A 57,671-nucleotide genomic window follows, 5' to 3' on the forward strand; every position below is an offset into this window, starting at 1 on the left:
AAAAAACCGGTTATTGGTCTGTGAGTTCATTCTTTCCAATTCATCAATCACAAAAGAGAGATCCTCAGCCCACTGCCGCATCATCTCTGCATTGGGATAGATATCGGATATTTCGCGAATAATATCTCGTTTTGCTGAATCACTATCAGCAGCCCAAAATTGATCTTCGAGTTCAACAATCTGCTCCCAGACATTCTCAAAAATTTTGGATTCATATTGGTAATCAAAAGAGACTTTTCCCCCATCCGAAAAAACCGTTGCTATTGATTGATAGGGATGATTCACCGCAAATATGATGTATCCGTGGCTTGCTATTTCCGTCAAAAATGCTGCATACGTTGCAGGAGGAACATTGTACCCGTGGGAGAAAAGAAGAGCTGGAAATGTGGATTCCTGATCAGAGATGAGCAGATCCTGATAAGCAAACGTTTCTATATGCCTCAAATGATTCAGCGTAAATGCAGGTAACCCATATTTCTTTGCAAAATACTCCGCTTCAAACGGGTGCATGTAATTCATTTGATTTACATTTGAATTCAAATCATCAGAGGGATACCAGGCACGAACCATTAATTTTCGATGGTCGTCAGGATTTTCTGTGATGACCTCATGCCTGTCGGAATCTTCAAGCATGAACGTTGTTGTTCCGACTTTGTAGGTTCCCGTTGGTTCCGGCAGATCAAACACCGGCAGAATGGATCCTAAAACGGTGGATACAATCAATAGAAGAATTGAACATAAACCACCAACAATTCGAAGCCATTTTCGGTCAGTGTATCCCGATAAATTGTGCTGGCGTTTCAACAGCCGAATTGACTGCAAAAGAAAAAACACCGAAAGTAAATAAGCCGGGATTATTTGCCACCGAAACCCTTCAAACAAGGCATGAAGGAAAACAAAAAACAGCACCAGAAACGGTAAGTAGATTAAACTATTCGGCCGATTTCCTGGCTTTGTGAATAGAGAACATGCTAAAATAAAAAGAGTAACCAGGATACAAATTTCAAAAAATTGCATAAGTAAATATGATTTAGAGATGTGAAATCGATAAAGCTTTTCCAGGTCCCACTTATTTGAACGGTCAGAAGATCAGGTTAGATGAAATACTAACCGATGGATTGAAGAACTGGAAAAACAGGGTCATTCATTAAAAGCCGAGGAATCTTCCATCCCCACGGTTCCAATCCAAACAGATAAAAAGTTATCTATTTGAAACAATTGCTTTTAATCCAAAATAGAGAAGCCAGGCGATCACAAAGATCATCATCCCGTAAAGCGTCGTGATAGTTGAAACTTTGAGTCCGCCGGCTAACAACGCCGGAGAAACGGATCCCATCTGCTCTATTGCTGTAAATGCCTGGTACAAGCCCATAAACTGACCAAAGAAACCAAAAACCAATGCAAATATCCCAATTTCCCGAACCAGGGTTGGGGATGGTGATTTTGAATCATCTCTGCCGGGTTGCAGAAAGATATATCCTGCAGTTGCGATAACAGCAATTAAAATGATAGTTAGTATTCCCATGAATAGCGGGCCGCCCATATAAAATAGATCAAACATAATTTTATCCTGTTTTGTGATTAAGTGTTCACAAGAAATGTATCTTTAAAAGGCAGGTTTCAGCAATGTAGAAACACCGTCTAAAGATGTTATTCGTCGATAAAAGATGGCATTCTGCGATAAAATCAGGATTTTTCATCAAAAACAATGCAGGCAGGTAAACATATACTTATTTTGGATTATGGCCGGGATCATTCTGGTCATTGGCTTTGGAAACACCTATGGAGATTATCTCAATAGTTTCTACTTCGTCACTTTTCTTCTTCCTGTGGCAATGGCTACCTCCTACTTTTTCAATTACTATTTAGTACCGAACTATTTATTGAATAGAAATTACCTGAGATTTTCAATCTACACGATCTATACAATTATCATCTCACTTTACCTGGAGATGGTTGTAGTGACAATTTCCTTCATCGTTCTGGCCAACTATCAGTATGAGGAATTGAACCCAATAATGACAAATATTTTTGTTTTAGGATTTGCCGTTTACCTGATTGTTTTGATCAAAGCATTTTTCCTTCTTTTCAGGAGAGTAAAAAACAACGAATTCAAAGTTCAGCAACTGATGGAAGAAAAAGAAGCGCTGAAAACGGAGTTCATAACGATTCGGGCAGATCGAAAAAATCATCAAATAAAACTGGATGATATTATCTATCTCGAAAGTCTTAGTGACTATGTAAAACTTCACACATCTGATCAAACACTCACAACCCGGGAGACGATCTCTTCGTTTGAAAAAACCCTGCCGGAAACGTTTATCCGGATTCACCGGTCGTATATTGTCAACCAAGAACATGTCAGTAATTTCAATTCAACCTCAGTAGAGATAGGTGATTTAGAATTGCCGATCAGCCGAACGTATAAATCTGATGCGATTTCCATACTTGAAGGGAAAGACTCAACTATGGCATGAAATAAGGATTATCGAAACAGGTTGCGAATCCTGGAGACCCCCATAATTGTGATCAAGCCTGAAACCATCGCAAGAGTTCTGAATGGAAACAGATTCACTCCATCTTCAATCATAGGATAAGGCAGCATAATTGGAATACCGAGCGTAGGGTCTCCCCCACCAAATCTCAAAAACGCAGCAACGATAAAACCGGCTACAGCGCCTGCCGAGTTTGCTTTGGGATCAAATAAAGAACAGACCAGCGCGGGAAACAGCAGGCAGTACACAAAATCGCTGCACAGAAACCACAACTCATACACACTTTGAATGTTGAGGGCAATAAGCATCGCGGCAATCCCAATGATCCAGATCATTCGCTGAACGAGTTTTCGGAGGGATTTCGTATCAATTTTTGGTTTGAAAAGCGGGCGATATACGTTCCATCCCGACATGGAGGATGCAGAAAGAATAGAGGAGTCAGCCGATGACATCACAGCAGCTGCAACGGCTCCCAATCCAATAATTCCCGCCCAGGCCGGGGTCAGATAGCGGACTACCCACGGTAAAATTGAAGCTGCATCCGGCGGTGCAGGTGCGCCAATTGAACTCCAGTCAGCCACCTGCCCGATAATACCAATCATAACTGCAGGAACCGCGGCGGCAAGACAGACAAATCCCGCTATAACTGACAGACGAACGGCTGTTTTTGCATCCCGGGAGGCGAGTACCCGCTGGAAATAAACCTGCCATGGAATACCGCCAAGACTAAGCAACAGGGCGTAATCCCACCAGTTCCAGTAATAATTACCAAGGGCTTCTTTACTTGGCAAAAAACTGGCGGCAGCACCAAACTGCTGTTGATACTGATCCCATGCCGCAGGCCAGCCTCCTACTGCATCGAGTGCAAACGGAATTGTAAGAGTGAGCCCCACAAACAGAAGAATAAGCTGTATAAAATCTGTGAGGGCAACTGCCCAAAGTCCACCCAACGCTGTATAAGCAATGGTGATTAAAGCGGATAGTATAATGGCAGTTGTAGTATCCAGACCTGCAATTGCTCCAAATGTGGTTCCCAATGCGGTTAAAATAGCAGCCGTCCAGAACAACTCACCCGACAGAGCAGGTAAGAAAAACAGAGCTGAAACTCGTTTTCCAAACTTCTCCTCCAAAGGATCTAACATGGTTCGATATCCTCTGCGACGCATCTTTCGCGCAAAAAAAAGACCGCCAATAATCAGGCTCAAGGCATAACCCCAGGGAGCCTGAACCCATACCAATCCGGAACTGTATGTGTACTCTGCCGTTCCGTTGATGTAACCTCCGCCCACCCACGTTGCACTCATCGTAAAAATAGCCAGGAACAATGGGAGTTTACGGCCGGCAAGAAGAAAGCTATCACTGCCGCCCCCTTTCTGTAGTTGTGCGGCGTACGCTCCAATCCCGAAAATCAGGGAGTAAAATACCATCATAGAGATGTAAGCCGGCCAGCTCAGAGGGTTATCCGTAAAGAGATGTATTCCTAAACCAGACAGCAGCAAGAAGCCCGATCAGCCATAAGGCAGGACGCATTGCCGCCTGGATACCATTTTTTATATTTTCATTATTCATACTTCAGCAAAAAATAGTTATATATGCTGACAGTTCTAACGGCAATATCAATTACAAAAGAAAAATGCTCAAACGTCTGAAGGCATGGACGGTACATCTTTTTACCGCAAGCGGAATCATAGCTGTTTTTATGGCCCTTATTTCAACCGCCGAAAATGACTTTCGGACCGCAATGCTATGGTTAATCGCCGCTCAGCTGATCGATGGCGTGGATGGCACACTGGCTCGCAGATACAACGTACAGAAGGTGTTACCAAAAGTAAGTGGTAAGAGCATCGATTTTGTGATCGACTTTTGCGGATATGCCGTTATACCCGCATTTATGATTTACCAGGCTGCACTAATGCAAGAGTGGGTTGGCCTTTCCATGGCATTATTAATTGTTTTTACATCTGCAATCTATTACGGAAAAACGGGGATGATTACGGATGATTTTTACTTCAAAGGATTTCCGGTTATGTGGAACATGGCAGCTTTTTACCTGATATTCATCTTTAATTTTCCCGATACTTTAAATGCTGTTCTGATTTTTTTACTCGCCGTAATGCAGTTTCTTCCCATCAAGTTTGCTTATCCAAGTATGACCTCACGATGGAAACCCGCCACGTTAACATTTACAACAATATTAATGGTATCCATGACGGGAATGTTGATTTTATATCCCAATTATCCCGATTTCCTATACTGGGGCCCTATTATCAGTCTTGATTATTTTGCCGTATTTGGTTTTGCTGCAACATTTATTTTCAAAGAATGAACTATCTCGGGGCAGAGCCCACAAGGTATCAACACGTCCCAAATAATTTTAGGCTAACTATAATTTTTTCTTTAAGTGTCCCCTTTTTGGAAAGGGGGAATTGTCTTTTCCGACCCAGAGAAGCAGGGAATTAAACCACTTTAGATTAAAGACAGCTGATTGATTTTATTTTTGATCAAACCATACAAAAAAGCCTTTCTCTCCTTTGAAATGATTTAGCTATATTACCGTTAATAAAGTGTGTTATTAAAACAGAAAAGCGCTTTTATGACTGAAGAAGAGAAAAGAGAAGCCTTCCAGGAACGGATCGATAATGGTGAAAAAATTGAGCCCAAAGACTGGATGCCGGACCGATATCGTCAGCAGTTAATTCGAATGATGAGCCAGCACGCCCACTCCGAAATTGTTGGAATGCTGCCCGAAGGAAACTGGATCACACGTGCTCCTTCCCTCAAACGAAAAATGGTGCTTCTTGCAAAAGTGCAAGACGAAGCGGGACACGGTATGTATCTCTACAGTGCCACTGAGACATTAGGAGTGCGTAGAAAGGATTTGATCGAAGATTATCTGTATGGAAGCGCAAAATACTCGAGTATTTTTAATTATCCCACGCTCACATTTGCTGATATTTGTGTGATAGGATGGCTGGTGGATGGTGCGGCAATTGTGAATCAAACCATGCTGGCTAAATCATCATACGGACCCTACTCCCGGGCGAATATCCGAATTTGCAGAGAGGAAAGCTTTCATAAAAAACAAGGGTATGAGATGCTCGCAAAAATGGCTGATGGGACTCCTGAACAACAAAAAATGGCACAGGATGCCGTCAATCGCTGGTGGTGGCCAACACTAATGATGTTTGGCCCGCATGATGAAGATTCTCCAAATAGCGAAGAACTGATCAAATGGGGTGTAAAGACAAAGACGAATGATGAACTTCGCCAGGATTTTGTCGACAGAACCGTGATGGAAGCGAAGGCGATTGGCATAACTCTTCCCGATTCTGAATTGAAATACAACGAAGAAACCGGGCACTGGAATTTTGGTGAAATTCCGTGGGACGAATTCTGGAGTGTCATTAAAGGTGACGGCCCGATGAACCGCGAACGGATGAAAGCACGAAGAAAAGCCTACGAAAAAGGTGAATGGGTTCGTGAGGCAGCAATGGAGTATGCGAGAAAACAGAAGTTGAAAGAAGAAAAAGCGTCATAGTATTTCTCCCCTCTTGGGAGGGGAAAGTGAAATGAGCGTTCAGCGAATGAACTCGGGGTGGGTTCAATTGAATATCTATTTAAATAAGGGTTACACTTCAAGCCACGAAGAACCCACCCCTGATTGTTACGCTAAACGCTACACAATCTGTCCCCTCCCAAGAGGGGAATTAAAAACTGAAACAAATTTTCATTAATGACTAAGAATTCAAACAATCAATCTGAATGGCCTCTTTGGGAAGTTTTCTATCAACCCAAAGACGGGAAACCGTTTGAGCACGCCGGAAGTGTTCATGCTGCCGATGCGGAAATGGCAATGCAAAATGCCCGGGATACCTATGCCCGGCGAAGTGAAGGAATCGCAATTTGGGTGGTTCCGTCTGATCAGATCACGGCTTCAACCACCGAAGATGAAGAACCGTTTTTTGATCCCGCGAATGATAAACCGTATCGGCACCCACAGTTTTACAGTACGCCGAGAGCAGTGAAGAAGAGAAAATAGTATTTGTACAACGGGCAGCTTGCCCGTTATCTCCCAATGAAAATCTAGATTAATATTGTATAACATGGATTGTGGAGCCGGACAAGCTGTCCGGCCTACAAACATCACTGGCGCAAGCGTCTCGCTTGTGCCTTTAATTAGGTGAGACGGAAAATTCAGTACAAGACTGTCAAAAAATGAGTACACTCGATATCAAACCCGAAACTAAAAACAAAATACTCGTCGAAGTCATGCTTCGGCTGGCGGATGATCGTCTGATCCACGGCCACCGTCTTTCCGAATGGACAGGACACGGACCGGAGTTGGAGGAAGATCTTGCACTTGCCAACGTTGCATTAGATATGATTGGACATGCCGCGGCACTTTACAGCTACGCTGCAGAAATTGAAGGAAAAGAGGATGAGGATTATTACGCCTATTTTCGCGATGACATCGATTTTAAAAATGTGGCAATGATGGAGCTGCCAAAAGGTGATTTTGCCTTTACCATTGCCCGGCTTTTTCTCTTCAGTGCATACAGTTACCATCTCTACAAAGATCTAATTCAAACTGTCGAAGATGAGCAGCTCAATGGAATGCTTCAGAAACATTTCAAAGAGATTAAATACCATCTGCGCCACAGCCGGGAATGGGTGTTACGATTGGGAGACGGAACTGAAGAGAGTCACAAGCGAATTCAGAATGCTTTTGATGAAATCTGGATGTACACCGGTGAACTTTTTGATCTGGATGAGGCCGATCAAGCAGCTATTGAACAACGTTTATTTGTGGATGTTACTGCTTTCAGGAATGAATGGAAAAGTTTGGTTAATGAAGTACTAAAAGAAGCAACGCTCAACGTTCCTGATGACGACCAATATATGTTTTCAGGTGCGAGACAGGGCCGGCATACGGAGTATCTGGGCAGATTACTGGCAGAAATGCAGTTTTTAAGACGATCATACCCGGATGCGGAGTGGAAATGAAAGTACAACGGGCAGCTTGCCCGTTACTTTATAATGGAAATTATAGATTTTAAGATAACCAAGGACACAAGCGAGACACTTGCGCCATCTCAGTCTATTTACCATCTACTGAAACATGAAACAAAAAACAGAACTCATATCACAAGATAAAATCTGGTCCTGGCTTGAAGAAGTGACCGATCCAGAAATTCCTGTACTTAATGTAGTGGAGATGGGAATTGTGCGAGACGTTAAGATAGATGAGGACCAGGTAACTGTGAAAATCACCCCTACTTATTCCGGTTGCCCTGCGATGAATGCGATTGAAATGGCGATTCATCAAACCTTGAAGAAAAAAGGAATCGGATCTTTCAAAATCCTTACCGATTATAAAGAAACATGGACAACAGATTGGATGACGGACGAAGCTAAACTAAAATTGAAAGAGTATGGCATTGCTCCTCCTGATAAAACAGATGCAGATTCTGAGGATTACCTGATCGGATTAAAAAACTCCCAAAAAGTGGTGCCATGCCCCTATTGTGAATCAACAGAAACAGAAGCTTCAAAGTGAGTTTGGATCCACAGCCTGCAAAGCACAATATTACTGTAACGAATGCGAACAACCTTTTGAGCATTTTAAGTGTATTTAAAAAGTACAACGGGCAGCTTGCTCATCGTAGCTTAAAAATGATGATATAGTTTTTATTGACTTTCAAACCACAGTTTTAATTAGTATTCCAAAGAGTTTTCTTATATACACGAATCATTTCACCATTAAAACTACATTTGCCGGACAAGCTGTCCGGCGTACAAATCCATGTCTCTAATACTTACCGATACTTCAAATCAAATTCTCACTATCACACTTAACCGGCCGGATAAGTTTAACAGCTTTACCGAGCCGATGGCACTGCAATTACAGGAAGCACTCAAAAAGGCAGAATCTGATGAAGTTCGTTGTGTAATTTTAAATGCGAATGGAAAGGCATTTTGTGGCGGACAGGATCTTCCTGAAGTTGTTAATCGGGAAGAAAAGGAGGATAAGTATGAACTATCCGATACTGTTCGAACAAGTTATAATCCTGTCATCAGAGCGATTCGTAAACTGCCGAAGCCTGTGATATGTGCTGTCCAGGGAACAGCAGCTGGTGCCGGTGCTAATATAGCGTTTGCATGTGATATTGTTGTTGCATCCGAAGAAGCAGTATTCGTTCAGGCATTCAGTAAAATTGGGCTCATTCCTGACAGCGGCGGAACATTCTTCCTTCCACGTCTCATTGGAATCGCACGGACCAATGCACTTTATCTTCTGGATGAAAAGATCACTGCCGATAAAGCTGTTGAGATCGGATTAATTTATAAATCCGTCGAGACAGATCAACTTGAAAATGAGGTGAAATCTATCGCTCAAAAACTGGCATCCATGCCTACGAAAGCGTTTGGATTATATAAGGATGCCATCAATCAAACCTTTGAAAATGACCTGGATCAACAGCTTTCACTGGAAGCAGATTTGCAGAGTGAAGCTGGAAAATCCAATGATTATAAAGAAGGGGTTCAAGCTTTTTTGGAGAAACGCATACCGAGTTTTAAAGGAAAATAGAAAAGACTTTCAGACATATTCAAGATGATGCCCAAAGGGAGTATTTTTCATTCCGTTAAAAAATCGTTTATCAGCAGTAAATATTTTTTCATCAAACTCTATTGCAACCGCTAAATAACATGCATCATATAAAGAAATGGAAAGAGCCGAAGAGAGATCAAAAGCGATGTTCGAAATCAAAGAATATGGAATTATTTCAAAAGGAATGTTTCTAATCTCCTGATACATTTTATTCGCGTCCTCTCTGTCAACCAGTTTTTGGCGGACTTTTTTGGTGACAACCGCATCAAATTCAATGAAAAAAAGATCCGGAGCCATCATTTTGTTATGGCTTTTAAAGATCTCCCCGGCCATTTCGTAACCCGTTTCAGGCAGAAACCATTTAATGGCCACACACGCATCAATAACAGGAATGCTCATCGCTCCCTGTCCTCAGAAAGTTCTTCCCCACTGTCGGGAAATGATTTGCCTGAAGCTTTATATTTGACCAATATCTCATTCACTCTGCTTCGGGTCTCCTCAATATCGGGCTTTGCATGAAATTCGACCAACTCTTTAAGCTCTTCTTGTAGTGATCTGTTATTGCTACTCGCCCTCTCTTTTAGCCTCTTAAGAGTATTTTTATCAATATTTCTGATTAGAACATCTGCCATATTTATTCTATAATAAGTTTTTATGATATCATAATGATATCGTTTTTTAATCAGTTTTACAACTCTTGGTTTTGACGTATGAATGATTATTTTCTGATAGTAAAACTTTTAGCAAAAATATCAAGAAAGTGAAAAAACGCATACATATAGGAGTTGTTGGAGCCGGAACGATGGGGTCCGGAATTGCCCAAATCGCAGCCACGCATGGTCATGAAGTTTACCTGTTTGATGCGTATAAAGATCAGCTCGAAAAATCAGAACAGGGACTTCTGAAAATTCTGAACCGCCAGGTGACAAAAGACCGGATGACACAAAAAGAGATGGATGGTATACTCAACAGAATTCATTTTGTCGATCACCTGAATGATTTTGATAGCTGTGAGATCGTGTTTGAAGCGATTATTGAAAATCTCCAGGCAAAAAAAGATCAGTTTGCCAGGCTTGAGGGAATTGTAAAAAGATCATGTATTTTGGCAACCAACACCTCCTCCCTCTCCATCGCTTCCATATCTTCTGCCCTCAAAAAACCTGGACGATTTCTTGGAGTTCATTTTTTTAATCCTGCTCCGGTTATGAATCTTGTGGAGATCATCCCGGGAATATCAACATCCGGTGAGATTACTGAGAAAGTTCAATCACTCATCAGCGATTGGAAAAAAGTGACTGTTATCGCAAAAGATACTCCCGGATTTATTGTCAATCGTGTAGCTCGTCCGTTTTATGGTGAAGCTCTCCGAATATATGAAGAAGGAATTGCGGATGTTGCAACCATCGACTGGGCAATGAAAGAGATCGGCGGTTTTAAAATGGGACCGTTTGAGTTGATGGATCTCGTGGGGAATGATGTGAATTATGAAGTAACGGAGACCATCTTTAAAGAGTTTTACTATGATCCCCGGTTCAAACCTTCATTTGCACAAAAGCGCCTTGTAGAAGCCGGCAGATATGGCAAGAAGACAGGTATCGGCTTCTATAACTATGATGATCCGTCAAAAAATCCCGAGCCAAACAAGGATAAAAAAATTGGGCAAAAAGTTTTCAATCGGATTTTAACGATGCTGATCAATGAAGCCGCCGATGCCGTTTTTATGAATGTAGCATCGATCGAGGAGGTTGATCTGGCGATGAAAAATGGCGTAAACTATCCTAAGGGACTTCTTGAATGGGCGGATGAAATCGGCCTGGGTGTAATTTTAAACAGGATAGAAGCTCTCCAGGAGATGTATGGCGAAGATCGGTATCGCCCCAATCCTTTGCTAAAACGGAAAGCAGCGAAAGGAGAACAGTTTTATGAGTGATTCCTCGAAACCATCTGCTGAGACGATTGTAAAACACATGCTGCAACATGATGCATTCAGCCAGTGGTTGGGCATTGAACTGATTGATGTTAAAGAAGGAGCATGCACTTTAAAATGCACTCTGACTGACAAAATGCTGAACGGTTACAAAATTGCTCATGGTGGTATCATTTTCTCACTGGCGGATAGCGCCATCGCTTTTGCATCTGCTTCGTATGGACGCCTGACAGTAGCTATTGATCATTCTATCTCGTTCACGAAAAAAGCTGTCTCTGGTGATGCTCTCACGGTAAAAGCCAAAGCACTATCAATGAAATTTAAAACCGGTGTTATACATGTGGATATCACAAATCAACACGATGAATTAATTGCAGTAATCAAGGGAACGGTTTATCGGAAAAGTGAAGAATTTAACCTTCAAAAAATATAGATCACTTTCTAAAATCGGACAAAAACAGTAGGGTATCAGGCAGCTATTTGATAACTTTTAGTGATGTCCAACGTAACAGAATAGTAAAATCACACTTTACAATAGCAGATGGGTTTAAAAAATGAAACAAGGTCTTCGTATAGCACTAAAGCTTTTTACGAAGAATATGTAACGGGGATGAACTCTAAGCAACTCGGTAAGGAGTTTCAATCCGATTCAGAACGAATAAAGCAGTTATATCACGATGCACTGCAGGAGCAAAATCCCGGTCTGCCAGCCGAACGAATACCTGTAGTGCAAAAATTTTTAAGCCTGCTCTCCTCCCTAACCAAACGTCTTAATCCGGTTCGAAGGCTTGTATTTGGCATTTCAGTTGTAAGTTTTGTTGCTCACTATGTTTTTTCTTTTGTGGGATTATCAGGTTTTCTCATTCACCCCCTTTTCCTGCCGCTTTCTTTTACGGGTATGCTATTAATTCTTCTGATTGAACTTCTTGAAAAATCTGACGTTCAAAAAGAACTCGATTTTGCCCGGGAAATTCAACTCAGTCTGTTACCTCCATCGAATGTAAAATTCAATCACCTTGAAATGTATTCCTTTGCAGCTACAGCTCAGGAAGTTGGCGGAGACTATGTAGATATTATTGAATCAAAAACAGGCACATATATTTTAATAGCTGATGTTTCTGGTAAAGGAATGAGCGCAGCTTTGTACATGGTTCGAATTCAGGCACTGGTTCATCTATTGATTAAAAAAATGGAGCCCAGTCCTAAGGAGTTGTTTATGGAGCTCAATAACTATGTGAAATCAAACAAAAGAGATAAGACATTTGTAACAGCTTGCGCCGCTTTTTTTCCCCATGGCGAAAATCATTTTAACTTTGCCCGTGCCGGACACAATATACCGCTTGTTTTCAGTAAAAAGCATGATGCCACCTTTCGGCTGGATACGGATGGTTTTGCTCTCGGTATGACCAGTACGAATGCACTTGGCAAAAAACTTCAGGAAAAGAAGTTTCTGTTTGAGCCCGGAGACAGCCTTCTTCTGTACACAGACGGACTTGTTGAGGCCCGAAATGATAAAAATGAAGAGTATGGCGAGGAACGCCTCGACGGCATTTTATCAATCTACGGATCACTGCATGCCAAGACGATTACTCAAAAAATTCGCTCTTCTATTGATCTGTTCATCGGGGATGAAAAACCGATCGATGATATCACTTTTACGACCATTCATAAGAATGAACCGCCTAAAAATTTAGCTGAGTAATTTCTCTGCGTTTTCAATAATAGAATTAACAGTTAAGCCAAGGTGTTCATAAGCCTCTTCATACGGTGCAGAGGTTCCAAACCTGTCTAAGCCCATTGCAATTCCCTTACTGCCAACCCATTGGTGCCAACCTAATGTAGTCGCTGCTTCAATAGAGATTCGGTTTTCTACAGCTGGTGGTAAAATTTTGTTCCTGTATTCCTGAGGTTGTTTTTTAAAAATTTCAATACATGGCATACTTACAACTCTCACTGCTGTACCATCTTCTTCCAATTTTTCAGCCGCTTCCAGAGCAAGGTGAACTTCTGATCCTGTAGACATAAGAATTAAATCCGGAGAATCTGCACTCTCTTTTTTGAGAATGTATGCACCTTTTTCAGCACCGGATACATCTTCATATTTAGTTCTGTCAATTGTTGGCAGTGATTGACGAGTCAATATCAAAAGTGAAGGCCCATCTTCTCTTTCAATAGCAGATTTCCAACTGATGGCGGTTTCATTTGCATCAGCAGGTCTGAGCAGATGTACATTCGGGGTAGCCCGAAGCGCCCCGAGATGTTCAATAGGCTGGTGTGTAGGGCCGTCCTCTCCCAATCCAATACTATCATGGGTAAACACAAAAATAGACGGTATTTCTGAAATAGCTGCAATTCGTATCGATGGTTTATTATAATCTGAAAATACAAGAAATGTACCTCCATAAGGTATTATACCTCCGTGAAGAGCCATACCATTTAGCGCAGCAGCCATACCATGTTCGCGAACTCCATAGTGAAAGTTTCGTCCCATCCTGTTTTCAGCACTAAAAGATGATACATGTTCCATCTCAGTTTTGGTACTGCCGGCAAGATCGGCAGAACCACCTAATAAGTTCAAAATATGTTTACCAATGCTGTTTAAAACAACACCAGATGCTTTTCTGCTTGCCATTCCATTTTCATCAGCATCAAATTCAGGAAGTATTTCATCCCAATTATCAGGCGTCTTTCGACTTACAAAATTCTTAAATAATTCACTCTCATCCGGAAAATCTTTCTCATAAGCCGAGAGCTTATCATTCCATTTATTTTCCAGTTTCGCACCAGCTTCCACAGCTTTGCTCATATGCTCATATACGTCATCAGAAACCTGGAATTTTTCATCTGGATTTAAACCCAGCTTTTCTTTGGTAATTTTAATTTCATCTTCCCCAAGTGGTGCTCCGTGCGAATCGGCAGTTCCCTCTTTATTCGGACTCCCAAATCCAATTTTACTTTTACATTCAATGAGCGAAGGGGTATCAGTTTTTTTAGCTTTTTTGATTGCTTCCTCAATTTGAGTGTGATCGTGACCATCAATCACCTGAACATCCCAACCGTAGGCCTCAAAACGTTGTTTGGTATTGTCGGTAAATGCCAAATCAGTAGAACCTTCAATCGATATCTTATTTGAATCGTACAGATAGATAAGCTTGCTTAGCTTTAAGTGTCCGGCCAAAGATGCTGATTCATGAGAAATTCCCTCCATCAGATCTCCGTCACTCACAATTGCATACGTGTAATGGTCGATCAAATTAAATTGATCTTTGTTGAAGGTTTCAGCCAAAAACTCTTCTGCAATCGCCATTCCCACACCTGTTCCCAATCCTTGTCCTAAAGGGCCGGTAGTTGTTTCTACACCGGGTGTTAAACCAAACTCAGGATGACCAGGTGTCTTACTGCCTAACTGCCGGAAATTCTTAAGTTCATCAAGAGGCAGATCGTAGCCGGTAAGATGCAACAGCGAATAAAGAAGCATGGAACCATGACCGGCAGAAAGAATAAATCGATCACGATCAAACCAATTTGGATTTTTGGGATTATGCTTTAAAAATTTGGTCCAAAGTACATACGCAACATCTGCCATTCCCATTGGCATGCCGGGATGGCCGGAATTAGCTTCTTGAACAGCATCCATAGCTAATCCGCGAATAGTATTTGCACAGGCTTGATCGATTGTATTGGTTGTAGACATGTAGTTGATTGAATTTATTTTAAATATTCTTGGTCAAAAAGATAGTCAAGTTCATCTCAACGCAAAAATGATTTTGCAAAAAAAAAGCCGCCCCACATATCGGGACGGCTTTCAAATAAAGAAAATTAATCTATCTTCCGCTGGCTGAATGCCCTTCGCACTTCAACTCAAATTGAAGTTCGTGGTTCGCTGGTTCTGTAAAATCACCATATCTTGCGTTTTCAAATGCAGAACATGCCGCTTCGAAGTTACCTTGTCCTTTCAAAGCTGTGCCAAGTTCAAAGTATATTTTTGCTTTGTCACTTACACCGCCATTATGCAGTTCCAGTGATTCTCTGGCATGCGATTCTGCATCAGACCAGTTGGCCCGTTTATTTGCAATTTCAGCTAATCTGTAAGGGATGTTATGCGATGATTCATTATAGTTTCGTGCTCTGTTCAGGAGTTCAATAGCTCTGCTAAACTGTCTTTCCTCCGAAAGATTTACAGCGCGGAAAACAAGCTCCTCTGCTGCATTTTCACGAGCATTATTAAGTGCTTGAGTGTTATTTGTTTGCTGTGCAATTTCAATTGCCCTGTCAAATTGAGCCAGCCAGCCTTCTACATCCGAGGGCTCCATTCTCTTCATAACTATAGCTTTTTGATACTGTGCAACAGCATAATTGGGATTTAATTCAAGAGCCCTGTTCAGGTCTGCTAATGCCTCCTCATAATTCTCTTGTCTGAAATGGAGTACAGATCTCACATATATAAGTTGTGGTACTGCGCCCCTTGCCTGTTGTGCAACCTGGTCGTTTCCAAACTCTTCAGCTACTTCCTGCGACTCCTGGAAATATTCAATCGCTGTATTTATTGCTTCCATTGAGCGTTCACTTTGATACTGCTGATAAGCTCGTGAAGCCCGGGTGCCATAAATTCTTGGAAGCCGTTCTTCAATCAGATCCACTATATCAGTCAATTCATTTTCTCGAGCAACACTGAGTGCATCTCTGTAGAGAGTAATTGCCTGGTCTAATTGATTTTGCCCGGCCATTTCCTGTGCTTGGTTATAAAGCTGAATAGCCTCACCCCTCGCTTCGTCCTGAGCCATTGATAATTCTGCGAAACCCAACATAATAACAGCTGCCAGGCATTGTGTAAGTATAATTTTAAGTGATTTCATGTGAAATATAGTTTGTTTTGTTTCCTTCCAAGTAAACGCGATAAACATAATGAAATTATTTATACAAAATCATTATTTAAAATCTAAATATTTAAACAGCACTTTGGCAAAAATGTTTCTTAGTATGAAAAGTTTGGTTCTGGCTCTTTATCCTCATAAAAATCACAAATATGTTGCACTGCATCATCTACATCATCCGTTAAATAGAAAATATCCATATCATTTTCATGGATATAACCATTTTCGATCAACTTTTCCTGAATCCATTCAACCAATCCCTGCCAATACTCTTTACCTATGAGAACGATAGGGATTTTCATGATCTTCTCAGTTTGTATTAACGTAATTGTTTCAAATAGCTCATCAAGTGTTCCAAAACCACCCGGTAAAACTATAAATCCCTGAGCATATTTTACAAACATCACTTTTCGAACAAAAAAATATTTGAAATTAATTACATAATTGGGAGATACATACCGGTTAACGCCTTGTTCTTTGGGCAATTCAATGCCAAGTCCTACAGATTTTCCGTCGCTGTTAAAAGCTCCTTTATTTGCCGCTTCCATAACTCCGGGGCCGCCACCAGTGATTATTCCAAACCCGTTATCAGAAATAGCTTCAGCAGCTTTAACGGCCAGTTCGTAATATTCTGAGCCCGGTTTTACACGTGCAGATCCAAATATTGAAATACAGGGGCCCACTCGCATTAGAGTCTCATATCCGTCTACAAATTCACCCATAATTTTAAAAATACTCCATAAACTTCGGCTGCTTTCCGATTCAAACTGATCTGCATCAATATTATTGGAAAAAACTTTTGGCTTCTGCATATACTATTTTTTTAAAAATGAAAATTTAACCTGAATTCCCAGGCTTCTCTCAGCCAAAATTGTTGGCTGAACCGTTGCTCTGGCACTTAGATCATCCGAAACATCAAAATTTCGCATATGAGCAAAAATATAAGCGTCAATCGCATTTAATCCGTAAGCAAGACCTATAATGACAAACATCAAATCACGCCGATTTCTCAAATTGTTCCTGTTTGACTGAAGTTGATTTGCATTTACTCCTTCCAAACGTTCCGGAGTCGGCCCGAATTTTAAATCACTATCTTCCCCCTGGGTTGTGTTGTAATAGGCAGCACGATAGTCTTTATACTGTCCATTCACATAAGATGTGTATACTCCAAGCCCTGCAAATACACCATAGATAATGGGTACCTTCCAAATTTGATTGTTTATGACCTGTCCCCATCCCGGAATAATCAGCGATTTGTACAAAACTGACGTTGGATTTGGATATTCGCTGGATTGTGTTGTGTCTTCCTGCGAAAAATTCTGAGTAGAATATTGATGCAGCCTGTTTTCGAGCAGGCTGTAATTCGGCTGCAGCAACGATTGCTGAGCGTAAGAATTGAAAGTGATAAAAAAGAATACAAGAAAAAGATTAACCCATTTCATCGAAAAGTTGAATCAATCGTTCTAAATCTTCATCCGAGTAGTACTCAATCCGGATCTCTCCTCCCTTTGCCTTTTGTTTGATGTTTACTTTCGTACTTAGCTGTTTTCGCAGTCGTTTTGAAACATCATCTAAAAACGGGTTGTTTTTTGGGGCAGGTTTTTTTGAAGATTTCTGTTCTTTCTTTTTATCGTAAGACTTTACAAGCTCTTCCGTTTGCCGAACAGACAAATCTTTCTTTTGAATTTCTTTCAGAAGCTTCTTCTGGTCATCCTCATTTTTTACATTGATCAATGACCGGGCATGACCGGTTGAAATGGATTCATCCCGCAGTGCGGCCTGAATAAATGCCGGAAGTTGCAGGAGTCGCAGCATATTGGTAACTGTAGAACGGTTTTTCCCAACCCTCTCAGCTACTTCATTTTGTGTGTAATCACATTCGTCAATTAAGCGTTGATAACCCATCGAAATTTCGAGAGGATTTAATTCTTCCCGCTGTATATTTTCAATCAAAGCAAAAGCAATTATCTGTTCATCATTTGCTTCACGGATGTATGCAGGAATCTTCTTCAGTCCGGCAAGTTTAGTTGCTCGTAACCTGCGTTCTCCACTGATGAGCTCAAATCGTTTCTCCCCTATATGGCGAACAGTTATAGGCTGAATTAATCCATGTTTCTTGATGGATGTTGCCAATTGTTCAAGAGCTTCCTCTTTAAAATCGCTTCTGGGTTGATGCGGATTGGGGCGGATATTGTTTACTGGAATTTCCAGAACAATATTTACACGATCAGCGGGCTCTATAGGTACGGCGGTCTTGGTATTTTGTGATTTTTCCTGATCATCTGAATCCTCTTTATACTCAGGAAAAAAAGCTCCAAGACCTCTACCTAACACTTTTTTAGACATAACGCATTACGATTTAGACAGCGCGGGACTCGATTTAAACATCTTTTTATTGTTGTTGATAATTTCCCGGGCTAATGAGAGATAATTTTTAGCACCTGTACTGGAAGCATCATATAAAATAGCCGGTTTCCCAAAACTGGGAGCTTCTGCAAGACGTATATTTCGAGCAATAATTGTTGAAAATACCCTGTCATCAAAATATCGTTTTACTTCCTCCGCTACCTGATTTGAGAGACGAGTCCGTGTATCGTACATCGTGAGTAATACGCCTTCAATTTCAAGCTCCCGATTCAGATGTTGCCGGACTATCTTAATAGTGTTTAATAGCTGTCCTAAACCCTCTAAAGCAAAATACTCACACTGAACGGGAATCATCACAGAGTTCGATGCGGTAAGTGCATTTATTGTTAATAATCCCAGAGAGGGTGGACAATCAAAAATAATGAAGTCATATTTGTCCCGAATACCTTCAACTGCCTTCAGCAGTATTCGCTCTCTTTCATTTCTGTCAACCATCTCAATTTCAGCACCCACAAGATTAATGTGAGATGGTACAAGATCCAGATAGGGTAATTCTGTTTCGCGAATAGCATCCTCTACGTCTATACCGCCTACCATCACTTCGTATACCGAATTTGATACATTTTTAGACTCAATACCCAGTCCGCTTGTGGTATTGCTTTGAGGATCGGTATCTATAATCAGAGTAGGATGCTCAATAACAGCAAGGCTTGCAGCAAGATTGATTGCTGAAGTTGTTTTACCAACCCCGCCTTTTTGGTTGGCAATTGATATGATTTTTCCCATTCGCTTTCAGGGGTTAATTAATTCTGACAATTTTTAATATAAGCCTCACCTTATAGCTAACCAAAAGAAGTTATTCACATTTTAAAGTGGAAAACTTATCTCTATTTATTCCCAAGTAACTGATAAATAGTAACTAAGAGAATTTTTGCAAAATACACAGATCAGTTTAGTTTCCGCTGCCTGTCAACTGAAGTTGTTGTCGTCCGGAGGGTTCACCGACAGGATTTACAGGTGTTAGCTTCTTAAAACTTTCATTTCTGATGGAATCTGCCATCAAAGAAGTTCCCGAAGCAGCCTGTCCCTGAAAATAAAGTATTTCATTATTATCTACCCAGGGTTGTGTTCTATGCGAAGAGGGTGAAGATGTAGTTGCAGGTTGCGAAAGGAGTTGTGTACCACCAGCCGTGACAGAGGCCGATTCAGCTTGTTGATGACTGCTTTTTTTGTTGTCTTGCGAATCATCAATTAAAAATATTCCCGATGTAATGCCAACTAATAGAATAGCTGCCGCTGAATAAAAAATTGGCCTCCAGTACGCACTATTAGAACTTTGAGAATTGTTTTTTGCGGATTTATAGACAGCATCTACAACATGAGCGGGCGGACAAATGGGCTCAAGTTGATCAAGATTTTTAGAAATTTTTTTTAATGACTCAACCTCGATCAAAAGATCACTGTCATTTTTAAGATCCCTCTCGAATTCGAGTTTCTCGGAGGGGTCCATTTCATTGTATATGTAAGCTATGCTTCGATTTTCCCTGGTACTCATACACTATTTGATTCCTTCTCATGTTCCTCGTCGAACATTTTACGAAGATTGATCAGAGCATATCTCATTCTGCCCAGTGCCGTATTAATTGAGACATCTGTCAAATCAGCTATCTCTTTAAAAGGCATTTCGTAGTAATGTCGCAACATCACTACCGTTCGTTGTTCTTCGGGCAAATTCGATATATGCTTCATCAAACTTGACGTTGACTCATCCAGCTCAAGTTTTTCATCCTGAGCCATAGAATCCTCATCTGGCAATCTGTCGTAAAAATCAGTTTTCGACTCTTTATCATACGAGGATGTAACGTCTACAAATCGTTTTTGTTTTCTGATATGATCAATTGTTGCATTATGAGCAATTCTCATAACCCAGGCGATCCATTTTCCTTGTTCATTGTACGTATCATCCATTTTTGTGATGACCTTTGTGAACGTTTCCTGGAAAATATCATTCGCCGTTTCACGATTTTTTATCATGCTAAAAATGTAGGAATACACTTTTGCCTGATGGCGATTCATCAACTCTTTAAATGCCAGTTGATCATCATTTTCCCTGAACAGATGTACTAATTCACGATCTTTCATCTGTTCGTAATTTTTTGGTATGTGGTCTGAGTTATTAAGTCTCATAATTTTCGGGTCTATAATAGTGCTACTTCATGAGAGAAACAATATTCAACAAAGCGCCATTCACTCTATGAACTTGCCTCCATTTATTTAAAATACAACATAAAACATGCCAACACCCAGTTTATGACGAACTTTCATAGTCACCTAAACCAAGCTTTACTCATATTATAGAACACAAATAAACTTATCTATAACATTTTCATGTTAAATGGTTAACTATTTTCTAAAGCCGTGAAATATTGATACACCGCTTTTCCCGTCTTTTTACCAAGAAAGTCCTGAAGAGTTTCGAGTTCGCTCTCTTTTATTTTTTTTACCGAGCCAAAGTACTTTAATAGTTCCTGGGCTCTCTTTTGTCCAATTCCATCAATCTCTGTCAGTTCAGTTTTTAGCGTTCGTTTCCCTCTTTTTTGGCGATGGAATGCAATTGCAAACCGGTGGGCTTCATCTCTGGCGGATTGCAGCAGTTTTAAAGCAGGCGATTTTTTGGGTATCATAACCGGATCTGACTGTCCCGGTACAAACACCTCTTCAAGCCGTTTTGCCAATCCGGCCACTTCAACATGTTCGAGATAATCGATCTCTCTTAAAGCTTCAACAGCAGCATTTAGCTGACCTTTTCCACCATCAATTAAAACCAAGTCGGGCGGCTGCTGTTTCTCATTTTTAACACGCAAATACCTGCGCCTTACAACCTCTTTCATAGAGGCAAAATCATCTGCACCTTCCACGGTTTTTATATTAAACCGTTTGTACTCACTTTTTCGGGGTTTTGCATCCACAAAGCATACCATAGACGCCACAGGATCGGCTCCCTGAATATTAGAATTATCGAAGCATTCAATTCTGCGCGGCAATCTTTCGAGTCGGAGAAACTCTTTCAAATCTTTAACTGCCTGCGGAATTCGGTTTCTCTCTGCTTTCTCTTTTTCCAATTTTCTCTCTCCCAATTTCAACTTTGCATTTGAGATAGCCATCTCAATAAACTGCCGCTTCTCTCCTATTTTTGGCACTTTAATCGGTACTTTTTTTCCGTGTTCTTCCCATAAATATCCACTCAACGGTTCTATATCCTCGATTTCATCACTCAGATACACTTCATCCGGAATTGCACCTGCAAACTGCCCTGTATAGTAATCCTCAACAAAAGATTGCAGCATATTTCCACGATCTATTCCCTCAATATTCTTAAGAAACCGGTGAAATTTTCCAACCAGTTTACCCTCCCGGATTTTAAACAGAACACCACACGCTTCACTCAGTTCTTCATCAATCTGTATAGCAAAAAGGTCCCGATCAACTTTCTTATCATCTACAATCTTCATTTTTTGATTGTATTTTTGCAGCGCCTGTAAACTGTCCCGAAGGCGTGCAGCTTCTTCAAACGCTAAAGCATCCGATGCGATCGACATCTCTTCTTTTATCTCTCTCATCAATTTTTCAGTTCTCCCGGAGAGAAGTCGTTCCACTTTCTCCATAGCGTTTTGATATCGCTCCAAATCCCAGTCTCCGGAACAGTTTTCCAGGTAATCATCAAAACACGAATGCCACTTTGGCATACCCTTCGATTTATCGATCAGCTTGGGTGAAACAGCACAGGTACAGAGATCAAATGTATTTCGAATCGTTTCCAGCATCCTCCTCATCTGCCCCACATGATCGTAAGGACCATAATATTTACTGCCGTCTGTAATCACTGTTCGGGTAGGAAATACACGCGGACGCTCATCTTTGGTGATACAGATGTATGGATACGACTTATCATCCCGGTACATAATATTATACCTGGGTTGATGGCGCTTAATCAGTGTATTTTCCAGAATTAACGCCTCAGCTTCAGAGTCTGTAACAATCACTTCTACATCCACTATTTTATTTACCATCACACGAATTCGTCCATCGTGATTATTAGAATCCTGAAAGTAAGATCTCACCCTGTTTCTCAGCCGTTTTGCCTTTCCCACATAGAGATGGTTTCCTCGTTCATCCATAAACTGGTAAACACCCGGGCTTGTTGGTAAGTGAGCTATTTTTTCTTCAAGCGTTATAGACATGAAATTAAAATGACAGGGTTACAGCAAATGATTTTAACCGTTATCTTAAAAGTTAATCCAATGATAAATAACTAAGGAGATGAAAACCACCGGTACCGACCCCAATATTGAAATTCTTTTCGAGGATAATCACCTCTTGGCTGTAAATAAACCTGCAGGTATGCTATCACAAGAAGACCATACCGGTCAACCAGATCTTTTAACACTTTGCAAAGAGTACCTGAAGCAGGAATACAACAAAAAAGGAAATGTGTTTTTAGGATTACTCCATCGTTTAGACAAACCTGTAAGTGGCGTAATGTTATTCGCAAAAACCTCGAAAGCTGCATCAAGAATCAGTGAACAGATTCGAAAACGATCCATCAAAAAAAACTATCACGCAGTTGTTGAGGGGGAATCACCCAAAAACGGGATGCTCCAGGATTACCTCCTCAAGGACAATCAAACCAATACTGTTTCGATTGCTTCCAAAAATAATAAACGGGCTAAAAAAGCAGAACTGTACTATCAAAGAGAAAAAGTTGAAAATAATCTCTCTTTATTAAACATAACTCTCATTACCGGACGACCGCATCAAATTCGAGTTCAATTTTCGCATCTTGGCTATCCAGTTTGTGGGGATCAAAAATATGGCTCGAAACATACGTGTAATATATCTCTACATGCTACGCAATTAACGTTTTCACATCCAACTCTTAAGAAGGAGATAACGATACGCTCAAAACTTCCAACTGGTTTTCCATGGGATTTTTTTAATAAAAGTGATAGTATTTAAATCGTTGAATGCGTTTACCGATGATCCAAAAAAATGTCCTTCCCCGCGATGGATTTCCATGAAAAAGCGTCTGAAGCCTAACTTTACCGAGGCTTCGGCAGACAGAAAGAGCGGATCTCCTTTGCCCAAGACATCCTTTTAAGGCCAGCGTTACGTCTTCTTATAGCAAGTCCCCAAAAAGGAAGCTTCAAGGTACTTTGACCGGTAAACGCGTTAATTGATTATCTGATACCTGGACTTCCTAAAATCTATACAACTGTTGAATGATTGGATATTTCAATTTGTTGATCATTTATAGAGAAATAAATACAACTCTATGTTAAAGCTCGATGGCGAAATAAGTATTATTTAAGTCCCATGGATAAGTTAGATCGTAAACAAGCGCTCATCCTCCTGCACTCTGTTGCAGACGGAGAAGCCAGCAATAAAGAGAAAGAGGCTTTCTTTGAGTTTATCAAAGATCATCCTGATATAGAGAAAGAGTACCAACAGGTGCTTGAATTGAAATTAGCGTTATCCGGTAAGTTGTCGAAAGAGTGTCCGGATTATCTTCGAAAACAAATATTTGATGCCATTGAGAGAGAGAAAAGGAACTTATTGATCAGGAGTGCACAATGTCATCTGCCGATAATTCTATACTTTCCACATTGCTCTCGGGAGCATCCGGAAAAATAATAAGATACGTGTCTGCTGCTGCTGTTGTATTGATTTTTTCTTTAGTAACAGTACAAATTCTCGAGAATACTGACATGCAGGCACCGGCTGATGAAATAATTGTTGAGCAGATAGCTGCAGATCATTTTGTTTCATCTTCGGGTTCAATAATTGAGCCACATTTTTCATCCGCTTCTGTGCAGGAAGCAGAAGCGTATCTATCAGAAAATCATAATATAGATCTCACAATTCCCGAAATTGAAGGGGCAGAATTTACCGGCATTGTATTTTCAAATTTCATAGATGAGTTCACTACACCACTTCTTGAATACGTTCAACCGGACATCGGCGAGACTATTTATATTTTTACATTTGAACTTGCCCAGGTTGAGGAACACACAACCCTCAAAAGAGATAAAAATGCGGTAGAATCCTGTCAGAAATCAGAAGATTTTTATGTTGCCGAAATTGACGGACATCATGTTGTTTCCTGGCATTGGGAGGATGACTGGTACACCGCAATTTCTAACCATGATGGGTATGCACTCGCCTCGCTTGTAGGGCCACTGAAAGATTCTTCAAATTAGAAACTATTCCAGTTCTTTTCTCTCCTCTAATGCTTTCTCCGTCATATCCTCAGGCAATTTTTTGGATGCATTCGCCCCAAGCTCTCTCAGTTTTTCGGCCTGTCCCACAAGATTTCCGGCGCCGGTAGAAAGTTGCTTCATAGCTGATTCGTAGGAATCACTTGTCTGGCGAATTCGCTTCCCAACATCTTCAAGATTATCCACAAATCCCACAAACTTATCATATAGAAGTCCTCCGCGGCTGGCAATTTCCATTGCATTCCTGTTTTGGTATTCCTGCTTCCAGATATTTTCAATAGTAGAGAGTGTAGCTAATAATGTGGTCGGGCTTACAATAATAATATTCCTCTCGAAGGCTTCATTATAAAGATCAGGATCGTTCTGCATTGCAACTCCAAATGCCGGTTCAATCGGGATAAACAATAACACAAAATCAGGGCTGTTAATCCCATGGATCTGATCATAATTTTTTGAATTCAGATTCCTAACATGTCCCCGAAGTGATTGAATGTGTTGTTTCAGATATTTCGTTTGCTCATCCAGATCATCTGTTGAGGAATATTTTTCATAGGCTGTCAGGGAAACTTTCGAATCTATAATCAATCTTTTTTCGTCCGGCAGTTTCACAATCACATCGGGTTGAAGGCGTCTTCCATCATCCATCGTGGTACTCTGCTGCGTTTCGTATTCAGAGCCCTTTTTTAAACCAGACCGCTCAAGAATTCTCTGAAGAATTACCTCTCCCCAATTTCCCTGTTTCTTGGTATCCCCTTTCAAAGCTTTGGTGAGGTTTTTAGCTTCCTCACTCATCTTCTGATTCATCTCCTGCAGCATCTTTAAATGCTGATCGAGAGCACTTCTCCCTTTGATATCCTCTTTGTGCGTCTCCTCGACTTGTTTTTTAAACTCAGATATCTTTTCACCCAGAGGTTTTAAAAGCTGATCGAGCTTCTCTTTATTCTGCTCGGTAAACTTCTTTGATTTTTCTTCTAAGATCTCATTTGCCAGGTTTTTGAACTCCGTTCTGAACTGTTCTTGAAGCTCCTCCAACTGACCTTTTTGCTCGGAGAGTTTCTCTTGAAGGTGAGAAAATTCTGCCTGCAGTTTGGTGAGCTCTTTTTCGGCCTGATTGGCCCGATCTGTTTCTGCCGAGAGTTTCGCTTCAGCCCTCTCCATTTCAGTCGACAATCTCAATTCAGCTTGATCTGCCGTTTGAGCTAAATTTTCGTTTCGCTCTTCAAGTCTGCTCTGTTTCGATTTCCCGATGAAATAGGCCAAAGCAAAACCAATCACAAAAAATATAATTGCACTCAGCAGAATAGAGATATCCATGAATTCCATTTGGTTTGATTTTTATGGAACATACAACTCAGGAGTGACAATTTCTGTCACCCTCCTGGAAATAATCTGATAAACTTCGAAACTTTTTTAGAGAAGCGGAGCTTCCAGAGTCCGTTCACGATGCTGGAGCTTCGGAACGAGTAAAACTTAAAAGATCAACATTTCATGACGCAAACGTCCACGTTTGTGACCTATATTGTGGGCACGAGCGAGACGCTCGCGCCATCTTCAATCTAAGTCGTTCCTGCGGAACTTTATTGAAAGACATCTTTTATCTTCGAAAAGAATCCTTTCTCACGTTCCTGTGCACTTATGGGATCGAAATGATCTTCGCCCTGTATTGCCTTGATATGCTTTTTCTCTTCATCCGTTAAATCTTTCGGGATATATACATTCATTTTGATGAACTGATCTCCCACTCCGGAATTATTCAAACCTTTAATCCCTCGTTCTCTCATTCGAAGAAGTTTTCCGGGCTGCGTACCGGGTTCAATTTTCACTTTCGCTTTACCTTTCAGGGTGGGTACTTCTACTTCCGTTCCAAGAATAGCATCAGGAATGCTGACCAAAAGATCGTAGTAGATATCATTTCCATCCCGCTCAAAATCTTCATGCTCTTTCTCTTCAATCAGAACAATCAGGTCACCCGGTTGGCCACCGCGAATTCCTGCATTTCCCTGTCGGCGAAGTGTAATATAATTTCCCTTGGCAACGCCTGAAGGAATATTCACCTTCATCTTTTCATTGCTCTTGTACCGGCCCTGGCCGCCACATTTACTGCACTTATTTTTGATGATTTTTCCTTCTCCCTGGCATGTTGGGCACGGCTGTACATTTACAAATTGGCCAAACATGGTTCGCGATACCTGCCTGATCTCACCCACACCATTACATTTGGGACAGGTTTCGAAATCGGATTCCGTTTCAGCACCGGTTCCATTACATGAATCACATTTGATATGCTTCTTTACCTTAAGGGTCTTTTCAACACCTTCAGCAATCTCTTCGAGCGTCAGGGCAACGCTCAGCTTCATATCAGAGCCCGGTCGCCCGGTTCCGCGCCTTCGCCTGCTTTGCCCACGCGATCCTCCGGCACCTCCAAATATATCACTACCAAAAATATCACTGAAATGACTAAAGATGTCCTCAAAATTGGCATTTCCAAAATCGGAAGCGCCACCACCAAAACCACCGCCATTCAGGCCGGAATGTCCAAATTGATCATAGCGTTTACGTTTTTCCGGATCCCGGAGAACTTCATAGGCTTCAGAAGCCTCTTTAAATTTCTTTTCCGCATCATCATCCCCTTTATTTCGGTCGGGGTGATACTTCATTGCCAGTTTTCGATAAGCCTTCTTTAATTCCTGTTCACTGGCGTTCTTTTCTACACCTAAAACTTCGTAGTAGTCGCGTTTTGACATAAATTAAGTTTATTCGCTTACAATTACCTTGGCGTGCCGTAACGTCTTGTCCCCTATTCGATAGCCGTTTTCCAATACCTGCAAAACAGTTCCGCTCTCAATAGAATCATCTTCTGGTTTCTGTCGCAACATCGCATCGTGCAGATCAACATCAAACGGAACGCCTGTTTCGTCAATTCGTTCAACATCATGCTTCTCCAGGACGTCCTCAAATTTATTAGCAATAAGCTGTACACCATCTACGTACGATGAGTTCGCATCATTTTCCTTCATTGACTGAAGGGTTCTGATTAAATCGTCGTTGATAGGCAAAAATGCTTCCAGTGCAGCCTCCCTCGCTGTTTGAAAAATTTGTTCCCGGTCACGGCGCATACGCTTCCGCATATTATCCATCTCTGCAGCCTTGCGAAGCTGGGAATCTTTAACCTTCTCCAGTTCTTCCTCAAGTTGATTAATCCGTTTTTGTTGCACTTCAATCAATTGATCGGTGTTGTCAATTTCTTCTTCAGAAAGTGATTCATCCACCTCTTCAGACAACTCACCGGCTTCATGTTCAATATTTTCAGCCATCTCAGCTTGTCTGTCTTCAGTCTGTTTTTCTTTCTCTAAACTCATTAATTCTATCTAAAATCTTTTTTATTTCTTTGTTTGATGATAAAGTTTATAAAACCCTTACCAATCAGATATGTTAATTAAAGCAAATAGCATGCCACAAGAATATTTCCATCTTGTATGTGACAATCTTTCGCTTCGTTTATTTTTTTAATCCTCGTAAAAGAACTCAATTAAATTCCCGTCCGGATCAGAAGCAAAAACAAATCGTCCCTTTTTTCGATTGGCAGGTCCACTTAGAATAGTTACTTCATGTTCTCTGAGAAAAGTTGCCATCTCATCCACTTCATCTTCTGAATTAAGATAAAATCCAAAATGATCAACCCGAAAATCTCGTGAATTGGGATCGTAACTTGTTTCCGCTTCTACAATCACAAGTGTATCCTCCTTCCCGATTTTATAGACAGCCATACTTTGGCCCATTTTCCGAACGAGCTCAAACCCAAGTATCTCTCCGTAAAATTCCTCAGAACGCTCAATTTCATTGACCCGAATAGTAATATGGTTAATTCCGGTTGGTTTAAAATCCATTCTTTTGTTATTAAATTTTTGTGTTATCTGAATTTTTTATCACTGATAAAAAAACAATTATTCAAGCTTTTAAGATAAGGTGATTTCAGAAGCTTTACAGAACTTTTGTGTAAATCACTCTTATCTATTTCTCAAAAAATTTATATCTCGGTCCAAAATCCGATCAGCCCGATCTTACACAGAAATCTATTGTTGTCTCAACCCATATCTGACAGTGTGTGAAGACCTGACAGCATTCCCGGTGCTTTTCCGGGGTTCTGATAGCGTCAGTAACTTTTTAAATAGATGAGTAGAGGGATTTGCATTACTGCCCGTCTGCACGCTGTATGTGCGGGCTGACGGGTTGGGGACACCCATCAGCCGGTAAAAACAACCGACAGATGGGTATTTCAAAGCCTCCGAGTATATGGCAATTTACAAACCTCAACGCTGTCAGATACAGTGTGTGCTGACTGGTATCGACCGATACTGCATCACTGAATTGACACTATGCGAGTTAAAACCGGGTGTTTACAATATTTGCAAACTCAGAACCAAATGTATAAGTCACCGCAAACGAACCTGATAATGAGAAATCGGTTGCAAGTTCCCTGCGCTGCAAAAGAATGTCTTCGAGGGAGGCATCACCCGCCGGAAGTGTAATTTGATCCTGTATCATCTGGAAATTGGTCTGGAACCGAACAGAAAGTCCTTCGAAAATTCTAACTGAAAAACCTCCAAAAAATTCTGCTCTTCTTAACGATGTATCATGAAAATAGTGCGACCCAATTAATCCACCGGATATACTGCCCCATGGCTGTTCAACATCCACAGCTCCACGAAATTGGTGACCAAGCAGATGCTGAGAGTTTTTATTAAAAATTGTAGTATCAAAGAAATCGAAATAGGAGTATCCAATTTGATATTGCAGAGTTACCGCTTTTCTTGTGGCCAGCCTGTATGGAAAAAAACTATATTCAATACCTGGTGATATTTCCACTCGGTGACGAATATTCCGATCGTTTCGCGTTATGTAGTCAGCAAAAAGGCCAACTGACCAATGTTGATTTATACTTTTTATTGCATAAGTATCCAATCCGTGACGCTGAACTGAACTCTTTACATCTTCGTCTTCGCTCTGTTCAATTTCCACATATGTGTAATTAAAATACGGGCGAAATCTCAGTTTCCAATCTTCAGTAACCCGATCAGCAAATATGCCCCACCTTGAATCAAAATCTGTTCGGTTCGATTCCAACCCAAGACTGATTGAACCGACATATGCTTCGAAGATCCAGTAATTCCAGGGATCTTTCGGAGTTTCTAATTCGGTAGCTTGCAAACCGTCTGGTTCATGCATCAAGTTAAAAGAGGAGAATAATGAAGTTTGAGACAGATAGGGCATAAGGGCAGAAAACAGCACCTTGTTTAAACCATCCCTTATTTCACTGGTAGTTGCATTTCGTTGTGCAACATATTTCAAATCAAATTGAATATCTGAAAAAGTACGCTGCCCTATAAATGAAATTTCATATTCTGTTGCTCCACTAACCATGGATGTTCGTGTTATGAATATGTGTATATCTGCCTGTTCGGGGTCACGAACGTAATTAACAAAAGGCAGTTCCGAACGGATGTAATCGAAATCACAAAAAGAGCAGTCAATGTAAACAAATGGTGCACTGTTATTCTTGTATTCAGCTGACTCCCCATTCAGCGTATCAGCTTCTGTATTTTCCGGAACTTGGCCGGTAGCAGCTCTTGGCAGATAAAACAATATTAAAATGCATAAATAAAATAACGGCTTGCAAGACTTTTTCATCTGTATTGCCTTTTCAACTGTGTTATATTTAGCCAACTTTACTGATACAAAAAGTTTTTATTTCCTTTACTGTAAACTAAATTTAACAGTTTCCTGAATGATTCTTTAATCTTAGGATCTGAATGCAGTAGATTTAAATTTTTTTACCTAAAACCGTATTTAATTTGTCAACATTATACCTGGTAGCTACCCCAATAGGCAATCTCAGCGATTTTTCTAAACGTGCGGTTGAAACCCTGAAATCTGTAGATTCGATTGCATGTGAAGATACTCGTACTTCCGGTTTACTTTTTCAGCACTACGGAATAGACAAACCTACATTTTCTTTTCATCAGCACAATGAACATCACAAAGTAGAGCATCTTATGAACCTGCTATCCGGCGGACAAAATGTAGCAGTTGTAAGTGATGCAGGTATGCCCGGAATTTCGGATCCGGGATTTCTTGCTGTTCGGGCGGCTCACCAGAATGGCCACAAGGTCTGCCCGATTCCGGGTCCAAGTGCCGTTACTGCTGCTATTGCCGCAAGCGGACTGCCGAGCGACCGGTTTCTGTTTGAGGGATTTCTTCCTCAAAAAAAAGGACGACAAACGAAGATTAAGGAGATTGCTGGTGCCGATATCACAACGGTGATCTATGAAAGTCCTTACCGGGTTGTAAAATTGATAAACGGGTTGGCTGAATTTTGTGAAGGAACGCGATGGATTTGTGTGGCTCGGGAGATCACTAAAAAGTTTGAAGAGATCGACCGCGGACAACTTGCTGAAATTGTTAGCCGTTGGAATGAAAAATCATCCATCAAAGGTGAGTTTGTAATCGTTATTGCCGGCAAAGATTACGAAGAATAAGTGTATTCTATGAATCAACCAACTAATCAAAACAAACAAGCTATCAGACTTTGGGATCGCCCCTGGGTGCTTTCAATCACTGCATCTATTCTTTTGGCGCTATCATTCCCGCCATTTAATGTTGCCATTCTTCAAATTCCGGCGTTTCTCTGTCTCTTCAGAATTGGCTCCATTTCGGAGTCCAAACGCGAAGTAATTCTGTATGCATATCCCTCGTTTGTACTTTGGAATCTGTTTACCACATATTGGTTAATGATGGCAACCATTGCCGGCGGAATTGCCGCGATCCTGGCAAACGCAGCACTTATGTTAATTCCGCTTTTGATGATTCGAAGAGTTCAACAATCTGAGTTACATCCAATGTTGTCGGGCTTCTTCGCCGCTTCTATTTGGGTTAGTTACGAATTTCTCCATCACAACTGGGATCTCTCCTGGCCCTGGCTAACACTCGGCAACGCATGGTCCAATCTCACAGGAGTGATTCAATATATATCTGTTACCGGAGTTTGGGGAATTTCTTTCTGGGTGATACTTACATCTTCTTTATTCTATGCATATCTCAATAAGTCTGAAAACCGGAATCTTCTCATCTCTTCAATTGCTGTATTGGTCATATTCCCGCTGTTCTCAATCATCTCAATGGTTACAATGCATTATGCCGATGAAGAAGAAATTCATGTTACTATTGTCCAACCCAATTCCGATTCTTATCAACGGTTCGGTGGAGAAGCATCCCTGGACGCTTTGACAGATAAACTTCTCCGCCTCTCGAATGAAGCCAGAACAGAAGAAACGGATGTCATCATCTGGCCGGAAAATGCGGTCGATTCATCCCTCAGAGTTACAAGTCCGCAGTTTGATGTGATTAAAGATTCAGTGAAATCATGGAATACAAGTTTAATTACCGGCCTGGGGTTAATAGAGATTTACGAGGAGGATCAAAAAAGGCCTCAAGTTGTCCGGGAGTCGAGCGGTGGAACAATTTATAATATTTTTAATGCCGCTCTTTTTATAAAAACAGATCAATCTACAGAGATTTACCGAAAAGGTCGTCTCGTACCGATTGTGGAGCGATTTCCATTTGTCACATACTTTCAGCGATTAGACGTTTTTAGATGGATGGATTGGGGGTCGGTTGTGGGGTACGGATTAGGCCAGGAACCCACTCTTTTTTCTGTTGATGGAAATAAAACTCCTGCTCTCATCTGCTACGATTCGGTTTTTCCGGGATGGGTCAATCAGTTTGCTAACAACGGGGCCGGCTTTCTTACAATTATTACCAACGACGGCTGGTGGGGCGACTCTAACGGTCACATACAGCATTTTGCTTACGCCCGCCTGCGTGCTATTGAACAGCGTATGTGGATCGCACGCTCAGCGAATAATGGAATCTCAGGAATTATATCACCTGACGGAAAAGTTCAAAAAGAGACTGAATACTGGACAGAAGATGCGTTTACGTTCACCATCTACAACTCCGATCATCAAACTATTTACAACCGATTTGGAGATTGGCTGGGATACTTATCTCTTGTTTCAACCGTTGTGGGTTTGATTGTGATACGAATTCGTCCGTGAAATTTGACTCATAAGATGAATGATATAGAATACCGGCTGACGATTGTGTTTTTCGCCTGCTGAATTCAACGCAGTTTACAATTTTATTTTCCTGAGTAAAAATTATTACAGGCACAAGCGAGACGCTTGCGCCATCCCGAATTGCTTTATACTCATCTGATGAATTCATACGGCATCAATCTTCAAATTCAGATCAGAATTCATCGACACATTTTAACAAAATTTGATGCTATATTTAAGGATGTAGTAAGTTTAGGTCTACACCTTCAAAAAAGAGTTCGCACTGTTACACTTTCGTTACTGTTTCGATACGAACGGATCATGAAAAAAAATGTTTTTAACAGTACTTATCAGCATGAATTCCTTTTTAAAAGTTATCAAATTGATCAATAATTGACAGATATGAACAAGCTTCAAAAGCTTTTTACAGTTACAGTTTTTCTATTACTTCTAATCGGATTGCAAACCCTGCACGCTTTCCAGGTAAAAACCGATCATGCTGAAGTAGAACTGATCTCTGAACAATCTGCAATTGTACCTGGGGAACCCTTCTGGATCGGAATTCGCATGGATATACAGGAGGACTGGTATGTTTATTACAGGAATCCCGCAGATTCCGGTATGCCTTTAACTGTGGAATGGACTCACAAAAAAGATTTCAACATATCCGATATTAAATGGCCCTATCCTGAGTGGAAAGACATTCCGGGTGATCTGACAAGTTACGCGTATGCGGACAGCATGCTCTATATGATGGAGGCCACCGCACCGGAGAACCTTGATCCCGGAGATAAAATAACGTTGCAAGCATCTGCAGACTGGTTGATTTGTGAGAATGTCTGTATCCCCGAAAGCGCCGATCTTGAACTTACGCTGGACGTCGCTGAAAATCCGTTGTTCAACGAAGATCATCTCTCCCTCTTTTCGCAAATGCGGGAAAAACTGCCGGCCGATCTCGATTTTTGGGATGCATCTGCTGAGGTTGAAGGTGATTCCATCACACTAAAATTAACCACTGATGCATTTGATCTGCCTCAATATTCAAATGTGATCTATTTCGCGAATGAGAAAGGGGAGATCGAAAATGGAGCTGATCAACCTTTCACTGTTGAGAATGACACTCTCACAATGAGTCTCCAAAAATCAGAGTACAAAACTGATGAAGTGGAACGGGTTTGGGGACTCGTCTATAATGAAGAAGGCTGGGATGAAAGTGGCCGAACCAAGGCGATGACAGTGGATATCAATTTGAGCGGTGAGGTGACTGATTCATCTTCTCAGCCGGTTCTGTCGCAATCTTTTTTACTAATCCTTGGATTTGCTTTTATTGGTGGTTTGATCCTGAACCTGATGCCCTGTGTTTTTCCCATCCTCTCTATAAAAGTGATGAACTTTTTGCAGATCTCCGGGCATAATCCAAAGAAAGCAAAAATACACGGTTGGGTATTTGGCGCAGGAGTTTTAGCCTCATTCTTATTTCTTGCAGGATTGTTACTCTTATTGAGAGCCGGCGGACAGGAACTCGGCTGGGGATTTCAGCTTCAGTCACCCCCCTTCATTGCATTTATGACATTCCTCATGTTCGGCCTCGCCCTCAACCTGATGGGCGTTTTTGAGATCGGAAATTCGTTGATGAATGTTGCCGGTAGTGCTAAAACCGGTGAAGGTTTAAAGGGATCTTTTTTCAGTGGTGTTTTAGCTACAGTTCTGGCAACGCCTTGTACCGCTCCCTTTATGGGTACCGCACTCGGCGCCGCAATCACCATGCCTGCAACTTCTGCACTCCTGGTATTTGCAGTCCTTGGATTTGGAATGGCCGTTCCATATATCATTTTATCATCATTTCCAGCACTCATGAAAAAACTGCCCAAACCAGGGGCATGGATGGAAACCTTCAAACAGTTTATGGCCTTTCCGCTTTTTGCCACTGCAATCTGGCTGGCATGGGTGTTTGGGCAGCAAGTGGGCATTGATGGACTCACAAACCTCCTTATTGGCCTGCTCTTGATGAGCATGGGTATTTGGATTCTGAACCGATGGAAGGCAACACAAATCTCAAATGTATCGAGAATAGTGAGCCGCGCTTTTGTAATTCTGTTGATTGCAGGCGGATTCTTTATTTCTGCTTCTTCGAGCTCACAACAACAGGCTAACGGGTCCTCCTCTGCAGCCCAAACAGACCAATATGGAATTGAATGGCAGGCCTATTCTCAAGCAGCATTAGATCAACATTTAGCTAACAATCAAAATGTATTTCTTGATTTTACAGCGGCCTGGTGTATCACTTGTAAAGCAAATGAGCGAGTTGTATTCAGTTCCGATGAGGTAATAGATAAATTCAGAGATCTTGATTTTGTAATGATGAAAGCAGACTGGACAAATCGAAATCCGGAAATTACACGTGCACTCGAATCGTTCGGAAGAAACGGTGTTCCGCTTTATGTGATCTACCACGAGGATCTCGATGAACCTATAATTTTACCGGAGCTTTTAACCCCCGGAATTGTATTGGATACACTCAACGAACTGCCTCAAGAAAGTTCTACGCTATCTATGAATGAATCATAAAATAATTTTCATTCAACCTTCAACTATCATTCAAGCTCAAGCATCATGAAAAAGTTAATTCTACTATTTTCTTTGATTTTTGCTGCTTCGTTGATCCTTAATCTCACCAGTGAAAGCGGGAAAAAAGAGCCGCTGATGCCACAGTTGGTGAACAAGCTCCTGAATTTGAAGTGATAGGTGCAGATGGCACCATCTACAGCCTCTCAGACTTTGAAGGACAATATGTAATTCTTGAATGGCTGAACCACAGCTGCCCCTACATACAAAAACATTACAACGGGGATAACATGCAGCAACTCCAGGAAAAATATACCGATCAGGGTGTTGTATGGCTTTCAGTTATCTCTTCCGCACCCGGAACCCAGGGATACATGGAAGCTGAACAAGCCCAACAATCGATTGAAGAGCACGGAGCATCACCAACAGCCATTCTTCTCGATTCGGAAGGTGAAATGGGACGTGCTTACGATGCCCGTGTGACGCCGCACATGTTCATCATCGATCCCGATGGAGTGGTTCGCTATAATGGCGCCATCGACGATAAGCCAACTCCGCGCGCAAGCTCACTTGAAACGGCTCACAACTACATCGATGCCGCAATGAATAGCCTTATGAACGGCGAAGAAGTGCAAGTGAAGAGTAATGAACCCTATGGTTGCAGTGTGAAGTATGGGACGTAATCGTTTCTCCCCTCTCGAGAGCGGAAAGTGAAATGAGCGCTTAGCGAATAAACTCGGGGTGTGTGGAGTTATTCATCTCAACCCCCTATCCTTCACTACTATGGTCGAACACACCCCTAAATCCCTCTCAAGAGGGGACTGTTCGCTCAATCCGCATTCACTACTATCGCCAATTGTACATAAATCCCTCTCAATACTAATCTTACTTGTTCCGAAGGTCTCCTTCGGTATCTGTTTAGCGTCCTGGCAGAGTGCGATAGCTCCTGCCAGAGTCGCGTGGATCGGTTTTCGAGGGGAATGCCTTATCCCACAACTCTCATATGTTACATCTCCCATATGATTTGGAAATGTAACCATTTGAAACGTTTTTATGAACATTGCTGAACAAGGAATGGGTCTGGTACTTCCTTCCCAACTCTAAACACCAGTTCGAGCACCGCTTGTGCTGGATGTACTCTGTCAGGTATATCCGGGCCCATTTTTCTGTCGTTGACCTCCAACAGTACCTATTGTAATTGCTTTCGAGTCGGCTCGTAGCAATATCACCAATTTATGAGACATGCTGGGTGCGTCAGGATCCTGTTTAGCGTTTAAATGTGAACCAAAACTTCATAATACCCATGATTTACAGCCTTGGTACCGATATGTCCAAAGATGAGTTCAGTGCGTGTCTGCAACGCTACAATCTTTACGAACAAACCTACCATCTACTTGCCCGCAAAACTTTTGCAAACAAACTCTCTGGTTTTAAAGCCTGTATGCGTTGGTTGAGGAGACACACCAACAAACAACCAGCCCCGGTTCGTGTGACGATGGAAGCCACCGGCGTGTATTATGAACCACTGGCCCTGCATATTGGCCAGCATCACCCGGAGATTCATCTGGCCGTGGTCCTGCCCAGTCAATCAAAAAAGTTTATCGAATCTCAGGGATATCGCAGTAAAACCGATAAAATTGATGCTGAGGGACTCTCGCTGATGGGAGCCGAACGCAAGCTGTCTGCGTGGAAGGGAATCGATCCGTTTTGGCGGGAATTGCGGTCCATGACCCGTACGCGTTCGGAATTGTTGGAGCAGCGCACACAGTTGCGTAACCAACTTCACGCCCTTTCCCACAGCGGGCAGCCAGCCCGTTATGTTGACGGAGCTCTACAGGAGTGTATTCAGACACTCAGTGAGCAAATTGACAAGCTGACCCGTCTTATCAAAAAACACCTGAAGTCTCGCAACGATCTGAAGACCTCGGTCGCTTGTCTGAAAAGTATTCCCGGGATCGGCATGCTGACGATTGCCTGCATCCTGGCTGAGACCAACGGATTCGCTGAGTTCCACAGCATTTCTCAGTTAATTTCCTTTAGCGGTTATGATGTGGTGGTCAAACAATCCGGCAAATGGACCGGACAACCGAAAATTTCCAAAAAAGGCTCCAAATATATCCGCAAGACGATGTATATGCCTGCCTCGACCATTGTGCGGTGTGAGCGGGGTCCGGTATATGAATTATACCAGCGACTGCTCTCGGTCCACAATGTGAAGATGAAGGCCCACGTAGCTGTTCAGAAAAAACTACTGACCTACATGTATGTATTGTGGAATAAACAACAAACATTTGATCCGGATGTCATTCAAAACCAACGCAACCAACATCAAACAAAGATAGCCCCTCCATCAGCTGACGGAGAGGCTACAGTAGATACATCACATGCAAAAGCATCATGATGTTCTTTGAACTCAAAAACTATAAAAATATATTGATTTTTAACACAGTACCTGACAGGAACCGAAAAGCACGGTGCTCTGTCAGGTTGTTTGACTCAAACCGCTAAACATATACCTCCTTCGGAACGAGTAAAACCCAATCAATCATCCGATGAATTTTATTTACACTTCAATTTGAATACAGCATCTCTCCCAACCCTGTAAAGCGCTGGGTTTCTCTCCTCATTCCCCTCTCAAAGAGATCCAGGTCTCCATACAGCGAAAAACTCTCTCTCGCCCTGGTGATGGCCGTGTAGATCAACTCCTTCGTCAGAATTGATGTATCTTTTTGAGGTAGTAAAAAGTTTACATGATTAAATTCCGAACCCTGGCTTTTATGTACGGTTAGAAAATAAGCAGGATCGAAATGAGTGAGCCGATGAGGCTTGAATCGTTTGATCTCTGATCCGGTTTCCACATATACCCAAAATGTATCCTCCCTGTCCTCCAGGCAAACTCCAAGATCACCGTTAAACACCCCAAGATTGTAATCATTTTGAGTAATCATAATCGGCCGTCCGTGATACCAACCCTTCTCCATTTGCACTACACGCTCAGAAGCTAAACGTTCTTCGATCAACCGGTTGAGCCGCTCTGTTCCTGTCAGTCCCCTTCGAAGTACCATCAGCCAGATCGATTTTTTCCATAGCTCCATCATCTCATTTGGAGTTCGGATCTCTTCACATCTTTTAATTTTCTGCGTCAGATCTTCCAAAATATGTTGAATATCTTCTTTTTGATAATTGAATGGTTGATGATGCAGATCTGAATATTTATCAAAAACAGAGTTCACATCTTCATTCTGTATATTTTGGTTTTTGACGATATCAGACAACCGCCCGATTCCACTCGATTCATCAAACCGATAACTCTTGGTGAGATATACAATCGAATCACTGATTTGAGATTCAGCATGATCCGGCAATTCATCTGAAATCCCAAACTTCTTCAAAGCCTGAATCGTTACCGGTAAAAAGCTATTCTCTGTTTTCTGACACAGATCTGCAAATACCGCCCCAGCCTCTACCGATGCAAGCTGATCTTTATCCCCAAGCAAAATTAATTTTGTATTCTCACTAAGGTGATCCACCAATCGGTACATCAGCGAGAGATCCATCATGGAAGCTTCATCCACAATGATCAAATCCTGGCGCAGGTTTTTCTTTTCAACCGGCGGTAACAATCCACTCGATTCCGTTCCCGATAACAACCGGTGTACAGTCTTCGCCTCACTCGGAAAATGCCGGAGTTCCTCTTTACTCAAATTCAATTTTTTCAGCTCACGGTTCAGCGCTTCACCCATTCTTCCTGCGGCCTTCCCGGTCGGCGCTGCAAGGGCGATGTTCAATCGTTCACCTGACAGTCTCTGGTGCAGTGCGAGAATCCGTGCAACCGTCGTGGTTTTTCCCGTTCCGGGTCCGCCGGAGATGATTAAAAACGGCTTAAACAACGAAAGCGCAGCAGCCACTTTCTGCCAGTTGATATTATTTTCCTCTTCCGGGAAGAAATGACTCAGATTTTGTACTGATATATCATCTATATCAGTTATCGAATTTTTTGATATATTATCTTTAATCCATTGTCCTGCAATATATTCATAGTACCAATACCGCCTGAATGTAAGTCGATTTTCACTCAGTATGAGTGGTTTCATATCACCGGGAGATCCCACAATAGGACTCGTTTTTACCTCCGAAACATTCAAATTTTCTCTCTTTAATAAAGAGGAATTCTCAAGATCCAGCCCAAGGATTTCAACCCACTCCTGCGGGCTCCGGTCGAGCGGTAAACAGGTATGACCTGCCTTAATAAAGAGTGAAAGAAATACTGTACACATCCGAATTCCATCGTCCAGTTTGCCATATTCCCTCTCCAAAAAGCGTAACATTTCCCGCTCATAAATTTCAATCCAGCCGGACTCAACTCCCTCCTCAAACCAATCCTTTATAAATGATAATTGCCCGCTCACAGCTGCACCTCCAATTCGTTTGTCAGGCTTTCAATCACAATCTCATCCGGCTTATGAAACCAGACACCGCCGTCCTCCCCTTTTCGCATTCCGCGAACAAAAAGATAGGCCACTCCGCCAAAATCTCTCTCATAATCAAATTCCGTTATTCGTGATTTCAAATACTTCAAAAGAGCCACAGTGTAGAGGTGATATTGCACATCATACGAAGCGTTGTAGATCTCTTCCTTCAAATGTTCGCGGCTATAATCTGCCAATGTATCTCCCAAATAGTTCGATTTGTAATCAACGATATAGTATCTCCCGTTTTGCCGCACAATCAGATCAATAAAACCCGTTAAAAAGTTTTTTATCCCATTCTTCGATGTCTGCTGAACCTTGTCCCTTGACCGAATAATCTTCAGGATATTCTCTAACGATGGCTGCTTTGTCTTAAAATGAAATTCCATCTCCCGGAGCTGCTCATGATCTTTTACCTCACTCAACATTAGTCCGGGAATATCTGCTGAAACAACATTACGAATCATATTCTGGGTGACTGTCATCCACTTTTGATCAATCTGATACTGGTCTAAAACCTTTTCAATAACAGATGAATGATCATCGCTGAGAGCCGTATCAAACCTAAAGTTTTGATCCTCAAAAAGTTTATGAATCGCCGTTCCCGCAGTAGCTCCCCGCGGAAAAGTAAAGATGTTCAAATCGCGAATCTCCTCTCTCTGTTGATGTATAGCCGAGAGATACGAATCCATTACCTGATCATAGTCCGGCTCACCGGGGGCCGCCTTGTGGCTCGTCAGAGATGAAAAACTCTCCACTTGTCTCTGGATATCTAAATTTAAGCGGCCGTTATACTTACTCACTTGCAACTGCCCGGATCTGTCCCAAACTCTTTCTGACCCCTCCTCTGTTTTTTCATCCGCTTCCCTGATTGTTAATTCGATCGCCCCGTCAGATTTTTGCTCCAATTCTCTGAACAAGTTAAGAATGGTCTCATCTGTAAAATCTGTCTCAGCTTTCAGTTTTGATCTGTTTTGGATAATCTCCCTCACAGTTTCGTGATCCATCAAAGAAGATACCACCCCCGAACGCAGAGAGGCATCGTGATGCGCCCAGGGAATTACGCAAAGATATTTTGCACGTGTTACCGCCACATAATATTTCCGGACCTCCTCAGCGGTATTTTCAATACGGCTTTGATAAACTGCCTCATCCATTTCCCCGCCCGGCATCTGATCATACCGTATGACAGGATCACCATGTTGATCGTGGTATTCAGTCAGAAGTTTCTTGCTATTTGCTTTCTTCACATCCCAAAGCGTGGGACAAAATACGACCGGGAATTCCAGGCCTTTACTATTATGAATTGTACTGATCTTCACCAGGTTTTGGTCGCTTTCCAACAACAAGGTTTTCTCGTCATCTTTATCGGGGTCGGCCATCTCATCCACAAACCAAGAGTGCAATGCATTCGGGTCGAACTTACCCTCCTTTTCAGCTTTTGCGCAAATATCCGCCAGTTGGTATAAGTTGGTGAGAATTCGCTCGGAGCTTGAAAACTGAGCCAGTTTGGCAATTCGTTCACCCGAAAAAAGAAGTTTCCTGAACATTGGATAAAAACCATCCCGCAGCCAAACTTCTTCCAACTCCTGCAGTTCATCAATCAATATTTGCCGCTGATCCCCTTCAATTGATAGCTCGTAAAGTTCATTCAGGTTCTGTCCCCAAAAACCAGAGACAAGAGCATTATTCACGGCCGTTCGATTATACGGATCCAAAATGGCAGTCATCACAGTCTCGAGTCGACGTGCCTCAGCGGATTCAAATACCTTCTCTCTCGAATAGGTCACAGAATCAATACCGGCCTCTTTTAGCCTTCTCTTCATCTCTTCCGCGTGCTTATGACTTGAAACCAATACAGCAATATCCCCCGCCTCCAGTTTCCGGTTTTTGATTAATACTTCTCCCTCCTCTGCCCTTCGCAATAGTCTTGCGATCTCTCGAACCGTTTGAGAAAATACAAACCGGTTGGCATCATCTTTACTGGATTCAATTCCCGGTTTCGTGATCAATTGAATTTTACTTGAACGTTTTTCATCAATCAAAAACTGATCTTCCAACTCCGTCTGTCCCGTATCTACGTCCAAATATTCAATCCCCTTTTCGATAAACGGCTGGGCGGAAAGCCCAAATAATGTGTTAACTGCTTTGTTGAAACTCGGCGTGCTTCTAAAATTTTTATGAAGTGTATATTGCTCCACAAATGATTCATCTCTTGCCTGGATATAGGTGTAAACATCCGCTCCGCGAAATGCATAAATCGCCTGTTTTGGGTCGCCGATCATCACCAAAGAGGATTCCGTTTTCTGAGATGGATAAATTGAATTGAGGATTGAGTACTGAGTGGGATCTGTGTCCTGGAATTCATCAACCAGTGCAGCGGGATATTTCTTTTGAAGAATTTCCGGTAAGCTTTCCGAATCGACTAAAGCCCTCTCTACACTGTTTAAAAGATCATCGTAAGTAACTGTATTGGAATTAATTGAGAGTTTTTCTCGTATTTTTTCAATTTCTTCAACTGCTTTCTGAATGAGGGTTGTTTTTACCTTGTCAAACTCTTGAACTCTTTCAAAATACTCGTCACAGACTTTAAAAAAGGGGTGGTTGGGGACTCTGTTCGTACCGGATTTCAAATTCTCAGGATCGTTAATATATCGGGATGTGAAGTATTTTAACTGATCAAATCTATCCATCGAAAATGAAGAATCATCAGCGAACTTTTGCATCTCCCTGATCCGCGATTCAACATTTTTCTTCGTGTAATATTTCAAATCGCATTGAAGCAGTTCCTGTCTGACAGCCGCTTTCTCAGCATTCCACAAATCAACAACATCCCGCCGAATTTTTAGCAGATCTCCCAGGTAACCAACCGCATCATCAAGCCCCTCTCCTTCAAGCTTCGCATACGGCTTACTGAAAATCACACTCAGTTGATCTCTCAATTCTGATGGTGAATCCGCAATATCTAAAAGTTTTGAGATGTAATACTTTCCAGCTTCGGTGTCGCTATATCGATTCATAAAATTTCGCCAGAAATCTTCAACAGCCTGAGTCAATAGTTCGTCTTGCTGAACGACTTCAAAATCAAACGGAGTTCCGGCTTTGAGCGCCTCCTCTTTCAATATTTTCTGACAAAATCCGTGAATGGTAAACACCTGGCTGTCATCGAAATTTTGAATTGCTGCCCTGAGGCGTTGAATAGCTTCCTCCCTGTGAGCAACCTGATCCACCAACTCGTTTGCAAACGCATCATTGGATTCGATCTTCTGTTCCAGGCTGACCAAACACTCTTTCAGCCGCCTGAAAATTCTCTCTTTGAGTTCGGCCGTCGCTTTTTTGGTGAATGTCATCACCAATATCTGATCCACATCCAGTTTTTTCTCAATCAGAAGACGGATATAAAGGGCCGTTAAGGTATAGGTTTTCCCGGTACCAGCACTGGCCTCAATTAGAATTCGCGGTTTCCAGTCAATATCATACAGTGAATCGATCGGTTTCATCATCCTCCTCCTCCATGTAATCCATCATTCGACCCATGATTTGCCGGTATCGATCCGTAATAAATTCTCGCCGAAATTCTACTCCCTCTCCGAGTAAAGCCTGGACCGCAAGATCACTATTTTCGCCAAACGAATAATCGTCTGTATTAAACGCCTTCGCAGCTTTTTTATATGAATCTGTTTTCTCATCTCTTTCCCTCTCTTCAAATGCATAGAGTGTTTTCGGGAAAAAGGTTTGAGGGGCTGTCACGCCTTCTCTGTAAAAATCGATCAACTCCGTCAAAATCTCATCAGCATTCTGAACCGGCCGAAACACTTTCTTTTTAGGTTCTCCTTTTTTCAATTCACAAAAAAGAAGAGAGTTCTTTTCTCTAAAGTGATCGTTTACAGCTCCACACAAATGTTTTATCCAGCTATCGAGTGCCACCTTACCGGAAAAACCGGAAGGCGTGATATCTACAAATTGAGCTTCTGAATAGCTGGTCAAATTTCCCTCAAGTTGATGATCGCCTATAGATACATTCACCGGAAATTTATGCAGATTGGGATCAATTCCGGCATTTTTTAGGATGGAAATCGCTGTGCGGACATTTTTTTTAATATCCAGCACTTTCCGCTCACCCGACCACCCCACCGGTACCGCGCCGGATTGCATTAAATACTCCTGAATCTGTTGATCTGACATACTCTCCAATACCCAGCCGAACACTCTTTGAAACAGAATATGTTTTTCGAGATGATCCAGCTCAAATTCATCCTTCTCCTGGTCAGATTCTCTCAATGAAACCTCAAACCGCTTTCGCAAGAACCAACGGATTGGATTGCTGTAGAAGCGTGATAACTCATCAATCTGAATCGGTTCTTCTGATTCTTCCAGAGGAATAGGTTTATGAATTTTCAATCCGGACATTGAATTTTCATCATCCTGTATTGCCTGAGCGGTTTGTAAATAAACTCCTGAATAATTTTTCTTTGATTCAAAATTTGTACGCGAAAATCCCGAGAGAGCTTCCTTTTTAATGATCTTTTTCACTTCGATTCCTGATGAATTTGAGATCACATCCACCCATTCACTCACAATGGTAGACGGCGGAATCTCCTCATTATCTACCGGACTTTGACCGATGAAACTACAATAATGAACCTCACCAGCAGCCATGATTGATTCAAGAAAAAGATTTCGATCCTCGTTCTTCCGATTTCTTTCTCCCGGCAGCGGATTCTGAGCCATCAAATCGAAATCGGGGCTGATCTGTTTGCGCGGAAAATTACTCTCGTTCAGGCCGATCAACGCGATGATCTTAAACGGAATACTCCGAACCGGCACCATAGAACTGAATGTAACACCCTTTGTGAACAACGCACCGGAGGCTCTGTATCGGTCCAGCAAAGAGCTTAGTTCACTCTTAAAAAGTGAAAAGGAGATTTTTCTTTCACATCCCGCAACCTCAGCCTGCTCCTGAATCTGCCCCATCGTTCGTTTGATAGTCTGTGCCTCCACGCTCTCCAGGAGTAGATCATCAAAAATAGATTTCATACGATCTGTCAGCCATTTTGACCAATCGCCACAAGATTTCTTTTGTTTGACCTCCTTCCGCATATTATCCAGCTGGGAAAGGTAGTTGGAAAATGCTGACCAGGTTTGCTGATCATTTGTCGTCCGTATAGACTGATAAAGAAGCATCTCATCCACAACTTCTCCCTCTTTTCCGCCTAATAGATTCCCAAACCAACCCCGTCGCAGTGCCGAACTCCAGGTCTGCAGCTCTTCTGGCGGCTGATCAAACTCTTTTCTGTGATTCGCATCCAATCCCCAAACCACATGATTTTCTTCGATCCACCGTTTTAGCTTGTGGCAATCCGATTCTGAAATCCCATAGGATTGATAAACCGGTTTCATCATAAAAAGATCAATTACGTCCGATTGTTTAAATCTGGAATCGATCAAGGACAACAGTCGCAGAAGGGCTCTCTCGATTCCCACATCCGTTTGTCTTGCAGAATATCCGGCGTGATATGGAATGTGTGGAACGTCATTTTCAGCCTGATCAAATACCGCTTTGATATACGGCCGATAGGTATCCAGATCCGGAGTGGCTACAAGAATATCATCGGGATGAAGCGTATCATCTTCTTCAAATTTCTCCAGTAAAAACTGGTGTAACACCTCAATTTCCCGAAGCGGACTGTGGCAGGAACGAATCTCTATTCCCGTGATATCACCCTCACTATTTGAGATATTTTTGACCGGATTTCCGTTTAGAATATTGTTCTGGACCTGATTCAAAGACCGGTTCTCTGAAATTTTAGAATGAAGATTTAAAGTTTCATCAGGACCTAAACTATTTATGACTTCATGGATACTAACTGACTCTTTACCAATAACTTGAAATAGTTCATTTTGATTATTTTCAAGCTGTTTTGTTAGTTCAACCTGGAAAATGAAAACATCTGATTGATCTCCTGCTTTTTTTAATAACTTTATTATTGGCATCGGCAATAATCCAGGATTCAGAACAAAGAGTGAATCATCCGTTTCAACAGTTTTCCTTGATAATGCTGTTGCGATTTCAACATAAAGCTCCGCCCGGTTTTTTACTTTTTGATTCCCTGACTCTTTCCATGAATTGTTCAATAATCGCCAGAGTTCCGACTGCCACTGTTCATCCCCTTCTCCTGATTTTCCCTGCTGCCATCCCAAAATCATCAACGGCCTGTAAACAAGATATTCATCAAACACAGAAGCGATCTGTCCGGCCAGTTGAAAAACAGCTTGCTCCCTCCTATCATCCGGCTGACTTTGAACATACCGATCCAATATCCCGAACTTCTCACGCACTTTTTCATCATTCAGCAACTGGAATAACGACCATTTCATCGGCTGCAGATCGGATGGCAGAAGTTCCGGAAGGTCAGGGTAGATTTTTCGGATTTGTCTCCAGAGCCACTCTGCGGGAAGTATACACTCCATGTTTGCTGCAATCCCGTTATTTTCTGCCGCAAAAAGTTTAAACCATCGCGCCGTATCCAAATTCGGGACAATGATTTTTTGAGAAACAAACGGATCATCAGGAGCTTTTTCCGCTAACTTTTCAGCCAGCTCCCCGGAAAGTATTTTTAGATTATGGCTCTTGGTAAGATGAATCATAGATTGCTTTTTGGGATGATACAGATTTTGATCTCAATCCGAAAATAGCAAATTGGTATGACACCTGATGTCACCTCACACCAAAAAACGGTCTTTTAATTTCATATAGATATTTCAACAGGGCAATGAAATTCAATATCTTGTAATCTTAAATAATCATAACTCATCTATTATTGGTTAACCTCAATTGAAATTACATCGATAAAGAATTGCTTCTCACAGTCGTTATTGTCACTAAAAATCCCGGTTCAGACATTTTTGCAACTCTTGCCAGTATTCTTCCATTGAATGATGAATCGGTAGAGGTTTTGATCAAGGATAATAGTGATGACGATTCACTAAAAGAGATTAACCGATGTTTTCAATTTACTAATTTTAGGTATGAACACTCATCCGATGATGGTATTTATGATGCGATGAATCAGGCAATTGAACTGGCAGAAGGTGATTATCTCTATTTCTTGAATGCGGGGGACACCTACATCGATTGTGATTTATTGAATATTTTGGAAAAAGATAATTCTAAAACAGATTTCTTCTACGGGAACATCATTAACCTTCATCCATTCGCACGCCAGATTTCATATTCAAAGTATATTAATAAATACAGCGTATATCTTCGGCGTGTTTGCCATCAGGCCATAGTAGTAAAAAAAGAAGTTTTTAATCAGCTTGGTTTTTTTGATACAGACCTGAGTGTTAATGCTGATTATCTCTTTATGTTAAAGCTTTTTGATCGGTTTAAGGGAAAGTCACTTCAAAAACTCATCAGTATATATAAAGGCGACGGACTTTCTTACAAATATACATTGTCGGTCAAAGAAAAAAATCATTTGAAGAAGGAGCTAAAAAAGTTCTATAATCCAATAGAATTGGTTCTTCTTGGTATCAGTAAGATTCTGCTTTCCTGGTTTATCACTGTTAAAAATTTCAACAAGCCGAAATGAAGATTTTATTTCTACTTCCGGCTCTAACCGATTCATATACGCGAAAGCGAGTTACTATGATCAATAAATTAGATGTTGATTGTACTGTTCTCGGATATGATAGAGAACATTATGAAGCAAGTCCGTGGGAGCTTGAAACGGTGTCTTTAGGTCGGTTGACACACGCAAGGCTTCTCAAAAGAATCCCTGTGATGATTAAATCTATTTTTAAAATTCGCAAGAAAATTAAATCGTTCGATGTGCTCTACTGCTTTAATTTTGACATTCTTTTTATTGGTTGGCTGAGTACAATTTTTATACAAAAAGATATAAAAATTATTTACGATTTAGCGGATATTCATAAGGTTCTCGGTGGAACTGGCTTCCTGTCAACTGTCTTCCGATCAATTGAAAGATTTTTATTGAAAAGAACTACAATGGTGGTTGTCGCCTCACCCGCTTATATCGATGGATATTTTCATAAAATTCAGCATGCCGACAACAGGTTTTTTGCGATAGAGAACAAAATGCTTCCAGGTGTAAAATCATCAAAGAATAGAGTAAGGTCTGGCTATAAATCAAAAAAAGGAGTCTTAAAGATTGGATATTTTGGGATGTTACGCTGCGAGACTTCCTTAGATTTTTTGCATCGGCTTCTGGTTAAGAATAAAGATAAATTTGAATTACTTCTTGCGGGGATCTTCCTTCAGACAGAATCATACAAACCAAATTTTCAAAAATTAGAAAACGCCAGTTACTACGGTGCCTTTGTGTATCCGGACGATCTGCCCAAATTATACAATTCAGTTGATATTATTTGGGCAGCTCACATGCACGGCGAAACAAATAGTAAATGGTCAATGTCGAACCGTTTTTACCAGGCTTGTTTTTATAAACGCCCGCTGATAACCCAGGCAAATACCCAGGATTCTGAACGGGTAGAATCTTACAATATCGGTGCCACTCTTGACCTTAATGACTTTGACTCCTCTGAAAAAATCATTCACTCCATTAACAAGGAAAAAATGGAAACCTGGAGAAGAAATCTGAACAGTTTACCTACCGAGGTTCATACCTATACCGGCGAACATGCAAAACTGATTAACTTGATTAAATCGTCCGGTTGATGTAAGCAGCTTTTTGATATGATCACAGATAAATTTGAGAACCATTTACGATTTTCCATTGATTGGTTGATTAAAAGCAGGCATATATCAGGTGGTTCAAGCGCATATTATGCTCCTCTTTTTGGATGGAGCAAACCCTATCCTGAAACAACCGGCTACATCATTCCAACTCTTCTCGAATACTATCATTACTCGGATTATAAACCTGCGTATGAAACGGCTCTTGAATTTGGGGAGTGGCTTCTGTCGATTCAATCGGAACAAGGATATTGGAATGCCGGCCAGCATCCGCCAGAAAAGAAAGACCCAAGCGTATTCAACACGGGGCAAATTTTATTTGGTTTGAAATCATTGCTCGAAGAGACAAACGATACGAAATGGGCAATTTCGCTCGATAAAGCAACTGGATGGTTATGTGAGTCAATCGATGAAAATGGCTACTGGAAATCGGGACACTATCGCGGATTTAATCCAACCTATTATTCCCGTGTTGCCTGGGGAATACTGTTAGCTTCCACTGTTTTGGATAACAAATCGTATCGAAAAAAAGCGATCCTGGTTTTGGATTCTCTGATCAAAAATAAAAACCCTAACGGAACTTTTAGCGGCTGGGGATTTGATGAGCACGGACCTGCTTTTACACATACCATTGCTTATACCCTGCGCGGATTTATGGAATCTTCAATCGATGTAGATGACTGGGAGAAATATGGAGCGAAAACCGAACAGGCACTGCAAAAATTTTATACCCTGGCTGAATTAAAAAATGGACGTTTGGCAGGACAGTACGACGAAGAGTTCTCCGGCACTGAAACCTATAGTTGTATTACAGGAAATTTTCAGATTGCCCTCTGTTTGATGAGGTGGTATGAGAAAAACAACGATCTACGGCTGCTAAATGCCTCTTCAAAGCTGATTGAATTTTCTATCGGCAGCCAGTCTACTGCTTTTTCACTATTCTCTCATAAGGGAGCTATTCCCGGATCAAAACCATTTTGGGGACGATATATGATGTTCCGCTACCCAAATTGGTCTGCAAAGTTTTGTGCAGATGCGTTACTTTTGTTTTTGAAACTGTACAAAAAAGAATCTGACCGATGGGACATCGCGGAGTCGTAATAACAGCCGGATTTGACAAATCTGAAGCAGCCACCTGTTTGGTTGAGCTGTTTAAACAGAAAGGTGTGCCAGTTAAAGGAATTATTGTCGTTAGTCCCTACTCACTTCGGCGTATTCGGTTTTTTTTAAAAAAAAAGGAATTTTCAACCATAGTAGAATCTATTCGACGTCTTGCCGGTTTTCAAAGATCCATCTCAAATGACAGATCAAAAATAATTAAACAGTTTAGAAGTGAACGTCAAATCTCTATTCAATCTTTAAAAAAATGGGCTAAAGTAAATCAGGCCAAGATTATTTCTGTAAACAGATTAAACTCTGATCAAGCAATTCACTTTTTAAAAGAAACTGATCCTCAGTGGCTCGTTTACAGCGGTGGCGGAATTCTGAAAGAACCTGTAATTAACCAGATGGATGGCAGAATTTTAAATGCTCACCAAGGCCCACTACCGGAAATTCGAGGCATGAATGCGGCTGAGTGGTCGATCCTGCTGGATCAAAAACAGGAAGCTACGATTCACCTGATTGACCGGGGAATTGATACGGGAAAAATCATCAAAAGTATTCCATATTCTATTGAAGAGAATGATGATATTGAATCCATTCGGGAAAAAGCAATTATCAAAGGAATTGAGGGGTTAATCGAAGTCGGTTCGAAAGAAACACTTGAGATGTTTAACGTTCGGGAGAATCATTCTGAATATCGGCAGTGCTATACGCTCTCGTACGTAATGAAAGAAATGCTCCAACAAAAATTAAAGGCCAAAAAGAAAAGGAGTTCAGGTGTTCAAAAAGATTAAGCAGTCTCTACAAACACTGGCCTATGTTACTCCAAAGCAATTTTTCTATCGGATTAAATATTTGTTGACACCTGTACGATCTCTCAAAATTAAACGCAGTCAGGGCAATACAAAACCAAATTCAATTCGATGCCTACCAATCCCAGCATCTAAAAAACTTATTGAAAAGACGGATTCCGGTTATCATGTTACTGTTCTGAATTTGTCGAAAAATTACAAAAACCAAATTAATTGGGCTGATGATTCCTATGGTCAACTTTGGAATTATCATCTTCAATATGCTGACTTTTTAAAGCAGGATAATTTGTCTGCCGCCGAAAAAGAGTATCTTTTACTTAACCTGTATGAGTGGCTGAAAGTTGGGAAGTTAAAACCGGAACCCTATCCCGCTTCGTTGCGGATTATGAATCTCCTTCGTTTTTTATCAGAAAACAAAAAGAATATTGATAAGGAAACAGAATTAACAGACTATCTATACTCGGAACTCCACTTTCTCGAAAATCGACCCGAGTATCATTTGTTGGGTAATCACCTGATGGAGAATGCATTTGCCCTGTTGATGGGAGGTATTTTTTTTCAAGAAGAAAAATGGGCTAATCTTGCAAAGCAGATCTTTTCTGAACAGGTGCCGGAACAGATCTTATCAGATGGCGGTCATTTTGAACGGAGTCCAATGTACCATCTCATTCTGTTATTTCGGTTTCTCGAGGCCATCTATTATTTACCTCAGGATTCAGAATTGCATTCACGTTTTACCGAAACAGCTAAGAAAATGCTAGGCTGGATTGATCAAATGAGTTTCCGAAATGGGGATTTGGCTCATTTCAATGATTCAACAGATCATCAAGCCCATTCCAAGAAACAGATTCTTGAAATGGCCCGGCAGTGTGGAATTAGTGAGTATAGATCGTCATCTCTCAGTGACTCCGGATACCGAAGATTTTCAGATGGGAATGCAGAACTCTTAATTGATGCCTGTGGAATTAAACCTGAATACCTGCCGGGGCACGCTCATGCTGATTCACTCTCATTCATCCTATACTATGGCGGGCAACCCATTATTATAGATCCGGGAGTTTCAACATATGAAGCCAACGAGCGACGCAATTGGGAGCGTTCAACAAAAGCACATAATACGGTTACATTTAAAGGGCAAAATACAGCTGACGTTTGGGGGAAATTTCGAGTTGCAAAACGTCCGGATGTTAAAATTATGGAGGAGACAGGTTTTGAATTTAATCTGCGTCTGAATCATAAACTTAAATCAGGTGAAAATTTTGAACATCAAAGAACGTTTACATGCGCAGATTATGTAATTGATATTTCCGATACAGTAAACCTGGAAACACCAGTTGAGGGCAGGCTTCATTTTCATCCTGATATAAAAATTCAGGAACTGAGAAAAAATGTAGTTATACTTGATAACGGGACTGAGATAGAATTACAGAACATTTACCACGTCGAAAAGTTTACATACAAATACTCAAAAACATTCAACATTCGGACTGAAGCCGTTGGAATCAGATACGAGTTTGAACACAATGCATCACTAAGAATTACTTTTCCCAGTACATGAAACGAATCCTGTACTTAACATTTTATTTTAGGCCTGACTTATGTGCCGGTTCTTTTAGAAATTCTCCCCTTGTGGATGAGCTGGCAAAGCAAGTTGAAGGCAAGAATATTACCATTGATGTCTTTACCACAAGTCCTAACCGATACGCAACATTCCGAGAAGACTTCAAAGAAAACGAACAGCTCGGAAATGTTTTCATCGAACGCATTGTGGTTCCATCGCATGAGAGTGGTGTGAAGGATCAAATAGTGAGTTTTAAAACGTATTTTTTTGAAGTTCTTAAGAGAACAAGAAACAGGAAATATGACCTGGTTTTTGCATCCTCCAGCCGGTTTTTTACTTCGTACCTTGGTTATTTAATAGCCAAACGAAATAATGCTTTGCTATATCTTGATATTCGTGATCTATTTAGTGAGACCATTAAGAACGTTTCAAAGAATCCGTTAATCAAATATTTAGTGACACCCTTTGTGAAGAATCGCGAAAAAAAAGTCTTTAATTATGCCTCGCATATAAATTTGATTAGCGAAGGTTTTGAAGGAGATTTCATTACGTTTCAGGCAACCAATTTTTCATTTTATACACACGGAGTTGATCCTGTTTTTATAAAAGCTCAGAACCAGCGGGTGCCTCAAAATGGAAAGATTAAAAAAATAATTTATGCCGGAAATATTGGGGATGGTCAGGGACTGCATAAAATAATTCCTGAAGCTGCTAAACTTCTGGACGGAGAATATTTTTTCAGGATTATCGGAGATGGCGGTGCTAAACAAAAGCTTCTTAATAAATTACAAGAATTGGACGTAAACAACGTGGATATAGTAGAACCGATGAACCGAGATGAGATTGTTGAAGAATACAAAGATGCCGATATTTTACTTATACACCTTAATAATCTTCCAATTTTTAAAAAAGTTCTTCCGTCAAAAGTATTTGAACTCGCTGCTGTTGAAAAACCGATTTTAGCTGGTGTAAATGGATATGCCCAACAGTTTTTGAATGAAAATATTGAGGGTTCATTTATATTTGACCCGGAAATGTAGATGGGCTGATGAGTCAGATCAAAAATATAGAAAAATTCTTCACAAGCGGAACATCAATAAATAATAGCAGGTTTATTAATCAGTTCCATCGACAGAGAATCAAAGAACAGATGGCGAACTCTATTTTGAGTTATTTGAGATAAAATCTCTTATTTTGTAACCAAGTCGGAGTGTTAATTGCTTAATATTTTTTTCAATCGGTTACTAAGAAATTTTATTAAAGGAGATGATAAATGTTTCATAGTAAAATTACGAATCGGGATGGAGTTCTTAATAAAGTGATTATCACCATGCATCAATACGCAAAAGTCCCGATCTCCCTTCTGTCGATAAATCTTATGGACATTATTTACTATCTGATCATTATATTTGTCTGAGAAAAAATATAATCTCTTTTCTCATAATTATGCTGAAAAAGATTCAGAATTAGCCATAAACTTCAGCTCTGTCATGAGTAAATATTTTTTTGGCAACACAAACATTCAATAACTACTTATAATTTTATTGACAAGTTTGGATTTAAACTTACGAGCTTAGTACCCATATGCAAAAACTGTTCTACAAATCTATACTACTTTTTTTTATTCTAATATTATCTCAGAAAAGTGGGTTTACACAAAGCCTTTCTATTGGTGATCCATTTGAATCATACATCCGTCTGTTAGGTACCGATGGAAATATCAATGATCAACCTTCTTTTAATCTCCGTCCAATTTATTTTAAAGATAATCTGTCTGATTCCATATCTGATCAATTGCATCCCTGGCAAAAACATCCTTTTTTCCAACAAGAGGATAGTAATTCGGAGCTTAATATTCAGCTGTTAGCTCCACAGTTGATGACTACTTTTAATAGTCATCTTCCAGTTGGTCAGAATGACGGGGCTTTGTGGCAGGGAAAGGGTTTAAACACCTTACTTTCAAGTGGATTTTCAGCTTCATATGGCCTTATCAGCACTTCATTTCAACCACAATTCATATTCAGCCAAAATCTTGATTTTCAATTATCACAATTTCCACCACCAGGTGGCATTACTGAATTTGGAGATCCACGAAGTTACTCCGCTGTCATAGATCAACCACAACGGTTCGGAAATGGAGCCTTAAGTAGATTTCATCCCGGCCAGTCCTGGATTAGATTAGAATATGATGGTGTTTCGGCTGGTATTTCAACAGAAAATATTTGGAGCGGGCCTGCATTCCAAAATCCGATTATATTCAGCAACAATGCGCCCGGTTTTTTACATGCTTTTATTGGTACATATAAACCAGTCAAAACCCTAATTGGTAATTTTGAATGGCGGTTTCTTGGAGGGCGTTTGACAGAATCAAAATATTTTGATGAAATTAACTCCAATGATAAAAGATTCATCAATGCTCTGATTCTTAATTATAGTCCCTCTTTTATACCTGGGCTGCATATAGGTGGAACCAGAATGATTCAAAAGTACTATCCTCCAAATGGTATTGATTTTTCTGACATTACAGAAATATTTCAACCTTTTCTGAAAGACAAACTTAGGAGTCAAGATAACCCAAGTGGCAATTTAGGTTCTCACCAAATGATCTCTTTATTTGCAAGGTGGGTGTTTCCCTCCTATGGAATGGAAGTTTATACAGAATGGAGCCGAAATGATCATGCCGGAGATTTCCAAGATCTACTCCGTCACTTTGAACATGCCAGAGGGTATGTTCTTGGATTGAATAAAAAATTTGAACTTTCTAAATATAGATGGCTTACAACTAATATTGAAGTAACCCAACTGGAGGTACCCCGTTTAGAAGAATTCAGACATACCGGTTCTTACTATAACAATGGTGAAGTTCCTCAAGGATTTACAAATCGTGGACAACTTTTAGGCGCTGGCATCGGCCCTGGGTCAAACAACCAGAGAATTCTGCTTAACTATTATCATCCAAAAGGGCTATGGGGATTCTCACTGAACCGAATTGTTCATCATAATGACCGGCTCTACCAACTCTACAAGAGAAATTTACTGGAAAGAAAACCCTCAGAACTTCATAATGTGGAATTTCGAGTTGGATTTCATGGACTCCGCTTCATCGAAATTCACAATTTTGAAATCCAAGCCGATCTCTACTGGAGCCATTTTCTGAATTACGACTACCAGTTCAAGAATGACCGGAATAATCTGAACCTGCAACTAAGTGTTCGGTATTTTTTACCTGGAATGATTCGATAATTTATCATTTTAGAATTATTGTAAAAGCTGTTGATAAAGCTCCAAATATTTTTTTGTGATAGTATCCGCACCATAATTTTGTTCAACTTTCTTGATAGCTTCTTCCCTAATTGATTTCTTGTTCTGTTTATTTAATACGTATTGAACTCCCTTAATCATATCATCTATCTGGTATGAAATAGCCAAATATCCGTTGATTTTGTGATCAATAATATCAGATGAGCCGGTCTTATCAAAACAAACAACGGGAGTTCCGCAGGCCATAGATTCGGCTACTGTTTTTCCAAATGCCTCCATTCTCGACGGGGAGATATAAACGTCAGCGGCAGAGTAAGCCTTTCTTAGTTCATCACTCTCAAGGAAACCAAGATATCGAATACCTGGTTGATTCTTTTTTAACTCAATTGGATTATGCCTTCCAAAAAAAACAATCTCAACATCAAATTTTATTTTTTTCAAGATATCAATCAGGATATCATAGCCTTTGTAAGCAGAATTCAAATATTGAGCACCAAATAATAAAACTGGTTTATCTTCAGATAGACTTAAATGTTGCTTCGCCTCACTCCTGTCAACAGGAAAAAAGCTTTTCAAATCAATATTATTTGAAATTGTTTCAATTCTGAAATCTCTAAGTAATCTGCTTTTTTTTGCTTGTTTTGAGATCCATTCACTGATACCAACAAACGTAATATGTTCCGGGTAATGCCTTTTTTTTCTTTTCTGAAGATATGTTGATAAATCGCTCTCGTGGGTACTGCCAAGATGTGGGCAGCCTCCACATGAATCAATAAATCGTTCACATTCAAGGGAATAGTGACACCCTCCGGTCATCGGCCACATATCTCTCAATGTCCAAACAATAGGTTTTTTAATTTGGGCAAGATTTTTGATGTCAATAAATCCATTACAAACCCAATGCAGATGAATGATATCCGCTTGTCTGTATAGTTCATTTTTAATGAAATTATAACCTGTCAGTCCGGGACTGAACTTAATGTCGGGTTGGTCCTCATAAAATAATTTATAGCTATTATCCACCTTCGTTCTGATTTTAGAAGCCAGACAACCCAGTACACTCTTTGAGACAGAAACTACATTTTCAAAATCCTTGTGAATAAATGAGTTTGTGAGAATAGTGGATTGAACTCCGGATGATAATAGATCTTTATGAAGTATGTATGCACCTTTAGCCGCTCCTTCATTTCAGATTACCGGCAACCAAATGGAGTACCTTCATTTAAAAAACCCTGGCAATTTTAATCATAAATCGTGGAATCAACAGTCTCCAAAGTTTACCGTTTTCCTTCTTCACTGTCTCTTGTGTATAATTTTTATCAACCTTTAAAACGGTTGGATGTTCCAGATCTTTCTTCTCCTTAAAATGACCAACTGAATCCACACGCGTCTGAAATTTGTGTGTAGCCCCCTCTCCGAGGCCAATATTTTTTACCATATTTTCTTTGGGGACAATTGTATATCTTTTATTCATCAAAAGTGAAAGAGCCCACTGGTAATCCCAGGTATCTACTTTACCTTCTTTTAAATCACTGATTGTCTTTCGCCTGTAAATATATTCATGGAATGAAGATGTGTTCTTAAAAAGGGTGACCATATCACCCATCCCGAAATTGTGGTGAATGTCAATATCCAAGTCCATAATCCGATCTTTCCATGTAGCCCACCCCCAAATATAAGACCGTGTAGAAAGAAAATAGTCTCCCTCAAATTGGTTTTCATATTTACCAAATTCATTTCTACCTGTAATCATCCCGATCCGTCTGTCATTTTTATAAAGCTCCAACAACTCTTCACAATAATCAAAAAAAACTGGTGCAGGCAAACAATCGTCTTCAAGAATAATTCCTTGATCCTCATCCAGAAAAAACCATTTCAAAGCTTCATAAACAGCCTTTTTTACACCCAGATTTTCGGGCTGAAAAAGTATTTTTACCTCAATATCTTTTATCAATATTGAGTTAAGATGTATTTCCTTACTTTCTCAACTTTTTTACTGTCTTTCAAATCATTTGGCTTGGGTCCATCACCAGCTATATAAATTCTCTTCGGGTGTGCTTTGTTAATTTCAGCCAACACTCTTTTTACTGTATTTAGCCGATTATAGGTAAGCAGGAGAACAGAAGTTTTCAAAATGTTTAATTTGGACTATTCATTCAAATTTGAACAGACTTGCCACTTTACAAACATTTAGAATACCCATTAAGATATAAGTTCAAGTTACCGTAAAAAATTATCGAAATTATACCGAAGGGTGAATTGCAGATTTGTATTGTAAACTGTTGGATTTTCAAAATCCAGAGTACCATGTTCGTGATGAAAGAACTTGGTTCTGTATAAATCAACCTGAAGTTCCAGCCTGTCTAACAAAAACACCAATGTATTTACACCAAAACGGAATTCCACTTCATTCACGATGCGTGGATTTCTTATTCCCCAAGGCCTTTCACCGATTACCATATAATTCTCATAGAGCCGGGTATTATCGTGCACAATCCTGTTGAATGAGATTCCAAAC

Annotated in this window: 49 protein-coding genes and 1 pseudogene (2 of these 50 running past the window's edge); 25 read left to right on the forward strand and 25 right to left on the reverse strand. The window is 40.8% G+C overall.

The genetic code is table 11. The annotated features are described in order from the left end of the window. Positions 1-804: the 5' portion of a hypothetical protein gene (locus U5K72_12380; protein ID MDZ7719606.1), read on the reverse strand. 480 nt of this gene lie to the left of the window's left edge; the window shows 804 of its 1,284 coding nt (coding positions 1-804); its start codon is at positions 802-804; the stop codon falls past the left edge of the window. Between the two features lie 397 nt (positions 805-1,201). Further along, positions 1,202-1,561 (reverse strand): MotA/TolQ/ExbB proton channel family protein, encoded by a 360-nt coding sequence (locus U5K72_12385; GenBank protein ID MDZ7719607.1) that lies wholly within the window; start codon positions 1,559-1,561, stop codon positions 1,202-1,204. A 181-nt stretch (positions 1,562-1,742) separates the two neighbouring features. Here U5K72_12385 and U5K72_12390 point away from each other — a divergent pair, with 181 nt between their 5' ends. Continuing rightward, positions 1,743-2,477 carry a LytTR family transcriptional regulator DNA-binding domain-containing protein gene (locus U5K72_12390; protein ID MDZ7719608.1) on the forward strand — a complete coding sequence of 245 codons (735 nt, stop codon included), beginning with the start codon at positions 1,743-1,745 and terminating at the stop codon, positions 2,475-2,477. Positions 2,478-2,485: 8 nt separating this feature from the next. Here the strand turns inward: U5K72_12390 and U5K72_12395 are convergent, their stop codons facing one another. Then, positions 2,486-3,925, reverse strand: coding sequence for a sodium:solute symporter family protein (locus U5K72_12395; GenBank protein MDZ7719609.1), 1,440 nt, complete (start codon positions 3,923-3,925; stop codon positions 2,486-2,488). A 203-nt stretch (positions 3,926-4,128) separates the two neighbouring features. On the opposite strand from U5K72_12395, the gene U5K72_12400 reads away from it, so the two are divergent. The 6 genes from U5K72_12400 (at position 4,129) to U5K72_12425 (ending at position 9,084) form a co-directional block, all read left to right on the forward strand. After that, entirely contained in the window at positions 4,129-4,821 is a 693-nt protein-coding gene (locus tag U5K72_12400) for a CDP-alcohol phosphatidyltransferase family protein (protein ID MDZ7719610.1), read from the forward strand. Positions 4,822-5,088: 267 nt separating this feature from the next. Next, the gene (gene paaA / locus U5K72_12405) at positions 5,089-6,033 is read left to right on the forward strand and encodes a 1,2-phenylacetyl-CoA epoxidase subunit PaaA (protein MDZ7719611.1); all 945 of its coding nucleotides are present in this window, start codon (positions 5,089-5,091) and stop codon (positions 6,031-6,033) included. Positions 6,034-6,228: 195 nt separating this feature from the next. Next, complete coding sequence (gene paaB / locus U5K72_12410; GenBank protein MDZ7719612.1) at positions 6,229-6,534, forward strand: 1,2-phenylacetyl-CoA epoxidase subunit PaaB; 306 nt, start codon at positions 6,229-6,231, stop codon at positions 6,532-6,534. 176 nt (positions 6,535-6,710) lie between these two features. Further along, entirely contained in the window at positions 6,711-7,499 is a 789-nt protein-coding gene (paaC, locus tag U5K72_12415; GenBank protein MDZ7719613.1) for a 1,2-phenylacetyl-CoA epoxidase subunit PaaC, read from the forward strand. A gap of 115 nt (positions 7,500-7,614) precedes the next feature. Continuing rightward, a complete protein-coding gene (gene paaD / locus U5K72_12420; protein MDZ7719614.1) occupies positions 7,615-8,052 on the forward strand; it encodes a 1,2-phenylacetyl-CoA epoxidase subunit PaaD in 438 nt (145 codons plus the stop codon). Between the two features lie 246 nt (positions 8,053-8,298). After that, positions 8,299-9,084 (forward strand): enoyl-CoA hydratase-related protein, encoded by a 786-nt coding sequence (locus U5K72_12425; GenBank protein MDZ7719615.1) that lies wholly within the window; start codon positions 8,299-8,301, stop codon positions 9,082-9,084. A 9-nt stretch (positions 9,085-9,093) separates the two neighbouring features. Here U5K72_12425 and U5K72_12430 read toward each other — a convergent pair whose 3' ends face one another. Both U5K72_12430 and U5K72_12435 read right to left on the reverse strand, forming a co-directional pair. Beyond that, on the reverse strand, positions 9,094-9,504 hold the full coding sequence (locus U5K72_12430; protein MDZ7719616.1) for a type II toxin-antitoxin system VapC family toxin: 411 nt from the start codon (positions 9,502-9,504) through the stop codon (positions 9,094-9,096). Next, positions 9,501-9,737, reverse strand: a complete 237-nt coding sequence (locus tag U5K72_12435; protein MDZ7719617.1) for a hypothetical protein — start codon at positions 9,735-9,737, stop codon at positions 9,501-9,503. Before U5K72_12435 ends, U5K72_12430 begins: the two co-directional genes overlap by 4 nt. Positions 9,738-9,865: 128 nt before the next feature. Here U5K72_12435 and U5K72_12440 point away from each other — a divergent pair, with 128 nt between their 5' ends. The 3 genes from U5K72_12440 to U5K72_12450 all read left to right on the forward strand — a co-directional run bounded on the left by U5K72_12440 (position 9,866) and on the right by U5K72_12450 (position 12,734). Continuing rightward, positions 9,866-11,035, forward strand: a complete 1,170-nt coding sequence (locus U5K72_12440; GenBank protein MDZ7719618.1) for a 3-hydroxyacyl-CoA dehydrogenase NAD-binding domain-containing protein — start codon at positions 9,866-9,868, stop codon at positions 11,033-11,035. Then, on the forward strand, positions 11,028-11,465 hold the full coding sequence (locus U5K72_12445) for a hotdog fold thioesterase (GenBank protein ID MDZ7719619.1): 438 nt from the start codon (positions 11,028-11,030) through the stop codon (positions 11,463-11,465). The genes U5K72_12440 and U5K72_12445 overlap by 8 nt, the downstream gene beginning before the upstream one ends. A 177-nt stretch (positions 11,466-11,642) precedes the next feature. Next, entirely contained in the window at positions 11,643-12,734 is a 1,092-nt protein-coding gene (locus U5K72_12450; GenBank protein MDZ7719620.1) for a PP2C family protein-serine/threonine phosphatase, read from the forward strand. Here U5K72_12450 and tkt read toward each other — a convergent pair. From tkt to uvrC, 9 genes are all read right to left on the reverse strand, one after another. Beyond that, positions 12,723-14,726 carry a transketolase gene (tkt, locus tag U5K72_12455; protein MDZ7719621.1) on the reverse strand — a complete coding sequence of 668 codons (2,004 nt, stop codon included), beginning with the start codon at positions 14,724-14,726 and terminating at the stop codon, positions 12,723-12,725. The two genes, U5K72_12450 and tkt, sit on opposite strands and share 12 nt — an antisense overlap. A 130-nt stretch (positions 14,727-14,856) precedes the next feature. Beyond that, positions 14,857-15,888 carry a tetratricopeptide repeat protein gene (locus tag U5K72_12460; protein ID MDZ7719622.1) on the reverse strand — a complete coding sequence of 344 codons (1,032 nt, stop codon included), beginning with the start codon at positions 15,886-15,888 and terminating at the stop codon, positions 14,857-14,859. A gap of 119 nt (positions 15,889-16,007) precedes the next feature. Continuing rightward, a complete protein-coding gene (locus U5K72_12465; GenBank protein MDZ7719623.1) occupies positions 16,008-16,718 on the reverse strand; it encodes a TIGR00730 family Rossman fold protein in 711 nt (236 codons plus the stop codon). A 3-nt stretch (positions 16,719-16,721) separates the two neighbouring features. Further along, positions 16,722-17,348: a DUF5683 domain-containing protein gene (locus tag U5K72_12470; GenBank protein ID MDZ7719624.1), complete on the reverse strand. Its 627-nt coding sequence runs from the start codon at positions 17,346-17,348 to the stop codon at positions 16,722-16,724. Beyond that, positions 17,335-18,252, reverse strand: coding sequence for a ParB/RepB/Spo0J family partition protein (locus tag U5K72_12475; protein ID MDZ7719625.1), 918 nt, complete (start codon positions 18,250-18,252; stop codon positions 17,335-17,337). Before U5K72_12475 ends, U5K72_12470 begins: the two co-directional genes overlap by 14 nt. Positions 18,253-18,258: 6 nt before the next feature. Beyond that, positions 18,259-19,059, reverse strand: coding sequence for an AAA family ATPase (locus U5K72_12480; protein ID MDZ7719626.1), 801 nt, complete (start codon positions 19,057-19,059; stop codon positions 18,259-18,261). Positions 19,060-19,225: 166 nt separating this feature from the next. After that, positions 19,226-19,828 (reverse strand): hypothetical protein, encoded by a 603-nt coding sequence (locus tag U5K72_12485; GenBank protein MDZ7719627.1) that lies wholly within the window; start codon positions 19,826-19,828, stop codon positions 19,226-19,228. Beyond that, entirely contained in the window at positions 19,825-20,415 is a 591-nt protein-coding gene (locus tag U5K72_12490) for a sigma-70 family RNA polymerase sigma factor (protein MDZ7719628.1), read from the reverse strand. Before U5K72_12490 ends, U5K72_12485 begins: the two co-directional genes overlap by 4 nt. A 257-nt stretch (positions 20,416-20,672) precedes the next feature. After that, on the reverse strand, positions 20,673-22,514 hold the full coding sequence (gene uvrC / locus U5K72_12495; protein MDZ7719629.1) for an excinuclease ABC subunit UvrC: 1,842 nt from the start codon (positions 22,512-22,514) through the stop codon (positions 20,673-20,675). Between the two features lie 79 nt (positions 22,515-22,593). On the opposite strand from uvrC, the gene U5K72_12500 reads away from it, so the two are divergent. The 3 genes from U5K72_12500 to U5K72_12510 all read left to right on the forward strand — a co-directional run bounded on the left by U5K72_12500 (position 22,594) and on the right by U5K72_12510 (position 24,530). After that, on the forward strand, positions 22,594-23,289 hold the full coding sequence (locus U5K72_12500; protein ID MDZ7719630.1) for an RluA family pseudouridine synthase: 696 nt from the start codon (positions 22,594-22,596) through the stop codon (positions 23,287-23,289). A 357-nt stretch (positions 23,290-23,646) separates the two neighbouring features. Beyond that, entirely contained in the window at positions 23,647-23,964 is a 318-nt protein-coding gene (locus tag U5K72_12505) for a hypothetical protein (GenBank protein MDZ7719631.1), read from the forward strand. An 8-nt stretch (positions 23,965-23,972) separates the two neighbouring features. Next, on the forward strand, positions 23,973-24,530 hold the full coding sequence (locus tag U5K72_12510) for a hypothetical protein (GenBank protein MDZ7719632.1): 558 nt from the start codon (positions 23,973-23,975) through the stop codon (positions 24,528-24,530). Between the two features lie 3 nt (positions 24,531-24,533). Here U5K72_12510 and rmuC read toward each other — a convergent pair whose 3' ends face one another. From rmuC to U5K72_12535, 5 genes are all read right to left on the reverse strand, one after another. After that, positions 24,534-25,862: a DNA recombination protein RmuC gene (gene rmuC, locus U5K72_12515; protein MDZ7719633.1), complete on the reverse strand. Its 1,329-nt coding sequence runs from the start codon at positions 25,860-25,862 to the stop codon at positions 24,534-24,536. A gap of 263 nt (positions 25,863-26,125) precedes the next feature. Beyond that, entirely contained in the window at positions 26,126-27,292 is a 1,167-nt protein-coding gene (gene dnaJ / locus U5K72_12520; GenBank protein MDZ7719634.1) for a molecular chaperone DnaJ, read from the reverse strand. A 9-nt stretch (positions 27,293-27,301) separates the two neighbouring features. Further along, on the reverse strand, positions 27,302-27,907 hold the full coding sequence (locus U5K72_12525; protein MDZ7719635.1) for a nucleotide exchange factor GrpE: 606 nt from the start codon (positions 27,905-27,907) through the stop codon (positions 27,302-27,304). Positions 27,908-28,054: 147 nt separating this feature from the next. Further along, on the reverse strand, positions 28,055-28,435 hold the full coding sequence (locus tag U5K72_12530; GenBank protein ID MDZ7719636.1) for a VOC family protein: 381 nt from the start codon (positions 28,433-28,435) through the stop codon (positions 28,055-28,057). Positions 28,436-28,931: 496 nt separating this feature from the next. Next, on the reverse strand, positions 28,932-30,236 hold the full coding sequence (locus tag U5K72_12535; GenBank protein ID MDZ7719637.1) for a hypothetical protein: 1,305 nt from the start codon (positions 30,234-30,236) through the stop codon (positions 28,932-28,934). A gap of 164 nt (positions 30,237-30,400) precedes the next feature. Between U5K72_12535 and rsmI the strand changes: the two genes are divergently transcribed. From rsmI to U5K72_12560, 5 genes and pseudogenes are all read left to right on the forward strand, one after another. Continuing rightward, positions 30,401-31,084: a 16S rRNA (cytidine(1402)-2'-O)-methyltransferase gene (rsmI, locus tag U5K72_12540; GenBank protein ID MDZ7719638.1), complete on the forward strand. Its 684-nt coding sequence runs from the start codon at positions 30,401-30,403 to the stop codon at positions 31,082-31,084. 9 nt (positions 31,085-31,093) lie between these two features. After that, a complete protein-coding gene (gene lnt / locus U5K72_12545) occupies positions 31,094-32,662 on the forward strand; it encodes an apolipoprotein N-acyltransferase (GenBank protein MDZ7719639.1) in 1,569 nt (522 codons plus the stop codon). A 402-nt stretch (positions 32,663-33,064) separates the two neighbouring features. Beyond that, complete coding sequence (locus U5K72_12550; GenBank protein ID MDZ7719640.1) at positions 33,065-35,230, forward strand: thioredoxin family protein; 2,166 nt, start codon at positions 33,065-33,067, stop codon at positions 35,228-35,230. Positions 35,231-35,385: 155 nt separating this feature from the next. After that, positions 35,386-35,910, forward strand: a pseudogene (locus tag U5K72_12555) (redoxin domain-containing protein). Positions 35,911-36,530: 620 nt separating this feature from the next. After that, positions 36,531-37,628, forward strand: coding sequence for an IS110 family transposase (locus U5K72_12560; GenBank protein MDZ7719641.1), 1,098 nt, complete (start codon positions 36,531-36,533; stop codon positions 37,626-37,628). Positions 37,629-37,797: 169 nt separating this feature from the next. Here the strand turns inward: U5K72_12560 and recD are convergent, their stop codons facing one another. Genes recD through U5K72_12575 form a run of 3 tightly spaced genes read right to left on the reverse strand, consistent with a single transcriptional unit; the run spans position 37,798 to position 46,344 of the window. Then, a complete protein-coding gene (gene recD / locus U5K72_12565) occupies positions 37,798-39,636 on the reverse strand; it encodes an exodeoxyribonuclease V subunit alpha (protein ID MDZ7719642.1) in 1,839 nt (612 codons plus the stop codon). Then, on the reverse strand, positions 39,633-43,199 hold the full coding sequence (gene recB / locus U5K72_12570) for an exodeoxyribonuclease V subunit beta (GenBank protein ID MDZ7719643.1): 3,567 nt from the start codon (positions 43,197-43,199) through the stop codon (positions 39,633-39,635). Before recB ends, recD begins: the two co-directional genes overlap by 4 nt. Continuing rightward, positions 43,171-46,344, reverse strand: coding sequence for an exodeoxyribonuclease V subunit gamma (locus tag U5K72_12575; protein MDZ7719644.1), 3,174 nt, complete (start codon positions 46,342-46,344; stop codon positions 43,171-43,173). Before U5K72_12575 ends, recB begins: the two co-directional genes overlap by 29 nt. A 209-nt stretch (positions 46,345-46,553) precedes the next feature. Here U5K72_12575 and U5K72_12580 point away from each other — a divergent pair, with 209 nt between their 5' ends. The 7 genes from U5K72_12580 to U5K72_12610 all read left to right on the forward strand — a co-directional run bounded on the left by U5K72_12580 (position 46,554) and on the right by U5K72_12610 (position 55,135). After that, positions 46,554-47,291 carry a glycosyltransferase gene (locus U5K72_12580; protein MDZ7719645.1) on the forward strand — a complete coding sequence of 246 codons (738 nt, stop codon included), beginning with the start codon at positions 46,554-46,556 and terminating at the stop codon, positions 47,289-47,291. Between the two features lie 56 nt (positions 47,292-47,347). Further along, complete coding sequence (locus U5K72_12585) at positions 47,348-48,397, forward strand: hypothetical protein (GenBank protein MDZ7719646.1); 1,050 nt, start codon at positions 47,348-47,350, stop codon at positions 48,395-48,397. An 18-nt stretch (positions 48,398-48,415) separates the two neighbouring features. Then, entirely contained in the window at positions 48,416-49,516 is a 1,101-nt protein-coding gene (locus U5K72_12590; GenBank protein ID MDZ7719647.1) for a hypothetical protein, read from the forward strand. Next, positions 49,495-50,313 carry a formyltransferase family protein gene (locus U5K72_12595; GenBank protein ID MDZ7719648.1) on the forward strand — a complete coding sequence of 273 codons (819 nt, stop codon included), beginning with the start codon at positions 49,495-49,497 and terminating at the stop codon, positions 50,311-50,313. Before U5K72_12590 ends, U5K72_12595 begins: the two co-directional genes overlap by 22 nt. 202 nt (positions 50,314-50,515) lie before the next feature. Further along, positions 50,516-51,889, forward strand: a complete 1,374-nt coding sequence (locus U5K72_12600) for a heparinase II/III family protein (protein ID MDZ7719649.1) — start codon at positions 50,516-50,518, stop codon at positions 51,887-51,889. Beyond that, positions 51,886-52,932 (forward strand): glycosyltransferase family 4 protein, encoded by a 1,047-nt coding sequence (locus tag U5K72_12605; protein ID MDZ7719650.1) that lies wholly within the window; start codon positions 51,886-51,888, stop codon positions 52,930-52,932. The genes U5K72_12600 and U5K72_12605 overlap by 4 nt, the downstream gene beginning before the upstream one ends. A 544-nt stretch (positions 52,933-53,476) precedes the next feature. Continuing rightward, positions 53,477-55,135: a capsule assembly Wzi family protein gene (locus tag U5K72_12610; GenBank protein MDZ7719651.1), complete on the forward strand. Its 1,659-nt coding sequence runs from the start codon at positions 53,477-53,479 to the stop codon at positions 55,133-55,135. Between the two features lie 15 nt (positions 55,136-55,150). Here U5K72_12610 and U5K72_12615 read toward each other — a convergent pair whose 3' ends face one another. The 3 genes from U5K72_12615 to U5K72_12625 all read right to left on the reverse strand — a co-directional run. Continuing rightward, positions 55,151-55,729, reverse strand: a complete 579-nt coding sequence (locus U5K72_12615; GenBank protein MDZ7719652.1) for a glycosyltransferase — start codon at positions 55,727-55,729, stop codon at positions 55,151-55,153. A 646-nt stretch (positions 55,730-56,375) separates the two neighbouring features. Further along, positions 56,376-57,107, reverse strand: coding sequence for a hypothetical protein (locus U5K72_12620; protein ID MDZ7719653.1), 732 nt, complete (start codon positions 57,105-57,107; stop codon positions 56,376-56,378). 266 nt (positions 57,108-57,373) lie between these two features. Further along, positions 57,374-57,671 carry the 3' portion of a LysM peptidoglycan-binding domain-containing protein gene (locus U5K72_12625; protein MDZ7719654.1) on the reverse strand. The gene runs 1,232 nt beyond the window's last position, so the window shows 298 of its 1,530 coding nt (coding positions 1,233-1,530); its start codon lies beyond the right edge, outside the window — the gene reads right to left on this strand; the stop codon is at positions 57,374-57,376.

This window comes from Balneolaceae bacterium (assembly GCA_034521495.1).
Taxonomy (GTDB): domain Bacteria; phylum Bacteroidota; class Rhodothermia; order Balneolales; family Balneolaceae; genus Rhodohalobacter.

Coding starts and splice junctions, on each gene's coding strand:
- U5K72_12590 (MDZ7719647.1), top strand. CDS start 48,416: ATGATCACAGATAAATTTGAGAACCATTTACGATTTTCCATTGATTGG.
- recB (MDZ7719643.1), bottom strand. CDS start 43,199: ATGATGAAACCGATCGATTCACTGTATGATATTGACTGGAAACCGCGA.
- U5K72_12450 (MDZ7719620.1), top strand. CDS start 11,643: ATGAACTCTAAGCAACTCGGTAAGGAGTTTCAATCCGATTCAGAACGA.
- U5K72_12470 (MDZ7719624.1), bottom strand. CDS start 17,348: ATGAAATGGGTTAATCTTTTTCTTGTATTCTTTTTTATCACTTTCAAT.
- rmuC (MDZ7719633.1), bottom strand. CDS start 25,862: ATGGATATCTCTATTCTGCTGAGTGCAATTATATTTTTTGTGATTGGT.
- U5K72_12610 (MDZ7719651.1), top strand. CDS start 53,477: ATGCAAAAACTGTTCTACAAATCTATACTACTTTTTTTTATTCTAATA.
- U5K72_12430 (MDZ7719616.1), bottom strand. CDS start 9,504: ATGAGCATTCCTGTTATTGATGCGTGTGTGGCCATTAAATGGTTTCTG.
- tkt (MDZ7719621.1), bottom strand. CDS start 14,726: ATGTCTACAACCAATACAATCGATCAAGCCTGTGCAAATACTATTCGC.
- U5K72_12585 (MDZ7719646.1), top strand. CDS start 47,348: ATGATCAATAAATTAGATGTTGATTGTACTGTTCTCGGATATGATAGA.
- U5K72_12480 (MDZ7719626.1), bottom strand. CDS start 19,059: ATGGGAAAAATCATATCAATTGCCAACCAAAAAGGCGGGGTTGGTAAA.
- paaA (MDZ7719611.1), top strand. CDS start 5,089: ATGACTGAAGAAGAGAAAAGAGAAGCCTTCCAGGAACGGATCGATAAT.
- U5K72_12505 (MDZ7719631.1), top strand. CDS start 23,647: ATGGATAAGTTAGATCGTAAACAAGCGCTCATCCTCCTGCACTCTGTT.
- U5K72_12465 (MDZ7719623.1), bottom strand. CDS start 16,718: ATGCAGAAGCCAAAAGTTTTTTCCAATAATATTGATGCAGATCAGTTT.
- uvrC (MDZ7719629.1), bottom strand. CDS start 22,514: ATGTCTATAACGCTTGAAGAAAAAATAGCTCACTTACCAACAAGCCCG.
- U5K72_12550 (MDZ7719640.1), top strand. CDS start 33,065: ATGAACAAGCTTCAAAAGCTTTTTACAGTTACAGTTTTTCTATTACTT.
- U5K72_12500 (MDZ7719630.1), top strand. CDS start 22,594: ATGAAAACCACCGGTACCGACCCCAATATTGAAATTCTTTTCGAGGAT.
- paaB (MDZ7719612.1), top strand. CDS start 6,229: ATGACTAAGAATTCAAACAATCAATCTGAATGGCCTCTTTGGGAAGTT.
- U5K72_12460 (MDZ7719622.1), bottom strand. CDS start 15,888: ATGAAATCACTTAAAATTATACTTACACAATGCCTGGCAGCTGTTATT.
- U5K72_12390 (MDZ7719608.1), top strand. CDS start 1,743: ATGGCCGGGATCATTCTGGTCATTGGCTTTGGAAACACCTATGGAGAT.
- U5K72_12525 (MDZ7719635.1), bottom strand. CDS start 27,907: ATGAGTTTAGAGAAAGAAAAACAGACTGAAGACAGACAAGCTGAGATG.
- U5K72_12595 (MDZ7719648.1), top strand. CDS start 49,495: ATGGGACATCGCGGAGTCGTAATAACAGCCGGATTTGACAAATCTGAA.
- U5K72_12425 (MDZ7719615.1), top strand. CDS start 8,299: ATGTCTCTAATACTTACCGATACTTCAAATCAAATTCTCACTATCACA.
- U5K72_12535 (MDZ7719637.1), bottom strand. CDS start 30,236: ATGAAAAAGTCTTGCAAGCCGTTATTTTATTTATGCATTTTAATATTG.
- U5K72_12475 (MDZ7719625.1), bottom strand. CDS start 18,252: ATGTCTAAAAAAGTGTTAGGTAGAGGTCTTGGAGCTTTTTTTCCTGAG.
- U5K72_12435 (MDZ7719617.1), bottom strand. CDS start 9,737: ATGGCAGATGTTCTAATCAGAAATATTGATAAAAATACTCTTAAGAGG.
- U5K72_12605 (MDZ7719650.1), top strand. CDS start 51,886: ATGAAACGAATCCTGTACTTAACATTTTATTTTAGGCCTGACTTATGT.
- U5K72_12395 (MDZ7719609.1), bottom strand. CDS start 3,925: ATGATGGTATTTTACTCCCTGATTTTCGGGATTGGAGCGTACGCCGCA.
- U5K72_12445 (MDZ7719619.1), top strand. CDS start 11,028: ATGAGTGATTCCTCGAAACCATCTGCTGAGACGATTGTAAAACACATG.
- U5K72_12490 (MDZ7719628.1), bottom strand. CDS start 20,415: ATGAAAGATCGTGAATTAGTACATCTGTTCAGGGAAAATGATGATCAA.
- lnt (MDZ7719639.1), top strand. CDS start 31,094: ATGAATCAACCAACTAATCAAAACAAACAAGCTATCAGACTTTGGGAT.
- paaC (MDZ7719613.1), top strand. CDS start 6,711: ATGAGTACACTCGATATCAAACCCGAAACTAAAAACAAAATACTCGTC.
- U5K72_12485 (MDZ7719627.1), bottom strand. CDS start 19,828: ATGAGTACCAGGGAAAATCGAAGCATAGCTTACATATACAATGAAATG.
- paaD (MDZ7719614.1), top strand. CDS start 7,615: ATGAAACAAAAAACAGAACTCATATCACAAGATAAAATCTGGTCCTGG.
- dnaJ (MDZ7719634.1), bottom strand. CDS start 27,292: ATGTCAAAACGCGACTACTACGAAGTTTTAGGTGTAGAAAAGAACGCC.
- U5K72_12530 (MDZ7719636.1), bottom strand. CDS start 28,435: ATGGATTTTAAACCAACCGGAATTAACCATATTACTATTCGGGTCAAT.
- U5K72_12400 (MDZ7719610.1), top strand. CDS start 4,129: ATGCTCAAACGTCTGAAGGCATGGACGGTACATCTTTTTACCGCAAGC.
- U5K72_12560 (MDZ7719641.1), top strand. CDS start 36,531: ATGATTTACAGCCTTGGTACCGATATGTCCAAAGATGAGTTCAGTGCG.
- U5K72_12575 (MDZ7719644.1), bottom strand. CDS start 46,344: ATGATTCATCTTACCAAGAGCCATAATCTAAAAATACTTTCCGGGGAG.
- U5K72_12385 (MDZ7719607.1), bottom strand. CDS start 1,561: ATGTTTGATCTATTTTATATGGGCGGCCCGCTATTCATGGGAATACTA.